The organism is Martinezella calliandrae (genome assembly GCF_030272695.1).
GTDB lineage: Bacteria > Pseudomonadota > Alphaproteobacteria > Rhizobiales > Rhizobiaceae > Rhizobium > Rhizobium calliandrae.
In genome coordinates this window covers 1-44,408 of record NZ_JARFYN010000056.1, presented here as the reverse complement: position 1 = coordinate 44,408, position 44,408 = coordinate 1, and the positions used below count along the sequence as shown (strand labels likewise).

Genomic DNA, 44,408 nt, shown 5'->3' with positions numbered 1-44,408 from the left:
AGCCCCGCGTGAAACGAGCCTCGATGCGACAAGTCGTGGACTTGCGCGGGAATCAGGAACCAGACAACAAGGCGGCTGCGTAGCTTTAATCAGCTATGCGCTGGTTTGTTTAGGTTCTGGAGAGCGGTCGTTGCGAGCACCAAACCGGCGGGGCTTACGGCTGAGTCGTGCCGATTGCTGCGAGTCTTTCTAGCAACACCTATTTGGGAACTGGAATCTTGGACGGATTTGGCTGGTCTAGATCGTTCCGGTTGCGGTATCTTTAGGACTGTAAAAGCGATTTGCACGACCGGGACAGCTGGAGAAACCACGTCCGCATATCCTAGAGCAGGACCCTGATGAACGCGGATATGATAGCCGCCTGGGCGGTGGAAAACGGATTCCATGCGATCGATTCGCGGAGTTATCGTCGCCATGACAATGCAGGCGTGATCACGATCCAAATAAAGAGGATGTCATTCCTCCTCATCGACGAGAGGCAAGGATTACGACCGCGCCTCATATCGCGGTTGTTCAAGGACATTCGTCTTAATAGCGGGCATGGTCGCCTGCACGGTCTTCTTCCTGACCGGTATTCCAATCGTTGAGTCCTGGTGCGATCACCACAGCCCAGCCAATTTACGAAGGCGGCGTGCCATCGCCGGCATCAATCCAACTGTTGACCGTCAATCACGCTTTGCCGCATCCCTCCAGGCGCGCTCGAACGGTAGGCGCCAAGCGTTCGGGGCAATGAGTTGGTGGATCGACTTCGGCCCCCAGCCGCCCTGGTCGTAGAGGCGTACGGGCGGCGGGTTATCGAGGAGAGGTTGGGAAACCTCCCAGAGCCGCTCAATACCCTCGGCGGTATTGAACAGTGTGTGGTCACCGCGCATGGCGTCGAGGATCAGACGCTCATAGGCCTCCAGAACCTCGCCGATCAGGCCGGTTTCGCTCATGGCGAATTGCAGCGAGAGCTTGTCGAGCCGGAAGCCCGGTCCAGGGCGCTTGCCATAGAAGGAAAGCGAGACCTTGGAGGCATCAGCAAGGTCGAAGGTGAGGTGGTCAGGGCCCTGTGCCCCCACGCCAGAGCCGGCAGGGAACATCGATTTCGGGGGCTCGCGGAATGCGATCGAAATAACGCGCTGCCCCTCGGCCATGCGCTTGCCGGTACGCAGGTAGAAGGGCACGCCAGCCCAGCGCCAGTTGTCGATGGCGCATTTTAGAGCGATGAAGGTGTCCGTGTCGCTTTCGGGATCGACGCCAGGCTCACTACGGTAGCCAATGTATTGACCGCGCACCACGTCGCGAGGCTCAATCGGCAACATGGAGCGGAACACCTTGTTCTTCTCTTCCGAGATAGGCGCAGGCTCAAGGGCAGTGGGCGGCTCCATCGCCATGAAGGCCAGGATTTGGAAGAGGTGGGTCACCACCATGTCACGATAGGCGCCGGTGCTCTCATAAAAGGCGGCGCGGGTGGAAAGGCCGAGCGTCTCCGGAACGTCGATCTGCACATGGTCGATGAAGTTGCGGTTCCAGATTGGCTCGAATAGGCCGTTGGCAAATCGGAAGGCCAGGATGTTTTGGGCCGGCTCCTTGCCGAGGAAATGGTCAATGCGGAATATCTGCTTCTCATCGAACACTTCGTGCAGCTTCTTGTTCAGTTCAACGGCACTGGCAAGGTCCGTGCCGAAGGGCTTTTCCATGATGATACGGGAGCGCTCAGTCAGCTCAGCCTCGGCGAGGAGCTGCACGGCCGGGAGGGCGGCACTTGGTGGAACGGATAAATAGTGCACGCGCCGCGTCTCGGCACCCAATGCTTCCTCGGCCCTGTCGATCGCTTCCTTGAGAGCATTGGCGCCGGCAGCGAGCGGGACGTAGTCGAGCGATGCGGCAAACGCTTCCCATTCGGACTGCAAGAACTTGCGAGTCAAGAACTTGTCCAGCGAGTCACGAGCGATAGTGCGGAAGGCATCGGCATCGATGTCATCGAGCGAGACGCCGATAATACGGCACCCTGGGATGAAGCCCGCATTGGTGAGGTGGAACAACCCGGTCAGTAGCTTGCGCCTTGAGAGATCGCCCGTTGCGCCGACGAGCACAACGACCTGTGGATAGCCGGGGCCAACCCGAGTTGAATTCTTGCGCAAAACACTCATCCTCAAGTCTTCCGTTGTCCCTTGCGGATGGAGGTCGACCTCAGCTCCGCGCTGCCGCGAAGCGGCTACCTTCTTGCGTGATGCCATGACGTTAAGCTCACCCCTCTAAGGTTAAATAGAGGCATGGATTGCGTAGCGGAGCAAGGGGCGGCAATACCGTCCCACCTTGCCGCGTGAATTGCTGCATAGCTTTGTCTCGTCGCGCGCTTACCTGCCTATGCGCCGAGGCCGTCGCGGAACACACGATGGCGCTGATCTTAACGCTTAACCGCAAAGACACCGTCGGCAATCGCTTGGTAGTTCGTAAGAACTGGCACAAGCCTGCCTTCGCGAATCCGATCTTGGACGAGCCAGCTCACGTTGCGCCAGTAACAAGTATCAAAGCATCGTCCGCTCGAAAGATTACTCTGCCACGCCGACAGGTTGTTTGATTGTCTGGGGATCATCGAGCGCACGAAGCATCGCGTGCGCCACGTTAGCTCGGGAGATACTATAGCCGCGCGGCACGTTCCCGCCGACTTGCCATCGATAGACCTCTGTGAGCGGCTTGTTGCTCAGCTTGGGCGGCCGAACGATTGTCCAGTCGATATTGCTCTGACGGATTTCATGTTCCATCTCGGTAAGGTCCGCATACAAGTCCTGCAGCAACCTGCCGATCAGCGGAAGGATCACAAAGCGGTTGAGAGCACTCTCGCCATGCGGTACTGCGCCGACGGGAACGGCGCTGACGGCAACAAGCCGCCTGACACCTGCGCATTCCATAGACAGCAAGATTGCCGAGGTCGCTGTTGATGCCACCGGCCCATCTTTCGGCCCGCGCGGTCCCACGCCCGATATAACGGCCTCTACATCTTTGAGCGCCAGCGTCAGCTCCCCAATGTCGGTGAGGGCCGGAACTCTCACGACACTCAGTCGCGCATGCACAAGATCAAATTGCGCTTGCGTTCTTACGACAGCAGTGACGGTGTCTCCGCGGTCGAGCGCCTGCTGCACCACCTGGGCACCAATTCCGCCACTGGCACCGAAAACAGCTATCTTTCGCGCCTGCATCGTTCCTCAGCTTTGCAACAATGGTAGCTAATGGCTCGACTCTCATATAATATGGAACTCATATCATCAATATGTATCTCGTACAATATGGAAATCAAATTATAAGCAAAGGACGGACGTGCGCGAGAAATCCAGACATGGCATCATCAAGCGGCGGCTGCGCGACCTGCGGAACCAGCTCTCCGTGCTCAATCGCCAGATCGGGGCGCGGGTGGATTTGAAAGAGATTGATCACGATTGCCTGGACCTGATCGTGCGCGACGGCCCGCTGAGCCCAAAAACATTGGCTGAAAAGGCCAAGCTCCATCCAGCCACAATGACCGGCGTTCTCGATCGGCTGGAGCGTGCCGGCTGGGCTACCAGGCGGCGGGTCGAGACCGACCGAAGGGCCGTACTCGTCACCCCCGAGAGCGAGAAGGTCGGGAGAGTGGGGTCGCTCTATGCCGGGATGAATGCCCGTCTGGATCAGATTTGCGCAATGTATTCTGACGCTGAACTAGAGGTGATTGCTAAGTTTCTTGACGAAGTCAGCGTTGCCGCGGCCAATGCCGCAAACGATTTGCAGTGAAGCGCTTGGCTCACTTTGATATTCATCGAGGCGCTCGCAAGGGTCGTGGGGCCACGGACCATGACGTTCGAGCACCGCCGCGACTGCCCTCGAATCCGCATCCGGCTGTGCCTCGACCGCTCCAAACGGCCTCTCCAATGGCTTGATATGGCCGAGGGCCGGCTGCGCCGCCATTCCTCGCGAGACAAGAAAGCCCTCCTTGGCTGTTAGACCCCTTCGGGGTGCGCCGTCGATCGCCTTCGGCTGTCTATCGCCATCGAGGCCGCAAAGGTGCGGGTTCGGGAAAGGAAAACGGAGACTTACAATGGCGACTGTCGGCACCTTCAAGAAGACCGGCTCGAACGAGTTCACCGGCGAAATCGTCACCCTCAGTGTCCAGGGCCAAGAACGTGCGCATCATTCCCGACCGGCGCCACCGGCGAGAACGCCCCCAGCCGCCGGGTACTGGTCGGCCGCGCCGAGATCGGCGCCGCCTGGTCCCAGCGCTCCAACGAGGGCCGTGACTATCTGGGCCTCAAAGCCGGACGACCCCAGCTTCACGCTCCGATCTACGCCAACCTCTCCGACGACGAGGAAGGCGACACCTTCTCGCTGATTTGGTCCCGTCCCATCGGCCGGTCTAAAGATCCAAGATCTTTCCGATCGTTAGAGCTAAGCTGTGGCGGGAGCCAAACGGGCCGCCGTTTTCGCTTCAACCTCGGCTATGAACTCCGCCACCGTCTCACCTATGATCTCGGGGTGGTCCTCCTGGAGGTAATGAAGACCCGATCCGAGTTTTACGAGGCGGCAGTCACGCAATCTGCGAGCAAATTCCTCCGCCACCTCGGGCGATACGAGCGCACCAGGATCTCCGGCGAACAAGAGCTTGGGATAGGTCGAGGCCGATAGGGCCTCATGTGCGCGCTCCATGGTCGCATAGACATCAGCGGGCTCGCCCGAGATCGGCAACTCGTTTGGAAAACGCCACGTTGGTTTCCGGGAGGCAGGAGTCGGGAATGGCGAGCGATAAACCGCCATTTCCTTCTCAGTGTAGGCGCGGACGGTTGCTCCCGGCAGTACACCCTCTACGAACGCATTGTCCTCCAGGATCAGCTTTTCGCCTTCTCCGGGTGTACGAAACTTGCGGAAGACCTCGCGCTCGGCCCGATCGCGCAAAAACTCCTCCCAGGTCGGGATGGGTCTTGTGAATTCCATGAATGCCAAGCCTTTGATAAAGTCTGAGCGTCGGGCGGCAAGATGAAAGGCAAGCGCCGTACCCCAATCTTGGGCTACGACGTAGGCCGAGCCGATCCCCATCTTCTCGATGAAGGCGTCGAGATATCTCACATGGTCTTCGAACCGATAGGCGATATCCGGCTTGCCGGATTGTCCAAAACCGATCAGATCCGGCGCGATGCAATGACCGACATCGGCAACTAGTGGAATTATGTTCCGCCAGATGAAGGAAGAGGTAGGATTGCCGTGGAAGAAAAGTACGGTGGGCGCGTCAGTTCGCCCAGCCTCACGAAAGGCCATTTCAGAGTCAAGGATAGGCATGCGGGGCAGGCTGATATCCGCGTTCATCACGATCACCTTTTAAGTACAGTAGCGAAAACAATGCGCCTGAAGCGCTCTAATGGCTCAGCGTTGCGGGATACCTTCATCCGCAATATTGCTCCTTCCCACGCTGCGATCAGGAACTCGGCCAAGTCATTTGGTTCGAACGCGTCCGAGATTTCCCCTGACGCCTGGCCTTCAGCGATGCAGTCGGCAAAAGGAGCTGACCACTCAGGAAAGATTTCACTCAGCCGCGCACGCAGGAGCTCGCTCTGGGGCGCGGCCTCAAGGCTGAGGTCACCGATCAAACAGCCTCTTTGGAAATCGTCTTCAGCCAGACGGCCGATAATAATATCGAGATAACGGTTGATCCGTTGTCGAGGGGTCAGCCGCTTGTCCCCAAGCGCCGCGTCCGCCGCCACTTTCAGGCTCGTGAAATACCTGTCCAATACCTCCTTGGCGAATGCCTCTTTTGAGCGAAAGTGGTTCGTGAAGGAACCTTGCGGTGCCGACGCTTCGGCGACGATATCGCGGACGCCTGAACCGACGTATCCCTTGCGGAACATCACAGTCCGACCCGCTTCCAGAATAGCTTCACGATGAGAATGCTTCGCCATGTCTCCAGAATACGGACGTCCGTATTTTTGTCAATGGGCGTTCTCCCGGAGACAGGCAGTCAAAACTTTTAGAGAGCCGCACGCTCAATCGATTAAATAAATAAAATCGATTTAAAAATATTAGATTTTTTGAAATTTTTTGATTCCCATGAGTTAGCCACTGGACATTGTTTGCTTGGTCTGATGGTGGTGCTCGTCGGCGAAATCCAGATTAGCCAGCAAACATAAGCAAACATGATCGGTCGTTACGCTCAATCATCGCGTCGACCGCAGGCTGTCGAGGACGCGCCGCGCGACGAAGAATTCATGGAGGTACGATTGTCAAAGGAGAGAATAATGGTCGACGCTAAGCAGATGTCGCAGATGGTGGAGAAGAAGGGCTTTATTGCCGCCCTCGATCAGAGCGGTGGTTCCACTCCAGGCGCCTTGCGTCTCTACGGGATCGCGGATTCGGAGTATAGCGGCGACGAGGAAATGTTCCGCTTGATGCACGAGATGCGCGTGCGCATCATGACTGCGCCCAGTTTTTCCGGAGATAAGGTCATCGCCGCCATCCTGTTCGAAAGGACCATGGATGGCGAGGCCGCTGGCAGGCCGGTACCTTCCTATCTGTGGGAGGACCGCGGCGTGGTGCCTTTCCTCAAGGTCGACAAGGGACTTGGCGCCGAAGAGAATGGCGTGCAGTTGATGAAGCCGATGCCCGATCTCGATGCCTTGCTCGACCGTGCCGTGAAGAAAGGCATCTTCGGCACCAAGATGCGTTCAGTGATCGCCAACGCTGACCAGACCGGCATCGCCGCGATCGTGAAGCAACAATTCGAAGTGGGTCGACAGATCCTCGGCCACGGGCTTATCCCGATCATCGAGCCGGAAGTCTCGATCAAGAGCCCGACGAAGCAAGAGGCTGAGGCCATTCTGCTCGACGAGATCGCCAAGGAACTCGACGCGCTACCGTCGGGCACGCTGGTCATGTTGAAGCTCACCATCCCGACGATTCCGGATTTCTACGCTCCCCTCATCGCTCATAAGGCGGTTGCCCGCGTCGTGGCCCTGTCGGGTGGATACAGCCGCGCCGATGCTTGCGAGAAGCTCCGCCATAATCACGGCATGATCGCCAGCTTCTCGCGTGCTCTGACGGAAGATCTGCGCGTCACGATGAGCGACGGCGAATTCGACGCCAGCCTCGCCGCCACCATCGATCAGATCTATGCGGGAAGCGTCACGAAGGTCTGATTTTCGAGAGCCAATGGCGCAGCGAGCATGCCACGACTGCGCTGTTGGAGGGCGGCCTTTCTAAAAATTTACGAGGTCGGAGCTGCCTCCCCCCTTTTGCAAGAAACTCTGACTGAAAGGGAGTGAACGCCTTGACTATAAAAGTCGCCATCAACGGCTTTGGTCGCATCGGCCGCAACATTCTGCGCGCGATCGTCGAATCCGGCCGCACCGATATCGAAGTCGCCGCCATCAACGACCTCGGCCCGGTCGAGACCAATGCTCACCTGCTGCGTGGCCGCGACTAGGAATGACGACGGTCCGCTCGACGAGAACAGGCTGATTTCGTTCTATCGCGGTCTCGTGCGCCGGCTCGCGGCGCACGAGGCTGATCGAACCGAGAGCCAATTGCCAAATGGAAAACCGTGATCGAGATGTACTCCTGGATCACGCCTAGATGCTCGCTCACACCCTCTTTCGAAGATAGTGGTTCATCTTGTTGGCACCCAAACAATGTTACGTGAAGTGATGCTCTTGGCGCTGACAAAGCGTTGTTGCCTCTGCTAGGTGCATAGCAGCAAATCGATTGTACGCCCGTTATCAATTATCAGGAGCTTGAACATGACCGGTTCTTCCGAATACACGCCGCCGAAAATTTGGACCTGGAACAAGCCGAGCGGAGGCCAGTTTGCAAGCATCAATCGTCCGATCGCAGGACCGACGCATGACAAGGAACTGCCGGTCGGCCGCCATCCACTCCAACTCTATTCACTCGCGACACCGAACGGCGTGAAGGTCACTATCATGCTCGAGGAGCTCTTGGCTCTCGGCCATAGCGGCGCGGAATACGACGCGTGGCTGATCAAGATCGGCGAAGGCGAGCAATTCGGAAGCGGCTTCGTGGCGGTCAATCCAAACTCCAAAATACCTGCGCTTATGGACCGCAGCGGCCCGAAGCCAATCCGGGTCTTCGAGTCCGGTTCGATCCTGACCTATCTCGCTGAAAAGTTCGGCGCCTTCCTGCCGAACGACCCCGCGGCGCGTGCCGAGTGTTTTTCATGGTTGTTCTGGCAGATGGGAAGCGCGCCTTACCTCGGCGGCGGGTTCGGCCATTTCTACGCTTACGCGCCGGAAAAGATCGAATATGCGATCGACCGCTTTGCCATGGAGGTCAAGCGCCAGCTCGATGTGCTCGATCGTCGCCTTGCCGAAAGCGAATATCTGGGCGGCAAGGATTACACGATCGCCGATATCGCCGTGTGGCCCTGGTACGGCGGCCTGGTCAAGGGCTGGCAATATGGAGCGGGTGAGTTTCTTCAGGTGCAGGACTACAAGAACGTTCAGCGTTGGGCCGATGCGATCTTCGAACGACCGGCGGTAAAGCGAGGGCGGATGGTCAACCGGGTATCCGGCGAGCCGTCCGATCAGTTGCATGAGCGCCATGATGCAAGCGATTTCGAAACCAAGACGCAGGACAAGCTCGCGACCGCGAGCTGAGGAAACGTCTCGTTCAAGCTAGAGCTGGGCGTTGCACCGCCTGGTCTCAACGACGCACGGCGCCAACTCTTGCAAGCACCTCTTTGGGTATGGCGTAGCGTTGAATGACATCGCGACCATTCCGCAGGCCGCAGGTTTCTCGCTGAATGAAGAAGGCCCAGACGGCGTCAGAAGCTTTGTCCACCAGGCTGTCGCGCTCCGCGTCGCTGTGGCGCGCCGCATCCCATGCCCGTAGTTCCGCAAGCGCGCTCTCCACCTTCAGCCCGTGGCGTCCAAGCGAGCTGGCGCGCTCGGACATTAGTTCATATTCGAGAACATTGAACCCGCTGTCGGTCGAATGAAACTGCCTCAAGGATTGCGGCGGACGAACGCTCATGGATGGAAATCCTTTTGTTCCGCGACTATGCTAGCCGATCATGTGCGACAGATCGATAGGCTCCGGGCGAAGTTGCAACGGAATACCCAACAATGCATCGTGGCAGATATGCGATTATAGCATATCAATTAACGTCATTGGCAAGGGTGGATTGATGAAGCCATGCCAAAGAAATCGGGAAATATCCGCTAAGTCAGGATTTTGTTGCCTATTTTCCGATGGTGAAGGCCTGGCGATCATTATAATCTCTAGCCATCTGTCGTCCAAAAAATGTGCGCTCTGCACTTAGTTATGCATATAATGCAATAGTGCGTTGAGGGATCGGTGCTGTTACCCGGGAAGGTCAGGCCTTATATTCCAACCATCAAAAGCACGGCGGCGCCCGGATGGCGGCCGCTCTCCCAAGCCCGAAGAAAGGGGATGAACATGAACGTAGCGCATTCCTTCAACAACTGGCGCAAGTATCGCCGGACCGTATCGGAACTCGGCCGCATGTCGAACCGCAGGCTGAACGATCTCGGCATCGAGCGCTCGGATATCCAGCGTATCGCTCGCGAATCCATCGCTCGGTAATATTGAATTTACTCGCACCGTGACGGGGCGATATCTGGACGCCCGCTCTCATATAGCCGGCGTTTTGTTTTATCGATGTTCTGTCCCGCGAACGTGATGACCTCCGTTCGCGAGGCATTGGCATTATGGCGCCGGCGAACCAAAGATCTGAAAATATCCCCAGGCGGCGGCGAAAACCGCGATCACCACAATGACGACAAGCAACTTGCGCAGCCCGGGTCGCGGTGTCCTGGGCGGCTTCGGTCTTCGAAATTGGATGACGTTGTCGTTCATTTGACCTCGGTTGTGGACACGATCGAGGTCTCCTTTCGCCCCGACTCCATGAGGGGATAAATAGAACTGTCCGGCATCCGAGAGCAAGGCATTCCGAAACGGCGGGTTCGCAAAGCAGGGGGCGGCGGGCAAAGGCGGTAAGATTTCAGCCAAGAATACGTTGGCACAGCTTTTCAATCTCGTCGTCGGACAGTCCGATCCGCGCGGCATAAAAGGGCACGCCACCATAAATCCGGGTGATATGCTCGAGTGTGGAGCGCATGATCTGCGGTTCGCTGGCAAGAACGAGCTCGATTAATGCCGGGTCGGCGCCGCCCCGCAAGGACTGCTCCCGCAGGCGTTCGATCGACCGTCCGGCGACCCGGCCGGTCAGCGCGTAGTCTTCGGTGATGGTTTTGTCATCGACATCTGCGATCGCCAGCAGGATGGCAGCGATAATGCCGGTGCGATCCTTGCCGACGCTACAATGGAAAAGAACAGTCCCTTCCGATGCCGCAGTAATTGCGCGCAGACGTCCAGAGAACTCGTGTCGCGCTGTTCTGCATCCGTCTCCCTCAGGTAAATGCTTACTTACTTTATGGCGCGAATGAAATTGGGAGCGCACACGCGATGAGCGTTCCCAAGAGGGTCTTGCATCAATGGCGTTCAAGGCTATCTGCGTAGCCGCTCCCGGTGCTCCTCGAGGACACGCTCGATCGTCCGGACGCGCTCCTGGCGACGTCTCAGGCTTTTGCCTGCTTTGCCACGGGATTGCGCCTGACGGCTCGCTTGAAGCTGCTCGATATAGATCTCGCCTGGCTTGCCATTACTGACACGGTCGAACACCCAACAGAACGACGCTGGAAGCTGACCTTCGCGATAAAGCGGGTTTGCGAGCGTCTGTGGCGTCTCCCCATCCACCGTCGTTCGAGCCGCAAACGCTCTCGGATTTGAGACATTTAAGGAATTCAAGCTCTTCTTTCGACAGCATATGCGCTCGCTATCTGGAAGCGGACGCGTGATCAGCTTCCAATCCTTCGAATCGATGAAGCTCGAATAAGGAGTCTCACATTCGGCTTGCCGCCATTCCGGCCGCCTGGGCCTATGACTTGATGTCGTTTGGCATCTAAACGGGTTCTTCCTCAATTTCTGTGGTTAACAGAGTGTTAGCGCCACGACTGCTATCTTGGGGGGATGCGAGCGCAACTAAGATGGTCACCCGGCCCAGGGGTCAAAATTCTGGGTATCACCCTTCAAGAAGAAAACTGGGTTGTTTCTGCCGCTGCGAAACCTGTCGGTATCTGCCCCGATTGTGGAACACGAAGCAGGCATCGGCACGGCTGGCATAACCGCCGCCTCCAGGATTTGCCTGTTCAAGGTCAAGTTGTGACAATCAACCTTGGACTGAACCGGTGGCAGTGTAGACACCGGAAGTGTGGGCGACGAACCTTCACCGACAAATTGCCCGAGATTGCTTCACCTTACATGCGGCGGACTGAACGGATGGCTGAGATTGTGGGCTTAGTTGGCCACAAGATGGGCGGTCGTCCGGGAGAGCACTTGATGCATCGACTCGGCATGCCGGTCAGCGACGACACGATCTTGCGGCAATTGAAGCACAAGAATGGGACGTGCGTGCAAAATGACAATATTCGGGTTGTGGCCATTGACGATTGGAGCTGGCGGCATTCCTCGCGGTACGGGACGATCATAGTCGATCTTGAGCGACATTCGGTCGTCGATGTTTTGGAAGATCGCAGCGTCGAGAGCGCAAAAGCGTGGTTGCAAGAGCGTCCGACGATCGAGGTCGTGAGCCCAGATCGTGGCGGTTCGAAAAGGCGACCATCGACCTTTCGTTGCGGTCGCCAGAATGAAAGGCGCGGATCTTCCTCCGCGCCCCAAACTGCCGTCACCGTTTTAGAATCTGTACTTTGGAGGTGTAGAGGTCTCTGTGTAAATTTCAGCCTTCTTGGCGGCACCATAAACGGTATCATTTTTTTCGAGGATCTTCTTATAATCCCCGCTCTCGATCAGGCGATCAAACGCACCTTTGAGAGCTGCAAGTATCTTCTCCGAGTTCTCGTTTCGGGCGGCGGCAACCGCTGTTGGCCCGCCACCGATCTCACCGGAAGCGTCGAGGCTGGCGCTATTAAGGGCGAGAATTGCATTCCTGACGGAGGGAAATGCGCTGACGGTTTCCTTCAGCAAATTCAAGCCGGCAGAAGACCCGCGGCACGATAGCTTTCGATAAGAGTGTTGTAGAGTGAGATGTCCGCGCGGCCTCTTGCCATGAGTTGGGGCCCCGCCACTGCCGCGAGTACGGCCTTGGCGCGTGCCTCACTCGCTTCCGGACTGACGGCGCCGGTTGGCCACGTTACAAAGCGTAGTGCCGACAAAGATCAAAATGATCGGCTAACAGGCGAACTATTAGCTTTCAGAAATCCCAGGGTGAGCTGCGTGCGCTCATCGGAACTCCCCTCAGGGCGCGCATCCAAAATGGATAATTGCGCGGTTTTCATCTCTGTAATTATTCGTAGCATTTGCCTGAAGGCTTGGGAGGAGCGGCGCAATAATGACAGATACGAAGCTTTGCATTCTGACGGGGGCAGCCGGCGAGGTCGGCCGGGCAACGGCGCGACGTTTTGCCGAGAACGGCTGGTCGATGATTCTTTGTGACCGAACCACAGATATCGCAGGCCTGGCGAAAGACCTTGCGAACGAGTTCGGACGCACCTGCTTGGGTGTGCAGATGGATATCGCCAACGATCAGGAAGTCGATCGTGTCGCGGCGACCGCCCGCGAGACCGGCATTCCGCTGCGTTTCCTGGGGCTCGTGGCAGCGATCAATCATCCGGCCCTCACCATCGAAAATATGGATATGGCCCTCTGGGATCGTGTTCAGAACATCAATCTGCGGGCAAACGTCAAGTTCATCAGCGCCAGCGTGCCGCTGCTGCGCAAGGGCGGCAATGCTTCTATCGTGAACGTCGGCAGCTATTGGGGCCGGGAGGGGCACGCTTTTTTCAGCCCCTATTGCGCGTCGAAGGCTGCATTGATTTCTCTGACGCAGAGCGTTGCCGCGGAGCTCGCGCCCGATATCAGGGTGAATTGCGTTGCGCCGGGCAACATCAACACCTCGATGCATTTCAATGCTCTCACCGTCGAGGCCGAAAAGCGCGGAATTTCCGCGGACGAGATGCGCAAAATCGAGTGGGCGAAGATCCCGATGGGCCGACCCGCGGAGACGGCCGAGATCGCATCAGCAATTCATTTCCTATCCACCGACGATGCCAGCTATTTCATCGGGGCCACACTGGACGTCAATGGCGGTTGCCGCTTCACCTGATGAGACTCGAACGGCGTTGGACGATCGAAGGGAGAGAATGAATGTCGGAGCAGCTTACTGTCATTGCGCATCTGGTGGCGCGTCCTGATAAGATCGAGGACACGAAGGCATTTCTGATGTCGCTGATCGACCGGACGCGAGCAGAAGCAGGCTGCCTCGACTATCATCTGCATCAAAGCGAAGAAGATCCTGCGAATTTCGCCTTCTATGAAAACTGGACCAGCCGCGCAGCGCTGGACGAGCATATGGGGACGCCGTATCTGCGCGAACTGGTGGCGCGAAAGGCAGAGTTCTTCAAGGTCGATCCGGACATTCGGCTGCTGACGATGATTTCCCCGCGATGATGTCCACGCGGTTCAAACGGTGATCGCGCCAGATCGGGCTGCAATCGATGAAGGATCGGAGGCCTGTTCGGACTTGCGTGCCGGGCCGGTACTGCCCCGCAGCACGACATGAGGCGTGAGCAAGACGCGCTTCACCGGCTGCGCGTGATTTTTGATCAGGCTCATGAGCAGGTCGGCGCCCTCGAATCCGAGGTCGCGGCCGGCCGTGTGCAAAGTGGTCAGCGGCGGCGACAGCATGTTCATGAAGGGCAGATCATTGACGCCGGTCAGCGAAATTTGTTCCGGGCACGCAACGCCTGCCGATTTCAGCGCGGCGAGACAGCCGACGGCGAGAAGATCGTTGAAGGCGAGGACCGCGGTGCTGGTCAGCCCGGTTGCGAGCATATCCGTCATGATCCGCTCGCCTTCGACAACATCATAGGCTCGCGCCTCGACAACATCGAAACGGCAACCGGCTGCCTTTGCAAGGCGTGTTGCTGCGTTGAAGCCTACCAACCTGTTTTGGGCGGTGGAAGCGGCCAGCGGCGGAGTGACGTAAGTGATGTCCCTATGGCCAAGATCGAGAATGTGCTCGACCATCGCCTGGACGCCGGATGCATCGTCCATCGCGACGGATGATATCCGGGCATGGCGTGGGTCGCGAAGAACGGCGACGGTCGGTATGCCAAGTTCCAGGCAGAGTTCGACCGAAGGATCGTTGAGCTCGAAGCTGGCAACGACCAGGCCGGCGACGAACTGGCTGCTCATGCGTTCGATGATCGAGCGCAGTTTTGCTGGACTATAGTCGGAATTCGCGACGAAGGTGACGTAGCCGTCCTGCGCGACACGTTCCTCCACTGACGCAATGATCGGAGAAAACAGGGGGTCGCTGAGATTGGGGACAATAAGGCCGATCGTTCCGGTCTTCTGCGTCCGAAGGCTCGAGGCGAGACTGTTGCGCTTGTAGCCGAGCTGCTCGGCGACCTTCTCGATCTTGCGGACGACCTTGCTCGATATGCGGTGGCTCGTTCCCGGGTTCAGCGCGCGCGACGCCGTCGAGACATGCACGCCGGCGCTATTCGCGACGTCGACAATCGTCACGCGCGGGCGCTTGCTTTGCTGGCGTTGCGGGGTATCGCTCATTCGGGGCCGGCTTCATCACATCAGGATTCAACTGATTGGGAAAATATGCGATCAAACCTTTGCACACAAGATGGCTGATCGGACCTCCCTGGTTTGACGATTATCTCGCGTTTGGGCGATCGTTGCTTGGGACGTGCGACTATAAATATATGAAAACCACAAGCTCCTCCTCCGATAGTTGATTTTGCGCGCGATTTGTCGAGCAGAAGCTGCCCTACAGCAGGCCGCTCGTTTCGGATTTCGGCGCGAACAAGAAGTTTTTGACAAACGGTTGCGCGTCATTTCAATCACGTCAAATCCTTATTAAATTTACAGAATTTTGATAAAATAATCTTTTTGCTTCGAAATATGTTGCCCAAATGAGCAAACGTTTGCACTTGACTCCATCAGCAGCGGCTTCTAACCATGCTTCCCAATGGAGCGGCACGGTGGGGTGCCGGGGAATGGAGAGAACGCACGATGTCCCGGGATTTAGAGCGCAATCTGAAGATCGCATTTGCCGGAACCGGCGCGCAGGGTGCGTCGATCGGTGCGGATTTTGCGCTGGCGGGCCTCGACGTAACCTTTATCGAGCAGTGGCCGGAGCATGTTGACGCAATGAACGAGAGCGGCGTCACGGTCAATCTGCCGACGCGATCCCTTCGTGCAAACGTTCGCGCAAAGCATCTCTGCCAAGTGGCCGAAATACGCGATTGCTTCGACATCGTCTTTCTGGTCGTCAAGGCATACGACACGCGCTGGACCTGCCAGCTCATCGAGCCGGTGCTGGCCGCCGATGGCCTCGTCGTCGGTGTGCAGAACGGAATGACGCAGCATGCGATTGCGTCCGTCGTGGGTGCCGAGCGTACCGTCGGCGCGGTCTTCGACATGGCGTCCAACATGTTCGTGCCCGGCATAATCAATCGGCAAAACGATCACGACACGTCCTGGTTTGCGCTGGGTGCGCTTGATCCAGCAAATCGGCCGCGCGTGGAAAAGATAGCAGAGCTGTTGCGCTCAAGCGGTCGCGTCGAGGTCACGAACGATATCGCTTCCGCCAAATGGATGAAGCTGATTGTCAATGCTGCGCAGCTGGTTCCGTCCGCGATCCTGAACCTGCCCTTTGCCGAGGCGGTCAAGATGCCCGGTATGGAAAAGGTGATGCGAACCGCGGGGTACGAGGCGATGCGCGCCGCCCAGGCGGATGGAGCCGGCATCGTTCCGATCCTCGGCATGGCGCCGACGGCGATCAACGACCCGGAGCGCCATGTCGATGCGATCTTCGACGAAGTCCTCAAGACATTCATGATGCCCGACACGCTGACGACGGTCCTTCAGGACTGGCGCAAGGGACGCCGTGCCGAGGTCCTCGATATCAACGGTCACGTTGTCGAGACGCTGAAGAAAGCAGGGCATGCCGCGCCGGTCAACGAGCGGATCGTCGAAATCGCCCGCTCGATCGAGCGAGGACATCTGACGGCGCAGGCGTCGAACAGCACGCTTTTGGCAAGCTGACATCGGTTCGAGCGCGCCGGCCGGAAGGGTCGGGGCGATCGACAGGAATTGCAGAAAACGACGCGTGCACGAGCCGCACGCAACTGAAGAAGGAGAAACACATGAGTTGGGATAAGGCGCGCGGCCCGCGGATCGCATTTCTGGGAACGGGGGCACAAGGCGCGTCCATCGGAGCCGACTTCGCATTGGCCGGCCTCGACGTCACCTTCATCGAACAGTGGCCGGATCACGTCAACGCCATCCGCGAAAACGGCATCACCGTGAACCTGCCGAGCCGGACGATCAATGCCAAGGTTCCGGCGCTGCATCTCTGCCAGGTCGCGGAAATCAAGGAGCCTTTCGACCTCGTCTTTCTCGTGGTCAAGGCTTACGACACCAAATGGGCCTGCCAGCTGATCGAGCCCTGCCTCGCGCCCGATGGCCTGATCATCGGCCTGCAGAACGGCATGACGCATGAGGATATCGCCGATGTCGTCGGCCGCGAGCGGACGATCGGCGCGGTGATCGAAATCGCCTCCAACATGTTCGTGCCCGGCGTCACCAATCGCCAGAACGACCCTGAAACATCCTGGTTCGCGCTCGGTGCGCTCGATCCGAAGACGCAGCCGAGAGTCGAAGCAGTCGCCGAACTCCTGCGCAACTCCGGCACGGTCGAAGTCATGGAAGACATCCGCTCCGCCAAGTGGATGAAGCTTGTCGTCAATGCGGCCGAGCTCATTCCATCAGCGATCATCAACCTGCCGCTGGCCGATGCCGCGCACGCCCCCGGCATGCTCGAAGTCATGCGGGCTGCCGGATATGAGGCCATGCATGCCGCTCTGGCGGACGGCGCCAAGATCATCCCGATCATCGGCATGCCGCCGGTCACGACAAACCATCCGGAGCGCTATGTCGACCAGATCTTCGAGGAGGTTCTGAAGACCTTCTCGCAGGAAGATACGCTGACGACATCGCTGCAGGACTGGCGAAAGGGGCGCCGCGCCGAGGTGCAGGAAGTCAACGGCTGGGTCGTCGATATCCTTGCCGCCCATGGCCAACAGGCGCCGGTCAACAAGCGCGTGATGGAGGTTGCCTACGACATCGAGGCCGGCCGGATCGAGGCGCGGCCTGAGAATTCGGCACTGCTGATCGAGACGTACAAGGCCGCCGCCGACGGCCGATAGGCCGAGAGCTCCGGCCGAAAGCGAACGTGAATTTTAACCTGAGGAGGAGAATGGCATGAAATCGCATCTGAAATTCGGAGCCGTCGCGCGATGGCTCGTAACATCGGCCGCCATCTGCGCAAGCTTCGCGCTGCCGGCCACAGACGCCAACGCCGACGAGGCGAAGGGCGGCAAGTTGATCATCGGCATCGACGAAACCGCTTCCGAATACTGGTCGGAATATATGCAAGGCGTGAAGGACATCGGCGATTCCCTGGGCAAGGATCCGACTGTTCTCACCAGCAACTACCAGGGTGACCAGCTCCTGGCCCAGCTCGGCGCCACCTATGCCGCCGGCTGCAACCAGTGCGCCCTTGCCACCGACCCGTCGTCGAACGCCTTCGTGAAGGCTGTCGTCAACCGCTCGGCCAAGTCGAAGGTCCATGTCGTCACCATCTGGAACCGCCCTGAAGATATCCATCCCTGGGATACGGACTCCAAGTATTGGGTTGCCCACACCTCCTTCGACGGCGTGATGTCGGGCTACTATCAGGTCATGGCGCTTTGCAAGGCGCTGAACGGCAAGGGCAAGATCGCCGCGATCGAAGGCGTGCCGTCCACGCCGCCGGCCTATCAGCGTATCGCCGGCCTGAAAAAGGGCCTTGCTGAATGCCCCGGCCTCGAGCTCGTCGACACGCAGGTGGGTGACTGGCAGGAAACAAAGGCGCAGAATATCACGCGTACCTGGCTCGCCCGCTACGGCGATCAGCTGCAGGGCATCTTCGCATCGAACGATGCGATGGGCCGCGGCGCCATTGCCGCGCTCAAGGAAAAGGGCCTGAACGGTAAGGTTCTGGTTACCGGCTCCGACGGCTCAAACATCGGTCTGGAAATGGTCAAGAACGGCGACATGCTGGCGACCGTCTGGAACGATCCGGTCCTGCAAGGCGCGGTTTCCATGTCGCTCGCCTATGCCGCTGCCGTCGGCGATATCGATCCTGAGAAGCTGACCCATGCCCAGCGCGACTTCTACCTCAAGCAGGATGTCGTCACCAAGGATAACGTCGACAAGTATCTCGACCTGAAAAAGAACGCGCCGAAATACACCTACGACGAAATCAAGAAGGACTTCTGGAAGGACTCGGCAGGTCAAATTCCGGAAGGCGCAAACGAGAACAAGTAATCGGAGGAGGGGTCGATGGACGCCGCTACCAGTATGAACTCCAAAACCGGCGCTCGCTCGCTGACGCTTTTCGGCGAAATCAGAAGCAAGTCGTCATGGACACAGTTTGCAGGCCCGATCGTGGCGCTCATCGTGTTGTCCGTGGGCTTCCAGCTGGTCAGCGGTAGCTTCTTTACGATCGACAACCTCAAATCCGTGATCGAGGCAGCGGCGGTTCCAGCCATTCTCGCCGCTGCCATCAGTTTCGTCGTCATCATGGGCTCCATCGACCTTTCGGTCGAAGGCACCATGGCGACGACAAGCATGATCGTTGCCCTGCTGGTCTCAAACGGCGTCAACGGCAACGATTACGGCATGGTCGGCTTGCTGGCGGCGCTGGCGGTCGGCCTCGGCTTCGGTTTCTTCAACGCCGTTCTCAATGCGATGCTGCAGATGCCATCGCTGATCGTGACGCTCGGAACCTGGTTCGTCGGGCTCGGCATCGCCGCTGTTCTCTTTCCGTCGCGTGTGCCGCAAATCAACGATCCGCTCATTCTCAACCTGGCTCGCGTCCGCATCTTCGATCTGAGCCTTATCGTTTACATCGCGCTCGCCGTCATCATCGTGAGCCAGCTGGTCCTGAATTTCACGCGGCTCGGCCGTATGATCTACGCGATCGGCGGAGATGAAGGCCTGCTTGTCGCATCCGGCCTTCGCATTCGGTGGGTGAAGATCGCGGCCTTTTCGATTTGCGGTCTGCTCGCGGGCATGTGCGGCGTGCTGCTTTCCGCTCAGCTCAGCACCGGTAACGTGAATATCGGCAACGGCCTTCTGTTTCCCGCGATCAGCGCCGCGGTTCTCGGCGGCACCGTTCTGACGGGTGGACGGGGCGGCGCAATTCAATCCGCGCTTGGCGCCCTGCTGCTTGAGGTGCTGAACAATGGCCTGATCCAGATCGGTGCCGGTCCCTATACGCGTCATATCATCAGCGGCGCGGTCATCGTCGTCGCCGTCGCTGCCGGCGGCTGGCATCGCCGTCGCAAACTGAGGGTCGTAAAATGACAGGCTCGCTCGTTCTCAAAGGTGTTCGCAAGACCTATGGCAGCGTCGTTGCGCTCGAAGGCATCGATCTTGAAATCCCGGCGGGCCAAGTGCTCGGCCTGATTGGCCAGAACGGCTCCGGCAAGTCCACGCTGCTGAAGATATTGGCGGGGCTGACGACGCCCGATGAGGGCCAGGTCATCCTCGACGGACAGCCGATCGTGCTGGATTCGGCCGCAACGGCCGGCCGCTACGGCATCGGCATGGTGCATCAGGAGCAGTCGCTGATCCCCAATCTCACGGTCGCCGAGAATATCTTCCTCGACAAGCCGCATCCGTCCAAGAAGAACGGCCTCTATCGGTGGGGCGCACTGAACAAGGCCGCGCAGGCGCAGCTGCACAAGATCTCGGTCGAGCTGCCGACCCGTGCGCTCGTCGAGGATCTGCGCTTTGCCGAGCGCCAGCAGGTCGAGCTTGCCAAGGTGCTGGCGATCGAGGAACTCGTCGACCGCCCGCCGATCATCCTCTTCGATGAACCGACCTCGGTGCTGACGCCGGAAGAAATCAAGCTTCTTTTCAAGCAGATCAACCGCCTGCGTGGAAACGCGACGATCGTCTTCGTGTCGCACCGGCTGGAGGAAGTCCTCGAGATCAGCGATCGCATCGTCGTCATGACCGACGGCCGCAAGGTGGCAGAGCGCGACAGCGGTTCCGTCGATCGCAACGAACTCTACGAATTGATGGTGGGTCGGCAGCGGGCGACGGATATCCGCTCCGACCGGAAGCCGGCGGCATCAGGCTCGACGCTTGTCCTCAAGATCGAGAGGTTGGGCAGCAGGCAGCATTTCCGCAATGTTAATTTCGAGCTGCGCCGCGGCGAGATCCTGGGCGTTGCCGGCGTGCTCGGCTCAGGCGCGGAAGAGGTGTGCCGTGCCGTGTTCGGCGCCGAACGCGTCGATACCGGAAAGATCGCGATCGAGGGCAAAGCGGTCACGCCGAGCAGTCCGCGAACAGCTGTCCGTGAAGGCATCGGCTATCTGCCGGCCGACCGGCGCGCGGAGGGCATGCTCCCGAGCCGCTCTTTGTTCGAGAATGCCGTTCTCACCTTCGGCCTCGACTATGGCTGGCGCTCCCTCCTCCTGCAGCGCGGCAAGGAGCGACCGGTGGCGTTGGAGTGGATGAAGCGCCTCAAGGTGAAGATGCATACGCCCTATGCGCCGATTTCCAGCCTCAGCGGCGGCAACCAGCAGAAGACTGTGCTTGCCAAGTGGCTGATGGCCAAGAAGCTGAAGGTCCTGTTTCTCGACCACCCGAGCCGCGGGCTCGATCCCGGCGCGCGCGACGATCTCTTCGCCGTCATCCGGGAGCAGGCCGAGAAAGGTCTTTCGATCGTCTTCGTTGGCGACACGATTTCGGAGCTGCTGGAGCTTTCCGACCGCATCGTTGTCATGCGCGATGGCGAGATCACCGCTCACTTCGATCTGGCAAGCGGCGAGATGCCCAGGGAAGAGGAAGTCGTCGTGGCCATGGTTTGACACGCGCCGCCTTCCGTCTTGCGAACTGCATTTGGAATAGGGATGAACGACCATGAGTAATGCAATGGACAGCACATTGATCGCCACCCTTCGAGGCCGATCGACCATGTTGCGAGGCTTTGGTCCCTTGCTCGTGCTGATCGCGCTTGTGGCGATCAGCGCCATTATCGCCCCCGGCGTGATCGAGATGGATTCGCTCGTCAGCTTCCTGTCCGATGCGGCGCCGATCATTGCGCTGGTCATCGGGGGAACGCTGCCGATCCTAGCTGGCAGTATCGATCTCTCCGTCGCCGGCGTCGCGTCGCTAACGGGGGTTCTGGTCGTCGTCCTCAATCCCATCTTCGGGCCGTGGACCTCTGTTGTCGTCATCCTGATCGCCATGGCGTTCGGGGCGACACAGGGCTTCCTGCATTCATGGCTGCAACTGCCGTCGTTCATCGTGACGCTCGGCACGCTTAGCATGCTGTCCGGCCTGGCACTCCTGTTGTCGAACGCGACGGCCGAGCCCATTCCAGATAACGATATCTTCGTGAGCTATCTGTCGAACAGCACCGGCGACATTCCGAATACCATCATAGCGCTCATCGTCATCATCGCGGTGATGGGTTTCCTGCTTCGCTATCTCAGGCTCGGGCGCGATATCTATGCGCTCGGCACCGGTGAAAGAGCGGCCATCATGTCTGCCGTCAACGTCGTCGCAACGCGAACCATCATCTTTGCGATCTCGGCCGGTTGCGCGGCCGTTGCAGGCCTCTTCCTGATCTCGATCACGACCTTCAGCTCGCCGACACTCGCCGGCAATCTGCTCCTGCTGTCGATCGTGGGTGTGGTGCTTGGCGGTACCGCCATTTCAGGTGGCGTGGGTGGCCTCTTTCCTGCCGTCGTCGGCGGTTTGATCACCGCTTGGCTGCGCATCGTGACCGTCATCATCGGCGTCCAGCCGACGGCACAGAATATCGTCTTCGGCCTGACGGCGCTTGTTGCGGTCGCCCTGACTACAGACCGCAGTAAGCTCGGCATCATCAAGTAAACTAGGCGGCTGAGCGGCCGGCGCAGCCAACTGCAAACGTGCACTGGCGGCGGCTCGAAGGGGCTGCCGCTTAGGTATGTCGGTCAGACGACGCTCTGCCTTGGCCAGGTCTTGTGAGTGGATTTGAGGCTGGCTTCGATCTGCGCGGCAGCATGCTCAAGAGCCCGCCTCGGCGATTTGTTGCCGAGCAGCGCATCGTGGATCTCTTCGCCGAGAACCTTCTCGATCGTCGTGTATTGCGGGATCTTCGGCCGCTGCCAGGTGTGCAGCAGGTTCTTCTTTGCCAACTGATCCACGAAACGGACGATCGGCGAGCTGGCCGCAGCTTCCGGATCGGCGCTAACGGAAAAGCGCGGCGCGACCGGGAATCCGTTCTTCACGTGCGCTTTCATTGCTTCTCGCGACGCCATCCAGGCGATCGCATCTGCCGCAAGCTCGACGCGCTCTTCCGGCAGATTGGTCGGAATGCAGAAGACGAAGCCGCCGATCGGCGAAGCGCGCGTGCCGCCGGGGCCGTAGGGTTGCGGAAGATATTCGACGCGACGCTTCACGACGGATTGGACGTCATATTCGAAGCGGGCGGCGCGCATGGTCCAGAAATAGCCGAGGCTCGACTTGCCCTTCAGAAAGATTTCTAGGGTTTTGTCCCAGGCCAGCTCGAGAATCTTCGGCGGCGAGATTTCCATCAGCCGGCGCATGTAGTCGAGAGCCGCAAATCCGGCGTCGGACAGGATGGTGCAGCTCAATTCTTCCAGGTTGGCGCCATCGAGCGTGAAGCCGGAGCGGGTCTTGCGTAGCGAGATTGCCGGCTGCCCACAGGCGCCCATGAAGAACAGGAAGCTCGAGGCGATCGGCATGCCGCGCGCGCCGTCCCAGACCGCGCCGAACATGCCTTCGTCAGGTGAATGGAACTTGCGGCCCGCAGTGATGACGTCGTCGAAGGTCTTGGGAAAGGAGAGGCCGGCATCGGCAAACAGATCCTTTCGCGCGGCGAGAAGCTCGACGGTGCAATAGCCCGGAACGCCGTAGTCGCGGCCTTCCCAGGTCGCAGAGGACCAGATGGACGGATGAAAATCGAGCGGATTGATGCCTGTCTTCTGGATGTACTGATCGATCGGCCTGATGACGCCGCTTTCTGCAAACTCGCCGAGCCAGGGCATGTTGATAGCAATGACGTCGTAGTCGGAGAGCGACTTGGCGCCGTTTTCACGTGCCCGCAAATAGAGATCCGGGAGCGGCAGAAGGTCGAAATTCTTGCGGGAGGCGAGATTGTTGCGGAAGTCTGCCCACATGTTCCGCATCGCCGAGAAGTAATTGTCGTCGTTCAGCAGGAAGCGAAGCTCGATCTGCGACTCGGCGCGCTTCTGGACAAGCCGCATCGGCGGAATGATCTGCGAACCGAGAGGCGTGCCGCCGAAATAATATTCGTCTTCCTCCTCGCCGGCGCGAAGCCCCAAGGTCTGGGCGAGTAGCGATTTCGTCTTGCGCGCATAGACTTCGAAGGACCGAAGCAACCGCTCGCTCGGCTGCAGCGCAAAGCTTTTGCCCGTCGAGCCCTTGGCAACCTTGAGAATATAGCCGCCGTCGATGAGACGGTTGATCAACCGCATCGACGTTGCATAGGGTAGGCCGGATTCCTGGCCGAGCGTCGAGATCGAGACGGTCTGGCTCAATATATGCGATTTGATCAGGAAGGTGACGATCAGCCAGATCGCATCCTCGTCGGCCGCTTCGACAACCTCCCTGAATGGGCGGCGCGTTTTCTCGATGAAATCGATGACGCGCAGCATTTCATATTCGTTCACGTCGGCCTCCCAACCGTCGCGCTATCGACGATCAGATTAGCTGGCAATATTTCCTTTCGCCAGTCCGCTCAGATGGCTTTCAGGGTCTGAGACCCGGCGCTCTTTTCCCGTGTCATGCCCGCAAGCCGTTCGTATTGCTCGAAAAGGACGAAGAAGTCCTTCTCGGCAAGTCCTTCGGCAAATGCCGCCTCATATTGTTGCCGGATCATGGAGGCGAGGTACATGGGCACATGGTCGGATTTTGCCGCGCCGAGGATGAGATCGAAGTCCTTCATCATCTGCGAGACGGAGAATGCCGGATCGAAATTGCGATTGACCAGCAGATCCCGCTTGTAGGCGATCAAAGGCGAAGCGACCGCGCTTTCGCAGATGACGTTCAGCATGGTCTCGACCGAGAGATTGCCCTTCAGCCCGAGCGTCAGCGCTTCGCCGAGTAGAGCGGCTGTCGCTCCGACCAGGGCGTTGAGGACCAGCTTCAGATAACGTGCCTCTTCGCCGGCGCCGAGATAAAATTGCTTGGACGAGAAACTTGCAAGAATTGGCTCGATCCTGCGATAGGCCTCATCCGGCCCCGAGACCATGACGGACAGCATGCCGGACGATGCGGTGACGGTGCTTCCGGAAACGGGCGCACGCAGATAGGCCACACCCTTGCGGCCGAGCGCTTCGGCAACTTCGGCCGAGAGCTCGGGAGAAACGGTGCTCATTTCCACGAGAATTTGACCGGGCTTCAACAGCTCGACCAGACCGGATGGCGCCAATGTCAGCTGGCGCAGGACCGCGTCGTTCGGGATGGTGAGCATCACCACGTCAGCAGCTTCGACCAGATCTTCCAGTGCATGCGCCACGTTTGCGCCCTGGGCGACGACGGAGGCGCGGTTTTCGGGAAGTGGCTCGTAGACCGTCAGAGGAAATCCGTTTTCAAGGACACGTCTGCTCATCGGGGCGCCCATCTTTCCGATGCCGGCCCATCCCACTCTCAACGTCTCACTCATGCACAACCTTCCTTCCCTCGCGGCGTTTGCCGGCCAGAAATATCCAATGCCGTCATTTCATGGAGGAGCGCATAAGCTGAGCTGAATACTTTATTTCTTTCGGCGCAGGCGCCGCTTCCTCCCATTTGAAATCTTATCGTCTGAACCAGATCGATTGCTGCATTGAATATATCCATTTTGGATAATTATAGGTTTGTCGAAGCACAGGTTCATCCTCTAGCTTTCTTTTCGGATCGCACGGCGGTTCCTGTGGGAGGAATATAAGCCGTCAACAAACTATAGATGCTGCGGAGGCGGTGTGTTTCCGCAAGCGATATTTTGTTGCCAGCGGTCTAATCTGTATTTCGGAGGAGAATTTGAGATGAGATGTAAGGCGGAAAGCGTCATCGCATCTTTGACGCACCCATCATCCCGTATCGTAGATCGCTCGATCGCTGCGCTTAAAGCGCCGGCGAAACGGCGCGGCCCCTCACAATCTGCCGAATGAATTGCAGTGAATCGCTGCGCGGCCTGAAGCTGTGCGCCGGCACAAAAGTCTAGTTCAATACGAGAGAATGCCATGAGTGGGTTGGTCAATAATAAGGTTGTCATAGTCACTGGAGCAGCGCGCGGCATCGGCGCCGGCATTGCCTCTGATCTCGCCGAAAAGGGCGCCCATGTCGTCATCGCCGACCTGAATGCGGACGCAGCACGGCAGACCGCCTCGAAGATTTCGTCAGCTGGCGGCAGCGCCATTGCAGTTGCCGTAGACGTCTCCGATCGCAAGAGCGTCAAGGCGCTGATCGAGGAAACCGTCTCGCGCTTCGGCCATCTGGACGTCATGTTCAATAATGCCGGCATCAGCCAGACTTGCCCGTTTCTAGAAGTAACGGAAGAAGATTTCGACCGGATCATGAAGATCAACGGGCTCAGCGTCCTGATCGGAACCCAGGAAGCTGCAAAGCAGATGATCGCGCAGGGTCACGGCGGCAAGATCGTCAGTACCGCTTCGATCGCCGGCAAGCAGGGCTATCCGCTGTTTGCGCATTATTGCGCCTCGAAATTCGCGGTCGTCGCAATTACGCAGGCCGCGGCCCGCGCGCTCGCCGAGCACAAGATCACCGTGAACTGCTTCGCGCCCGGCGTCGTCAAGACAGAGCTGTGGGAACAGCTCGACCGAGAATTCATGGAACACGGACTGACCGAAAAGCCGGAACAGGCGCTCAACGAGTTCTCGCAATCGATCCTGCTGGGCCGTGTCTCGTTTCCGAAGGACATTGCGGGCGTTACCACATTCCTCGCATCCGATGCATCCGACTACATCACCGGCCAGACCGTCATGGTGGACGGTGGCATGGTGCTGACCTGAGAAGAACACGTTTGGCCTGCGACGGCGGCCAGACAGCACAGTAATCATGAAAGGCATGGCAATGAAGGCTGTACGATACTACTCCAAGAAAGACATCCGCGTCGAAGACGTGCCTGCGCCAAGCGGCCCACTCAGCGATGACATGGTGCTGATCGAGCCCTTGGTCTGCGGCATCTGCGGCACCGACTTGCACGAGTATATCGCAGGTCCGATCGTGACGCCGGCCACCCCCAATTCCTATTCTGGCGCCACCCTGCCGCAGATCCTCGGCCATGAATTTTCCGCCAGGGTCCTGGAAGTGGGCAAGAACGTCACGCACGTGTCCCCAGGTTCGCGCGTTTCCATCCAGCCGCTGATCTCGCCGCGCGATGATTATTATGGTCGCCGCGGCCTCTTCCATCTCAGCGAAAACATGGCGGTCGTGGGGCTCTCCTGGGATTGGGGCGGTATGGGCGAGCGCGCCGTTATCAATGGCTACAACGCCATTCCCGTGCCGGACACGGTCTCGGACGTTCAGGCAGCCATGATCGAGCCGGCCGCCGTCGCACTCTATGGCGTCGACCGCGGTGGCGTGACCAGCGGCAGCAGCGTCCTCGTCTCGGGCGTCGGCCCGATTGGCGCGCTTGTCCTGCTGGCGGCCAAGGCGGCCGGTGCGACGAAGATCTTCGTCTCCGAGCTCAATCCGAACCGTCGTGCCCTGGCGCAACAGCTCGTCCCGGAAGCGGTCGTCTTCGATCCGCGCGAAACGGATACGGACCAATTGTTCCGTGATCAGACCGAAGAGGGTGTGGGTGTCGATGTCGCGCTCGAATGTGTCGGGGCCGAGGCGTCGCTCAACCTTTGCGCCAAGGCCGTACGTCGCCGCGGTACCGTCGTGCAGGTGGGCTTGCATGTGAGGCCAGCCTCGGTCGACGCGATGCTCTGGGCGTTGAAGGATATCACCGTCGAGGCGACGTGGTGCTACCCCGTGCAGATCTGGCCCCGCATCGCCTCGATGATCGGCGCCGGCATCTTCCCGGTCGAAAAGGTCGTGACGGCGCAGATCGCACCAGAAGATGTGGTCGAAAAAGGCTTTGAGGCGCTGCTCGACCCCAAGGCCACCCACATGAAGATCCTCGTGAACATGAAGGCCTGATCATGAAGAATCCGATGGACCTCAGCGGGCGGAAATTTCTGATCACCGGCGCGGCCGGTGGTATCGGGAGCGCCACCTGCCGGTACCTAGCTTCGCTCGGAGCAATGATCGTTGCCGCCGATCGTGATGCCTCAGTGGAGAAGACCCGCGACGACATTCGCGCGGCGGGAGCAACGGCGGAAGCGGTCACTTTCAACGTCACCGACAAGAGTTCGGTCGAGGCCGCGGCAGCAAGGGTTGCCGAACGTTTTGGCCCTCTGGACGGTATTTTCGCCAATGCTGGCATGTCCTACGAGCGCACGGCGTTGGATCATAGCGAGGCGGACTGGCGCACCGTCATGTCCGTCAATCTCGATGGCGTCTTCTGGACGGTCCAGGCATTCGGCCGGCCTATGGTCGCGGCCGGGCGAGGGGCTATTGTGATGACGGCGTCGATTGCCAGCGTCAAAGCCGTTCGGCCGGAGCTCCATGTCGGCTACGACGTGTCGAAGGCCGGCGTCGCTCATATGTGCCGGGTTCTGGCGGCCGAATGGGCAAGATCTGGCGTGCGCGTCAATTCCGTCGGCCCGGGCTACACCGATACCGTCATGCTGGCGGAAGTCGGCCGCGCGCAGCCCGCCGTTATGCAGAAATGGCTCGACGACACGCCGATCAACCGGCTGATCAAACCCGAAGAGATTGCTTCCACGGTCGCGTTCCTGCTCTCCGATGCGGCGAGCGGCATTACCGGCCAATTGTTGATGGTCGATGGCGGCTACTCCATCGCTTGAATTCGAAAGGGATTATCCATGTTTTACGCTGTTCATTGCCTTGACCACGAGGGCGGAGTCGAAAAGCGGCTCGCAAATTACGATGCGCACAAGGCCTATCTTTCGACAGGCAAGACCAAGACGGTGATTTCCGGCCCGTTGCTGGCGGACGATAACGAAACCATGATCGGCTCGCTCTTCGTTTTCGAAGCCGACACAAAGGAAGAGGTCGTCGCTTTCAACAAGGCCGATCCATTCACCAAGGCCGGCGTGTGGAAGACCGTCAACATTCATCCCTTTAACAAGCGAGTGGACAATCGATGACCGTGGTCGAGAAAAACCCGGTCACCGCGGCCCTGGTCGGTCTCGGCTGGTGGGGCCGCAAGATGGCGAGCCTCGTCAATGCCGGCGGCGCGCAGATGCATTTCGTGCGCGCGGTCGATCCTAGCCCTGACGCCGCTGCCTTCGCAGCCGAGATGGGCCTGCAATATTCCCCTGACATGGATGAGGCGCTGGCCGATCCGACGATCGAAGCGGTCGTTCTTGCGACACCACATTCGCTTCATCGGGAGCAGATCGCGCGCGTCGTGGCCGCGGGCAAGCAAGTGTTTTGCGAAAAGCCGCTCGATCTGACACGCGCCGGCGCCGAAGTCTCGGTCGCGCTCTGCAAGAAGGCCGGGCTTGTGTTGGGCATGGGCCATGAGCGCCGCTTCGAGCCTCCGGTCGCTGAAATTCTGGAGGCAGCCAAGTCGGGAAAACTCGGCCGGCTGCTGCAGATCGAGGCGAATTTCAGCCATGACAAGTTTCTCGGCCTCGACCCGTCGAACTGGCGTCTGAAGGCGGACCAAGCGCCGGCTGGCGGCATGACGGCGACCGGGATCCATCTGACGGACCTTGCGGTGAAGCTGATGGGTCGCGCCACGGATGTCCGCGTCGTGTGCGAGAACCTGGCCTCCAGCATCCCGCAAGGCGACACGATGAGCGCGCATATCCGCTTTGCGGGTGGAGGCACGGCCTATGTCTCGGCAACACTTGCCACACCCTTCGTCTCCCGTTTCGCCGTCTTCGGCACGGATGGATGGATCGAAGTGCGCGACAAGGCTCATGTCGAGGCACCCGACGGCTGGGTCGTGACCGAGGGCTGGAAGAACCAGCCGATCGCGGTCCGTGAAGTGCCGCCCACTGAACCGGTTCGCGACAATTTGCGGGCCTTTGCCTGCGCTATTCGCGGTGAGGCCGATTATCCGATCACCGGCGAGGATATGATCAACAACATTGCATTGCTTGAAGCCATCGTGCGCTCCGCAAAGAGCGGCGCGCTGGAGAAGGTCTGAGGAGGAAGACATGAAAGCTCTGGTTTTCGAAGCTCCGGAAAAGCCCACCATCGTCGATATGGGCATGCCGGAGATGTCGCCGAACGAGGTCCTTGTTCACACGAAGGCGGTGGGCATCTGCCACTCCGACTATGAGCTGCTGGCGGGACGTTACATTATCCCGATCTCCTATCCCGTGACCCCCGGTCACGAATGGAGCGGTGAGATCGTCGAGGTGGGGCGGAATGTGACCGGCTTCAAGAAGGGCGATCGCGTCGTCGGCGAATGCGTCGTGCGCACGCCGGAGCGGCTGCACCATTTCGGCTTCTCCATGAGCGGAGCGGATCGCGAATTCTTTGCCGTCAATCCGGAATGGCTGCACAAGCTGCCTGACGCTGTCGACGACAAGAAGGCCGCGCTGATCGAGCCTTTCACCTGCGGCTTCTACGCGGTGCTGCGTTCGGGCGGCACGAATGCCAGCGAGACCGTCGTGGTCTCGGGCGGCGGCACGATCGGTCTGGTGTCCGCCGCGGCAGCCATCGGGATGGGGGCTCGCGTCATCGTCGTCGATCCCCTGGCCTCGCGTCGCGAGGTGGCGAAGCGTCTTGGCGCCGACGTGGCGATCGATCCAGCTGATGGCGGAGCCGCAGAAAAAATCCGCGAATTGACCGGAGGTCACGGCGCCGATCTCGCCATCGAGGCTTCGGGCCATGACGCATCGCTCGCCGCCGCATTCGACTACGCCCGCGAAGAGGGCCGCATGTCGATGGTGGGGATTAATATCGGCCGGAAGGTACCTGTCGTAATCGGCCAGATTCAGATGAAGAACCTGACCGTGCGGGGCTGCATCGGATCTCCCGGCGTCTGGCCGGCCGCCATTCGCTTCCTGGAGCGGACAGGCATCGACCTCTCTCCGATCCAGACGCACGACTACGCCCTGACCGACGCGGTCGATGCTTTCTCGTTCGGCCAGGATCCGACGAGGAGCATCAAGATCACACTGCTGAACGGATAGACCATGACCAAGCACGCACTTATCGTCGGCGCGACCGGGATTACCGGAAGCAATCTTGCCGAAAATCTCCTGGCCGAAGGTGGCTGGACGGTATCGGGCCTGTCGCGCTCGCAAAGCCCCATTGCTGGCGTCAAGACGCTGAGCTGTGATCTCGTCGATGGCACTTCGGTTCGGGCCGCATTGTCTGATGCGCGACCGAGCCATGTCTTCATCACGGCCTGGTCGCGCCAGGAGACCGAGGCGAAGAATTGCGAGGTCAACGGCGCGATCGTTCGCAATGTACTCGATGCCCTGAAGGGGCGTGGCGTCGAGCACGTGGCTCTGACGACGGGAGCGAAACATTACCTCGGACCGTTCGAATCCTACGCGAAGACGCAGCCCGAGACCCCTTTCCGCGAAGAGCAGGAGCGTCTTCCCGGCGAGAATTTCTACTATGTTCAGGAAGACGAAGTCTTTGCAGCTGCGGCGAGGGACGGCTTCACCTGGTCCATCCACCGCCCGCATACGCTGATCGGCTATGCCGTCGGAAACGCCATGAACATGGCGGCGACGCTTGCAGTCTATGCCTCGATCTGCCGGGAAACCGGCAGGCCCTTCGTCTTCCCCGGTTCGCCGGAGCAGTGGCAAGCCGCGACCGACGTCACCGACGCCCGGCTGTTGGCCAAGCACCTCAAATGGGCGGCGACGACGAAGGCAGCCGCCAACCTCGCGTTCAATGTCGTCAACGGTGAGGTGTTCCGCTGGAAGTGGCTCTGGCCGCGCATCGCCAATTACTTCGGCATCGAAGCCGCGCCCTATTCCGGCGCGCCGACGCCGCTCGAAGAGCAGATGGCGGGCGCGGAGCCGATCTGGAACGAAATGGTCAAGAAGTTCGATCTGCAGCCGAACGCGCTCTCGCGTGTCGCGTCCTTCTGGCATTCGGATGCCGATCTCGGTCGCCAGATCGAGACGTTCAACGACATGGGCCGCAGCCGCAAGCTGAGTTTTCTCGACTACCAGGATACGACAGGCTCGTTCATCGACGCATTCGAACGGCTGCGGGCCGATCGGATCATACCTTAATGTCAGGAGTGCAGCTTATGTCCGATCAAGCGAGCGGGAGCACGTCGCCCTCAGGCTTTTTCACCGAGGAGCATTCGGTTGCGACCGTCAACGCCCGAATGGGAAAGGATGTCGATCCGCGCCTCGCCGAAGTGATGGCTTGTCTCGTCAAGCATCTCCACAACTTCGCACGCGAGATCAGTCTCACCCAGGACGAATGGGACTTCGGTATCGATTTCCTGACGCGGACCGGGCAGATCTGCACGCAGGAACGGCAGGAGTTCATTCTTCTGTCCGATACGCTTGGCTTGTCGATGCTTGTCGATGCGATCAACAACAGGCGGCCGGCGGGCGCGACGGAGAATACGGTCTTCGGGCCGTTTCATGTGGAGGGTTGCGCCGTTCGCGAGATGGGCGACCAGATCTGCCTGGACGGCAAGGGCGAAAGCTGTCTCTTCATCGGACGTGTACTCGATCTCGATGGCAACCCCGTGGCGGACGCCAAGATCGACGTCTGGTCCGACAATGCGGAAGGCTATTACGACGTCCAGCAGCCCGATATCCAGCCGAAATGGAACAATCGAGGCGTCTTCGTGACCGGCGCGGACGGGCGCTACAGCTTCGTCGGCATCAAGCCCGTCTCCTATCCGATCCCCGATGACGGGCCGGTCGGAAAGATGCTCGCAAGCCTCGGCCGTCATCCCTACCGCCCGGCCCATATGCACTACATGGTTCGCGCCGACGGCTTTCAGAAGCTGGTGACGCATACCTTCGTCGGCGGCGATCCCTATCTGGAATCGGACACCGTCTTCGGCGTCAAGAAGACGCTTGTCGCACCGTTTACGAGGGTCGAGGGCGGCGAGACTCTCTGGCGCTCCGATTATGACTTCGTGCTCGCCCGTCCAGATCAGACGAGATAGGAGCGCAGAATTGGAAAACTTCGTCTACAACGGGAATCCCGGCCGCGTCATCTTCGGACACGGCACCGTCGCGCGCCTTCCAGAAGAGGCCGAACGGCTGAGGGCACGGCGCATTCTCGTGCTTTCCACGCCCGAGCAAGCCGGGCAGGCCGCCGATATCGCACGGCATATGGGATCAAGCGTCGTCGCGACCTATTCGAAGGCGCAGATGCATACGCCAGTGGAAGTGACGGCGGATGCCATGCGTGTTGTCGAAGAGCATGCCGTCGATGCTCTGCTCACCATCGGTGGCGGATCGACGACGGGGCTCGGCAAGGCGCTCGCCTTTCGCACCGATCTGCCGCAGATCGTCGTACCGACCACCTATGCAGGTTCCGAAGCCACGCCGATCCTCGGCGAGACCGAGGGAGGGCGCAAGGTCACGAAATCCGATCCGCGCATTCTTCCTGAGGTCATCGTCTACGACGTCGATTTGACGATGACGCTGCCCGTGTCTCTATCGGTGACCAGCGGCATCAATGCCGTCGCCCACGCGGTGGAGGCGCTCTACGCCAAGGAAGCCAATCCGATCATCTCGTTGATGGCGGAAGAGGGGGTCGGCGCCATCGCCCGCGCCTTGCCGCTTATCTATTCGAACCCCAAAGATGAGGTTGCTCGGGCGGACGCGCTTTACGGCGCCTGGCTCTGTGGCGTCTGCCTGGGCTCGGTCGGCATGGCGCTGCACCACAAGCTTTGCCACACGCTCGGCGGCATGTTCAACCTGCCGCATGCTCAGATGCACACGGCGGTGCTGCCACACGCGGTCGCCTATAACGCCGATGCGACGCCGCAGGCGATGGCGCGGCTGAGCAAGGCGCTTGGAGTCGCAGACGCGGCCGCCGGGCTTTTCGACCTCGCCAACGGGCTTGGCGCAGCAATGTCGTTGAAGGATCTCGGCATGCCTGACGACAGCGTCGAGGTCGCCGTTGAACAGGCGATGTCGAACGCCTACTGGAACCCCCGTGCGTTGGAAAAACGCGGGCTGACCGACCTGCTTGAACGTGCCTTCCGTGGAGAGCCTCCCAAGGCTGTATGAGGGATGTGGGGCGCTGCTGATCGAGCGGCGCCCCGGCGGGTTTTGATGGGAGACCACACGATCATCCGTAAGTCCAAAATGGATAAATCCGTTATTTTCTTTGTCTCTCATACGGGTACCATCGATAATGTGAGATCTGGATATCCGTGGTGAAACCGAGGACGGAAGGGCGATACGGCGGTGAGAAGGTAGACGTCATGCTTGCAGTTCGCGTGGCATTGTCCGACCCCGAGAGGGCAGCGCTTCGTCAGATCTACCTTGAGGATCACAAACGTTACCTGCGATCCGACCGGCTCAACATTGTCCAGTCCGGACCCATCGTGGACGAAGCCGGCAAGGGCGGAGGCGGAATTGTTGTTGCCGATGTCGGTTCGTTGGAGGAGATGCATCGCTTCAGCGCGGAGGACCCCTTTGTTCTCCATGGAGTCTATTCAAGCGTCGCCATCTACGAATGGCGGCCGACGATCGGAGGTCGCGGATAACGCGCCCGAAATGGCTGCATAGGCATATTTACGACTGATTTTCTGAGGAGGAGGGAAAATGAGAGCGGTAGGCACAATCACCTGGAATGAGATCCGTGACTGGCTGGCAGAAGCCGGAAGTATTTGTGGCGGGCTCCACATCGAATACTTGGAATCGCAAAATGCGCGGCACGATGCGTCATTTCGCGAGCGGGTTCATCAGCCCAAGCTGCCCCCAGAAGCCGACCCGGCGATAAGATGGGTCATCGGCGATCGGGAACTCTAAACCCGTCTCGAACCCTTTTCCTCACGTTCTAAAAACTGGTTGCGCGGGCCTTCTCGAGGGCCGGGGCACATCGGCGTGATACCTTGCGCGTGCCGGTGTTGGTCCGATGGTGGGTGCCGGGACCTCTAATGTGAAAGACAGATTTCGATGACGAACGTCACCTCAATCGCCTCGAATCAGCGTTCAAGGAAGACAATCTTGTCGATGCCGCTGGCACGAAGCTTCGTAACTGTCGTCTTTTCGACGCTCGTTCTCCTTCTCGTATGCGCGGTCTTTGCGCCTTCGAGCCTGTCCTGGGGCGCCCTTTCGGGAAGCCTGCCCTTTGCGGCAATCATCGCCATCGCCGGTCTCGGTCAGTTGCTCGTGGTGCAGCAGGGCGGCTTCGACCTTTCCCTTCCCGGTGCGGTGTCGCTTGCCGTCGTCATCGCAACCCACTTTCCGCAGCAGAACGATGCGTTGCTCTATCAGGCAGTCCTTCTGTCGATTGGCATTTCGCTCGTCGCTGGCTCCCTGAATGGGCTTCTCGTCAGCATCTTCAGGCTGAACGCGATCATCGCCACGATCGGCACCAACGCACTGCTTTACTCAGTTGTCTTTGCTACGTCGGGTGGCGTCCCCTCGATCACCACCAACCTTCTGGCCGAGATCTCAAGCGGCGAAAGTCTCGGCCTGCCAAACTCGGTCATCTTCGCGCTGGCGGGCATGACGCTCGTGAGCTTCGCACTCAAGAAGACGGTAGCGGGTCGACGGTTCGAGGCGATCGGTGCCAATCCTCTTGCCGCACGAGCTGCCGGACTGAACGTGCGTGTTCACCAGATGATGGCCTATGTCTATGCGCAGCTTCTCTATTGCGTGGCCGGCACACTGATTGCCGGCATCACCCGCGAGCCCACCGCCTTTCAGGGGGACAGCCTGCTGCTGCCCTCCGTCGCTGTCGTGGTTCTTGGCGGTACGTCGCTTCTCGGTGGACGAGGCTATCCGGTCTCGACGGTCATCGCGGCATTTTTCCTCAACCAATTGAGCCAATTCGCACTGACGGTAGGGGTGCCGTTTTCAGCTCAAACCATCATCCAGGCCTTGGCTCTGGGTTTTGGCATCGGTGTTTACTCGATCCGCTGGACGGTAAACCGCAAGACAACGACTGGGACAAGAAAAGTGGAGGACAAAACATGAAACATGCATCTCTCTCGAAATACTTGGCGCTTTCCGTTGTGGCCGCGATCACAGCACTCGCCACTACCGGTGTCGCCAAGGCCGACGCTCCATCCTGGTGTGGCCCGAAGAAGGCAACGCTCGGACTACTGGACGGCTATGGCGGCAACAGCTGGCGCCAGGTCACGACGGCCTCCGGCAAGCAGACCGTGGATCTTTGCCCCAGCATCACCAAGTACGAATATGCAGACGGTCAGGGCGATACGTTGAAATCGATCTCCGACATCAAGAGCATGGCGGCCAAGGGTCTTGATGCGCTTGTCGTCTTCGGCGATGCAGGCCCGGCCGTGCTTCCGGCCATCACCAGCGTCTTCAAATCCGGCAAGGTCGTCGTTCCCTATCGCGTCGCTGTTGGTGGCAAGGATGGCCAGAACTATTCGAAATTCGTCGGCGCATCCTTCGAAAACGATGGCGAAAGCTGGGGCAACTGGATCAAGAGCGTCCTGCCGAAAGGCGGAAACCTCCTCTTCCTCTCCGGGCCTGCCGGCAACAGCCAGGGCCTCGATGAACTCAAGGGCCTCAAGAAGGTTCTTGGCCCCGACTATGTCTTCGTCAATCAGGAGCCCTTCGCCGTCACCAACTGGGATCCGGCGCTGACGCAGAAGGTACTGACGGCGGAAATCGCCAAGAACCAGAAGATCGATGCGATCATCTCCGACTTCGGTCCCTCTCTCGTCGGTGCGCTGCCGCTCTTTGCCAAGCAGGGAAAGTCGATCCCGGCGCTAGCCACCTCTGACGGCAATTCGCTCGGGTGCTTCTGGCAGGACAACAAGGACAGCAATCCGGACTTCAAGCTCTTCACGGTCGCAACCGGCAACGACAATGTCAGGCTCGCCGTCGAATGGGCCGTCGCGCTTGCGACCGGCGGCACACCGCCGAGCGAGCAGGTTTTCAAGGCACCGGCCTTCGAGGATTCGGTATCCGGTAAGCCGAACGCGGTGCAGTGCCGCAAGGATTTGCCGGGCGCGATCTACCTGTCCTCCGAACTTTCTGCCGATGATCAGGCCAAGGCGGTCGGAAAGTAATCGCAAAACACCCAAGACCTGCCCGAGCATCGCTTCCGGGCAGGTTTTCCCTTCCAGCGGATGACAAGCTATGGCTGCAGCAGAAATCAATGCGAACGCGACACCTTTTTCGACCCGTTCCGACCAGACGATTTGCCTGACCGGAATCCACAAATACTTTGGGGGTATTGCTGCGCTTCGCGACGTGAGCGTCGAATTCCGGCCCGGCGAGGTCCATGCCATTCTCGGTGAGAATGGTGCAGGCAAGTCGACCTTGATGAACATCATCGCCGGCACACTCCAACCAAGTGAGGGCGAGATCAGCTTCGAGGGCGAACGTATCAGGCAGATGACGCCCGAGTTCGCGAGTTCCATCGGCATTGCCATCTGTTTCCAGCATCCCGCCATCCTCAACGACCTGTCGATCCTCGAAAATCTGAGCGTTGCCCTGCCGCCATCGGTGTTTTCCGGTCGGCCCATGAGGGAAGTCGCAAGGGAGATGCTCGACACTGTCGGGCTAGCCCTGCCGTTGCACATGCGCGCCGGCCAGATGACGGTGGCGCAGAAGCATTTGCTCGAAATCGGCAAGGCGTTCGTAATGAAACCGAAGCTCCTCATCCTTGACGAGCCGACGGCCTCTCTCGACCAGGAGGCGACTGACATTCTCTTCGGACTGATCCGCAAGGCGATGAAGGCTGGCACCTCGGTGATCTACATCACCCACCGTCTGGCAGAGTTGCGCCAGATCGCCCAGCGCGTCACTGTCATGCGAGACGGACGCGTGCGCGGTTCGGCCCTTGTCGATGACACCAGCGATGCCGAGCTCGTCAATCTCATCGTCGGCCGCACGCTGGAGGCTGCCTTTCCGCCAAAATCGAAGCGGGTCGGCGGGGAGGCCAGTCTGTCCGTTGCGGGTTTGAGCGGCCAGGGGTTTGCCAATGTAAGCTTTGATGTAGCGCGCGGCGAGATCATTGGCGTCGCCGGTGTCTCCGGCAACGGCCAGACAGAGTTGATGCGCACGCTTGCTGGTCTGCACACGGCAGAGGGGGCGGTCACGCTTCACGGGCAGGTTCTCAATCAACCGACGCTGTTGCGTCAATCTGCCTTCATGCCGTCTGACAGACATCTCGAAGGCGTGGCGAGTGGCTTGACGGTACGCGAGAACGCCACGTTCTCTGCGCTGGAGAAGTTCGCCGCAGGTGGCGTCATGAACAGCAGGAGAGAGCACGAAAAAGTCACCGCGATCTTCGGCGAGCTGGCGGTCAAAGCTCCCGGTCTCGAAGCGCCGATCATGTCCTTGTCCGGCGGCAATCAGCAAAAGGTAGTAATGTCGCGCGCCCTCCTGTCAGAGCCTGGCATCGTCATTGCGGACGAGCCCACGCAGGGCGTGGACGTCGGAGCGCGCTTCGAGATCTATCGAATCCTGCGTGACGTCTCGGAGGCGGGAACACCTGTTGTCGTCAACTCATCCGATGCGGTCGAGCTCGAGGGGCTGTGCGACAAAGTCATCGTTATGTCGCGCGGTCACGTCGTCGAAACGTTGACCGGTGATGATGTCACCGAAGAACGTATTGTCGCAGCGGTAGTCAAGGCCGTCACTCACGATGTCGAAAGCGGTTGGAGAGGGACCGCGGCAAGGGGGCTGCGGCATTTCCTGCAGTCGGATATTGCGCCCGTCGCGCCGTTGGCGCTTGTGACCATTCTTCTTGGGCTTTTCGTCAACGGCCAGAACGACAACTTTCTGTCGATCTACAACATCTACAACATCCTCCTGCTGTCGACCGCGCTGGGCTTCATCGCCCTTGGACAGACGATCGCGCTGCTCATGGGCGGCATCGACCTGTCCGTCGGCCCGCTTGCCGGTTTTCTCGTCGTCGTCGCCTCGTTCTTCGTCACCGAGGACATGTCGAACGGTATGATGTTGATCGGATTTCTGCTCATGCTGACCGGTGCGTTCGTCACGGGCGCCGTCAATGGCGTTTTGATCCGATACGCGAACTTCACGCCGATTGCGGCAACACTTGCCATGTATATTGCGATACAGGGTTTCAGCTTTCTGCTGCGCGAAAATCCGGACGGCTATATCAGCTCGGCCGTCACAGATTGGGTCAACCGGCAATGGGGGCCGCTTCCCGTCGCCTTCCTCATCCTCGTCGTCGTGACGCTGATCGGTGAATACGCCCTGCGTCGATCGAGACTTGGCTGGCGCTTGCGGGCGGTCGGTTCAAACGAGGAATCGGCGCGCAGAATGGGTATTCGTATCGATCTGACCTATATCAGCGGCTATATTGCTTGCTCCCTGATGACAGCCTTCGGCGCGGTCATGCTGATGACACAGATCGGCGTCGGTGATCCGCGCCAGGGCGTCAACTATACATTGTCCAGCATCACGGCGGTCGTACTCGGTGGCACGAGCCTAACGGGTGGTCGCGGCACATTTATCGGAACGGTCCTCGGTGCCGTCCTGCTGACGGAAGTGCTGAGCGCGGTGACCTTCCTTAGCCTCACGCAGACCTATCAATATCTGTTCCAAGGCATCCTGATCGTCGTCGCGGCGCTGATCTATTCAGCTTCCCGCAGGCGGGCAGCACACTAGCTGCGACAATCCTTTCCGCGACGCCAATGGCAAGCCGCGGTTTCAATCTACTCACGCACACCCGGCATTTCGGGCGAGTCAACAATTTGGATGAGGTCATCACATGACGGGCAAGATCTACGGCATGCATCACATCGGCATCACGGTGCCGGATATTGAAGAGGGTATTGCTTTCTTCCAGGCGGTTTTTGGTGCGATCGAGGTCTTTCGGACAGGACCTTTCGATGTTGATCAGGATTTCATGGCAAACAAGCTGGGTGCGTCGGCGCACTCGACCATTCGTGATCTGGTTTTCCTGCGTTGCGGCGAGGGGACGAGTGTCGAGCTGTTCGAGTATAGCGGCGAGGAAGACAGCCGGCCGAGGCGATCTTCCGAGGTCGGCGGCATGCATCTATGCTTCGAAGTCGATGATGTTCATGCCTGCGCGGAGCGTTTGAGCGCAGCGGGCGTCGAGATGCTTGACGGACCCAATCGCGTGGAGGCCGGTCCGCTGGCTGGCTTTAACTGGATCTACTTCCGCGCGCCCTGGGGTCTGATTTTGGAAGTCGCCAGTTTCGACAAGCTTGGCTATGAAGACAATTCGCCGCATCGGCTGTGGAGAGCAGGACAAACCAAGCCGTAATAACCGCTCACCAGCGTCTTTCCCGACGAATTGCCACAGACTCGTTGTTGCTCAATCGCGTCCCTATGATTTCCATGCCCGCGAGGTCGGCGACTACTGTCAGCTTTTGGCACCGTAAAGTTAATTGGCGGGACGGCAGATTGCGCCGCGCGCTACTTTTGTTGGTCATGCCCGGGCGATTGTCGCCCAGATGTTCATCGCCTCGGCGCGCAGTTCGCGATGATGGTTGGAAGAGATGGCGTGGCGTGGGATGTGGAACAGGTTGGCAATCGGATCATGAATAGAGACGAAGCGTTGCAGATGTCGTCTCGACTTGAAGCGCTTCATGATCCGTTCTCGTCGCCGGATTGGCTGATGGGAATTCTCCGCCCGATTGTTCAGTCCCTTGTGCGATCGATGCTCGACACCCGGCATGTTCTCTCGCTTTGCTGCGTCGTAGGAGCGCAGCTTGTCGGTGATTATCACACGCGGCGCACGGCCTTGACCCTTCAAGAGCTTACGGATCAGGCGTTTGGCCGCCTTGGCGTTGCGGCGGCTTTGCACCAGAACATCGAGAACGAAACCGTCCTGATCGACGGCGCGCCAGAGCCAGTGCTTCTTGCCGCGGATTGAAACAACAGCCTCATCGAGATGCCATTTGTCGCCAAGCCGGCCGGATGCGCGGCGGCGGATGTCGTTTGCAAAGGCCCGCCCAAATTTCTCGGCCCATGACCGAACCGTCTGATGGGAGACGATAATCCCACGTGCAGCCAGAAGGTCCTCGACCGTCCGTAGGCTCAGAGGAAAGCGGAAATAAAGCCAGACCGCATGAGCGATGATCTCGGCAGGAAAGCGATGGCGGCGGTAAAGCGGGTCATGGTCTGACATGGCCCGTAGTCTCACATCAAAGTCCAACTTCCGTTAACTTGACGATGCCCTGGGTTGGCCCGGTCCCGCATGCGCGTGCGAACTGAGTGGGAGAGCAGCCGACTGTCCTTGTGAAAGCCGAGCTGAAGGCGCTCGACGAGCCGAATCCTACGGAAAATGCGATCTGCGCAACCGTCTTCGTACCATTCTGGAGTTCGTCCTTCGCCAATGCGATGCGCCATCGCAGCAAGTACTCGATCGGCCCCACTCCGAAAACGCGCCTGAATCTTGTGGCGAAACCCGCTCGTGATACGCCGCAGAGTTTTGCCAGTTCGGCGACAGTCCAATTGCGTGCGACATCTCGGTGCATCGCGACGATGGCTCTTTCCGTATATCGATCGGCAAGTCCGGCCAGGAGCCCTTTCTTTTCCGCAGTTATGCTGGCAAAGCCGCTCCGGAGGATTTCGACAAGGATCAGCTCGACCAGCCGTACGATCACGAATTCGCTTGCCGGTCCAGGCGAGCGGGCTTCCGCTTCGTTCATAGCAAGTAGGGCTCGGATCCGCCCGACCGACGGGTCGGAAGCCGAGACTCCTACAGTCTGCGGAAGCAGCTCCTCAAGGAGATCGTGGTTCGCTGTAGAAACGATGAATTTTCCAGCATGAAGCGTCGTCTGTCGATCGTCGCCGAAGCCGAGCCGAAGTCGCCTGCTCTTTGAGGAAGTGACGGCAGTCTCGCTATCGATAGCAATTGCGGAGGTGCTCGAGGCGAGCCTAAAGGGCGTCGACGCCCGGATCAGGAGAAAATCTCCCTGCCTGAGCAGGAGCGGTTGATGATCGGGCCGAATAACGAGGCATTGCCCCTGTTCCACCCAACTGAAGAGAAGGTCGTTGCGCTCGCGGAATCCCAGAGCCCATTCTCCCGACGCTTCCACACCGGCGAAGAGCACAGCTCGCGGACGAAGAATTTGCATGATGTCAAGCAATACATCTGCCAAATTTAGACTTTCGATAATCAACGATAGATCTTCAATTATCGATAGTACATGCGATCGGACCTAAATCCAAGTAGCCTGATTGTCATGGCGGCTATTGCTACTTTGGAAGGATTTTAAAGTGAGCCCTGAAACGTTGAAAAATAACTGGAAGGCATATCTTGCGGCCTATGGGGCTATCGACCCCGACGAACGGGAACGGTTGCTCCAGCAAAGTGTCGCTGACGATATCGTCTTCACAAATCCCGGAGGTCAGGGCGAGCGCCGCACTGGCCTCATCGCTCATATCCAAGACTTCCAGAAAAAGATGCCGGGCACTTATTTCGAGACGGAGAGGATTTTCATCCATCACGGCGAGTTGTTGACGATTTGGACCATGCATAAGCCGGACGGTATGAAGGTAGCGACTGGATACAACTTTGTCAGGACGGATGGTGCAGGACGGTTCGTTTACATGGCTGGTTTCTTCGGTCAGCCAGCCTAGCATGCAAGGACCGCGGCTTCGGTGAGGTTCCGCAGGACTGTCGCGGAACCTCACTCCACCTGCGAAGGCTCCCTCCAGCCGGAGATGCGGATAGGTTGAGCATACAGCCCGGGACCTGTGATGACTCATCCATCTTGGCAACCTGCGGCTCAATCGACCCGAAACCAGCCGAGATGACTGAGTAACGTTGCGGTGCCGTTAAGGGCAGAAACTTGTCGCCACGGTCGGCAACGGCATTGGTGCACGGATCATTTAGCGATCGCGGTTTAGGCGGGCTGCAATCTCAATAGCCGGTTGCCGCCGCCATGCCTTTCAAACACAATTCTTCCCGCCGCCATCGTATAGGCAAGATGAAATTCAAGGTGACGAACTGGCCTGAATATGAGGCGGGGCTACGCGAACGCGGCAGCCTGACCCTATGGCTGACGCCGGAAGCGCTTGTTGGTTGGGCTGCGCCACGACGCAAGACCCGCGGCGGTCAGCCGCGCTATTCCGATCTCGCGATTGAGACCGCCTTGACGCTGGGCCTGGTGCTCGGTCTACGACTGCGCCAGGCCGAAGGCCTGCTGGGATCGCTGCTGCAATTGATGGGGCTGGCGCTCGCCGTCCCGGATCATACCACGCTCAGCCGACGGGCGCAGACGTGGCGATCGCCCAACAGCCGGTCTGATCGGCAGGGACCACCGAGCGGGCCGGTGCATGTTCTTGTCGACAGCAGCGGTCTTAAGATTTATGGCGCGGGTCAGTGGCTGGAGGAGAAACATGGCGCCAAAACCCGTCGCGGTTGGCGCAAGTTGCATCTGGCGCTGGATGCCGACAGTGGCGAGATCATCGCCCACACGATGACCGACCAGGATACGGGGATGCCTCGCAGGTGGGCCCACTTCTCGATCAGATCGACGGTCCAATCGGACGGTTCACCGCCGATGGCGCCTATGATGGAAAGCCCACCTACGACGCGATCATCGGCCACAGCGCCGATGCTGCCATCGTCATTCCGCCACGCGTCAACGCGGTCGAACCGAACGAAGATCAACCGCCCGGCCAAAGGGATCAGCATATCGCGGCAATCAGCCGAGACGGCCGGATGAAATGGCAAGCCTCCACCGGTTACGGCCGGCGCGCGTTGGTCGAGACCGCCATCAGCCGATACAAGTCCATCATCGGGCGGCGTCTGTGGGCTCGATCGTCTCACGCTCAGCAGACGGAAGCCGCCATCGGCTGCGCCATCCTCAACCGCATGCTTGGTTGTGCACGTCCAAAATCCGTTCCCCGCTCGTCAAAGGTAGCGTAGCCCACGTCATCTAAGATCGAGATCCGCGATGCTTCGGATCCGTGCACCAACGCTCCGCTACGGTGGAGACTATGCGCGTGTGGGAAACACCGGCGTGTACCACAACAACTGGACTGGGAATACCTACGCTTGGCATAACGGCAACTACTGGCATGCTCCCGTCTACCATGGTGTATGGTACGCGGGCGCGCCGGTGGCGGCTGGCGTGGCCGCCGTCGCCGTAGGGGCCGCGGTCGCACATCCCTACTGGTACAACGGGTATCGGTGCGGATACTATCCTTATCCACCTTGCGAGTAGCAGCGATCGACAGCGCCGTCCTGCTGATAAGGCGGCGTCCGGGAGGCGGCGGACGGTTACTGCCGACGTGGCTTGGCCGTTCCAAGAAAGGAGATCAGCAACGCCGTTCGGAATTCTCTCCTGCCTCATCATTACCGGGGGCGTGCTCTGCTTTGGAGCGGCGTTCGCCTAGGAGGCGGACGTCAAGCCTCATGCTCCGCTTCAGAAAACGATCGGCACCGTGAGGCCGACCGGGCCGGTTCCGTCGCTGGCGGTCATCAATGCCGCCGGCGCGACGCTGGAAAACGGCAAACTCACTCTGAAAGGCGTTTCTGCGAATTCGATCGTCGTTGCCGACCGCCCAGTGCGGGCCGCAGGCCATGTAACGACCGAGCAGTTCATCATGCAGTGGGAGTAGTGCGACCTGCTGGCTTCGCGTAGTTTAGCGTGGTCGGGTCGAGTTGTTATCGCTTCCTTCGTTGAAGTTCTGACAGAGGTAGTGAGCTCGGCCTATGCGGGTAGCAATCCAAAATCTATTGCGTCTTCACCAATGGAATGTCGTAGCGCATTGGATCGTACAGAAGGGCCTTGGCCACAGCTTAGCTTCGACAACGATAGGTTTTGGCGCAAAGCGGCTCAACTTTGATTGCCCAAGGTGTTTGTGGACGTTGTAGCTGAAATTGGCCCATGATGGATTGGACCGAGACTTTAGGGATTTCACAACCAACGTAAGTAGGCCGGTGGTGCGTGTGCAGGATTTGTATTTTCGAGTGTAGGGGCTCGCGACGCTGACGAACAGTCTCCATCTGTCAAGCGAATCGAAGAATTGACCCCCTCGTCGAATTGAGGAACTGACCCCCTTCATTGGTTTGCGGTTTCGTTGGTTTCAAGCGCCGCTCCGGCC

At 59.2% G+C, this 44,408-nt stretch carries 41 protein-coding genes and 6 pseudogenes; 33 read left to right on the top strand and 14 right to left on the bottom strand.

The window, feature by feature from the left end; genetic code table 11:
* Positions 1 to 338: 338 nt before the first annotated feature.
* Complete coding sequence (locus PY650_RS29520; protein ID WP_285883290.1) at positions 339 to 587, top strand: hypothetical protein; 249 nt, start codon at positions 339 to 341, stop codon at positions 585 to 587.
* 78 nt (positions 588 to 665) lie between these two features.
* On the opposite strand, the gene zwf is transcribed toward PY650_RS29520, so the two are convergent.
* Both zwf and PY650_RS29510 read right to left on the bottom strand, forming a co-directional pair.
* On the bottom strand, positions 666 to 2,135 hold the full coding sequence (gene zwf / locus PY650_RS29515; protein ID WP_285883288.1) for a glucose-6-phosphate dehydrogenase: 1,470 nt from the start codon (positions 2,133 to 2,135) through the stop codon (positions 666 to 668).
* A 402-nt stretch (positions 2,136 to 2,537) separates the two neighbouring features.
* A complete protein-coding gene (locus PY650_RS29510) occupies positions 2,538 to 3,185 on the bottom strand; it encodes an NAD(P)-dependent oxidoreductase (protein WP_285883287.1) in 648 nt (215 codons plus the stop codon).
* A gap of 118 nt (positions 3,186 to 3,303) precedes the next feature.
* Between PY650_RS29510 and PY650_RS29505 the strand changes: the two genes are divergently transcribed.
* Complete coding sequence (locus PY650_RS29505) at positions 3,304 to 3,753, top strand: MarR family winged helix-turn-helix transcriptional regulator (protein ID WP_285883286.1); 450 nt, start codon at positions 3,304 to 3,306, stop codon at positions 3,751 to 3,753.
* Between the two features lie 304 nt (positions 3,754 to 4,057).
* Positions 4,058 to 4,380 (top strand): annotated as a pseudogene (locus tag PY650_RS29500) (DUF736 domain-containing protein); the annotation flags it as partial.
* 24 nt (positions 4,381 to 4,404) lie between these two features.
* Here PY650_RS29500 and PY650_RS29495 read toward each other — a convergent pair.
* Both PY650_RS29495 and PY650_RS29490 read right to left on the bottom strand, forming a co-directional pair.
* On the bottom strand, positions 4,405 to 5,316 hold the full coding sequence (locus PY650_RS29495) for a haloalkane dehalogenase (RefSeq protein WP_285883285.1): 912 nt from the start codon (positions 5,314 to 5,316) through the stop codon (positions 4,405 to 4,407).
* Between the two features lie 5 nt (positions 5,317 to 5,321).
* Entirely contained in the window at positions 5,322 to 5,906 is a 585-nt protein-coding gene (locus PY650_RS29490) for a TetR/AcrR family transcriptional regulator (RefSeq protein ID WP_285883284.1), read from the bottom strand.
* Between the two features lie 336 nt (positions 5,907 to 6,242).
* On the opposite strand from PY650_RS29490, the gene PY650_RS29485 reads away from it, so the two are divergent.
* The 3 genes and pseudogenes from PY650_RS29485 to yghU all read left to right on the top strand — a co-directional run bounded on the left by PY650_RS29485 (position 6,243) and on the right by yghU (position 8,615).
* Positions 6,243 to 7,139: a fructose bisphosphate aldolase gene (locus tag PY650_RS29485; RefSeq protein ID WP_285883283.1), complete on the top strand. Its 897-nt coding sequence runs from the start codon at positions 6,243 to 6,245 to the stop codon at positions 7,137 to 7,139.
* Positions 7,140 to 7,270: 131 nt separating this feature from the next.
* Positions 7,271 to 7,414: pseudogene (locus tag PY650_RS29480) on the top strand (glyceraldehyde 3-phosphate dehydrogenase NAD-binding domain-containing protein); the annotation flags it as partial.
* 325 nt (positions 7,415 to 7,739) lie between these two features.
* Positions 7,740 to 8,615 carry a glutathione-dependent disulfide-bond oxidoreductase gene (gene yghU, locus PY650_RS29475; RefSeq protein ID WP_285883282.1) on the top strand — a complete coding sequence of 292 codons (876 nt, stop codon included), beginning with the start codon at positions 7,740 to 7,742 and terminating at the stop codon, positions 8,613 to 8,615.
* A gap of 46 nt (positions 8,616 to 8,661) precedes the next feature.
* Here yghU and PY650_RS29470 read toward each other — a convergent pair whose 3' ends face one another.
* Entirely contained in the window at positions 8,662 to 8,991 is a 330-nt protein-coding gene (locus tag PY650_RS29470) for a DUF6665 family protein (RefSeq protein WP_285883281.1), read from the bottom strand.
* 426 nt (positions 8,992 to 9,417) lie between these two features.
* Here PY650_RS29470 and PY650_RS29465 point away from each other — a divergent pair, with 426 nt between their 5' ends.
* On the top strand, positions 9,418 to 9,564 hold the full coding sequence (locus tag PY650_RS29465) for a DUF1127 domain-containing protein (RefSeq protein WP_285883280.1): 147 nt from the start codon (positions 9,418 to 9,420) through the stop codon (positions 9,562 to 9,564).
* Between the two features lie 418 nt (positions 9,565 to 9,982).
* Here PY650_RS29465 and PY650_RS29460 read toward each other — a convergent pair whose 3' ends face one another.
* A complete protein-coding gene (locus tag PY650_RS29460; RefSeq protein WP_285883279.1) occupies positions 9,983 to 10,486 on the bottom strand; it encodes a tyrosine-protein phosphatase in 504 nt (167 codons plus the stop codon).
* Between the two features lie 2 nt (positions 10,487 to 10,488).
* The gene (locus tag PY650_RS29455) at positions 10,489 to 10,788 is read right to left on the bottom strand and encodes a hypothetical protein (RefSeq protein WP_285883278.1); all 300 of its coding nucleotides are present in this window, start codon (positions 10,786 to 10,788) and stop codon (positions 10,489 to 10,491) included.
* Between the two features lie 222 nt (positions 10,789 to 11,010).
* Between PY650_RS29455 and PY650_RS29450 the strand changes: the two are divergent.
* A pseudogene (locus tag PY650_RS29450) lies at positions 11,011 to 11,646 on the top strand (transposase family protein); the annotation flags it as partial.
* An 87-nt stretch (positions 11,647 to 11,733) separates the two neighbouring features.
* Here the strand turns inward: PY650_RS29450 and PY650_RS29445 are convergent.
* Together PY650_RS29445 and PY650_RS29440 are read right to left on the bottom strand one after the other, a co-directional pair.
* A complete protein-coding gene (locus PY650_RS29445) occupies positions 11,734 to 12,024 on the bottom strand; it encodes a type 2 periplasmic-binding domain-containing protein (protein ID WP_285883293.1) in 291 nt (96 codons plus the stop codon).
* Between the two features lie 2 nt (positions 12,025 to 12,026).
* A pseudogene (locus PY650_RS29440) lies at positions 12,027 to 12,158 on the bottom strand (TetR/AcrR family transcriptional regulator); the annotation flags it as partial.
* A 230-nt stretch (positions 12,159 to 12,388) separates the two neighbouring features.
* Between PY650_RS29440 and PY650_RS29435 the strand changes: the two are divergent.
* Together PY650_RS29435 and PY650_RS29430 are read left to right on the top strand one after the other, a co-directional pair.
* Entirely contained in the window at positions 12,389 to 13,162 is a 774-nt protein-coding gene (locus PY650_RS29435; RefSeq protein ID WP_285883277.1) for an SDR family NAD(P)-dependent oxidoreductase, read from the top strand.
* Between the two features lie 41 nt (positions 13,163 to 13,203).
* Positions 13,204 to 13,506 carry a putative quinol monooxygenase gene (locus PY650_RS29430; protein ID WP_285883276.1) on the top strand — a complete coding sequence of 101 codons (303 nt, stop codon included), beginning with the start codon at positions 13,204 to 13,206 and terminating at the stop codon, positions 13,504 to 13,506.
* A 12-nt stretch (positions 13,507 to 13,518) separates the two neighbouring features.
* Here PY650_RS29430 and PY650_RS29425 read toward each other — a convergent pair whose 3' ends face one another.
* A complete protein-coding gene (locus tag PY650_RS29425; RefSeq protein WP_285883275.1) occupies positions 13,519 to 14,628 on the bottom strand; it encodes a LacI family DNA-binding transcriptional regulator in 1,110 nt (369 codons plus the stop codon).
* Between the two features lie 459 nt (positions 14,629 to 15,087).
* On the opposite strand from PY650_RS29425, the gene PY650_RS29420 reads away from it, so the two are divergent.
* The 6 genes from PY650_RS29420 to PY650_RS29395 all read left to right on the top strand — a co-directional run bounded on the left by PY650_RS29420 (position 15,088) and on the right by PY650_RS29395 (position 22,032).
* Positions 15,088 to 16,122 carry a ketopantoate reductase family protein gene (locus tag PY650_RS29420; protein WP_285883274.1) on the top strand — a complete coding sequence of 345 codons (1,035 nt, stop codon included), beginning with the start codon at positions 15,088 to 15,090 and terminating at the stop codon, positions 16,120 to 16,122.
* Positions 16,123 to 16,223: 101 nt separating this feature from the next.
* Positions 16,224 to 17,285 carry a ketopantoate reductase family protein gene (locus tag PY650_RS29415; RefSeq protein WP_285883273.1) on the top strand — a complete coding sequence of 354 codons (1,062 nt, stop codon included), beginning with the start codon at positions 16,224 to 16,226 and terminating at the stop codon, positions 17,283 to 17,285.
* 55 nt (positions 17,286 to 17,340) lie between these two features.
* The gene (locus tag PY650_RS29410) at positions 17,341 to 18,447 is read left to right on the top strand and encodes a sugar ABC transporter substrate-binding protein (RefSeq protein WP_285883272.1); all 1,107 of its coding nucleotides are present in this window, start codon (positions 17,341 to 17,343) and stop codon (positions 18,445 to 18,447) included.
* A 15-nt stretch (positions 18,448 to 18,462) separates the two neighbouring features.
* Positions 18,463 to 19,488, top strand: a complete 1,026-nt coding sequence (locus PY650_RS29405) for an ABC transporter permease (RefSeq protein WP_285883271.1) — start codon at positions 18,463 to 18,465, stop codon at positions 19,486 to 19,488.
* Positions 19,485 to 21,002, top strand: a complete 1,518-nt coding sequence (locus PY650_RS29400) for a sugar ABC transporter ATP-binding protein (RefSeq protein WP_285883270.1) — start codon at positions 19,485 to 19,487, stop codon at positions 21,000 to 21,002. Before PY650_RS29405 ends, PY650_RS29400 begins: the two co-directional genes overlap by 4 nt.
* Before the next feature lie 52 nt (positions 21,003 to 21,054).
* Entirely contained in the window at positions 21,055 to 22,032 is a 978-nt protein-coding gene (locus PY650_RS29395) for an ABC transporter permease (RefSeq protein WP_285883269.1), read from the top strand.
* 83 nt (positions 22,033 to 22,115) lie between these two features.
* Here PY650_RS29395 and PY650_RS29390 read toward each other — a convergent pair whose 3' ends face one another.
* Both PY650_RS29390 and PY650_RS29385 read right to left on the bottom strand, forming a co-directional pair.
* Positions 22,116 to 23,837, bottom strand: a complete 1,722-nt coding sequence (locus PY650_RS29390) for an extracellular solute-binding protein (protein ID WP_285883268.1) — start codon at positions 23,835 to 23,837, stop codon at positions 22,116 to 22,118.
* Positions 23,838 to 23,905: 68 nt separating this feature from the next.
* On the bottom strand, positions 23,906 to 24,832 hold the full coding sequence (locus PY650_RS29385) for an NAD(P)-dependent oxidoreductase (protein ID WP_285883267.1): 927 nt from the start codon (positions 24,830 to 24,832) through the stop codon (positions 23,906 to 23,908).
* Between the two features lie 559 nt (positions 24,833 to 25,391).
* Between PY650_RS29385 and PY650_RS29380 the strand changes: the two genes are divergently transcribed.
* The 14 genes from PY650_RS29380 (at position 25,392) to PY650_RS29315 (ending at position 39,609) form a co-directional block, all read left to right on the top strand.
* On the top strand, positions 25,392 to 26,180 hold the full coding sequence (locus PY650_RS29380; protein WP_285883266.1) for a glucose 1-dehydrogenase: 789 nt from the start codon (positions 25,392 to 25,394) through the stop codon (positions 26,178 to 26,180).
* 61 nt (positions 26,181 to 26,241) lie between these two features.
* A complete protein-coding gene (locus PY650_RS29375) occupies positions 26,242 to 27,315 on the top strand; it encodes a zinc-binding dehydrogenase (protein WP_285883265.1) in 1,074 nt (357 codons plus the stop codon).
* Positions 27,316 to 27,317: 2 nt separating this feature from the next.
* Positions 27,318 to 28,085 (top strand): SDR family NAD(P)-dependent oxidoreductase, encoded by a 768-nt coding sequence (locus tag PY650_RS29370; protein WP_285883264.1) that lies wholly within the window; start codon positions 27,318 to 27,320, stop codon positions 28,083 to 28,085.
* A gap of 18 nt (positions 28,086 to 28,103) precedes the next feature.
* Positions 28,104 to 28,388, top strand: coding sequence for a YciI family protein (locus PY650_RS29365; protein ID WP_285883263.1), 285 nt, complete (start codon positions 28,104 to 28,106; stop codon positions 28,386 to 28,388).
* Positions 28,385 to 29,398 (top strand): Gfo/Idh/MocA family protein, encoded by a 1,014-nt coding sequence (locus PY650_RS29360; RefSeq protein ID WP_285883262.1) that lies wholly within the window; start codon positions 28,385 to 28,387, stop codon positions 29,396 to 29,398. The genes PY650_RS29365 and PY650_RS29360 overlap by 4 nt, the downstream gene beginning before the upstream one ends.
* Positions 29,399 to 29,408: 10 nt before the next feature.
* Complete coding sequence (locus PY650_RS29355; RefSeq protein ID WP_285883261.1) at positions 29,409 to 30,392, top strand: zinc-dependent alcohol dehydrogenase; 984 nt, start codon at positions 29,409 to 29,411, stop codon at positions 30,390 to 30,392.
* A 3-nt stretch (positions 30,393 to 30,395) separates the two neighbouring features.
* Entirely contained in the window at positions 30,396 to 31,454 is a 1,059-nt protein-coding gene (locus tag PY650_RS29350; protein WP_285883259.1) for an SDR family oxidoreductase, read from the top strand.
* A gap of 17 nt (positions 31,455 to 31,471) precedes the next feature.
* Positions 31,472 to 32,353 (top strand): intradiol ring-cleavage dioxygenase, encoded by an 882-nt coding sequence (locus PY650_RS29345; protein WP_285883258.1) that lies wholly within the window; start codon positions 31,472 to 31,474, stop codon positions 32,351 to 32,353.
* Positions 32,354 to 32,363: 10 nt separating this feature from the next.
* On the top strand, positions 32,364 to 33,428 hold the full coding sequence (locus tag PY650_RS29340; protein WP_285883256.1) for a maleylacetate reductase: 1,065 nt from the start codon (positions 32,364 to 32,366) through the stop codon (positions 33,426 to 33,428).
* Between the two features lie 149 nt (positions 33,429 to 33,577).
* Positions 33,578 to 33,910: a YciI family protein gene (locus tag PY650_RS29335; protein ID WP_349644524.1), complete on the top strand. Its 333-nt coding sequence runs from the start codon at positions 33,578 to 33,580 to the stop codon at positions 33,908 to 33,910.
* A gap of 469 nt (positions 33,911 to 34,379) precedes the next feature.
* Positions 34,380 to 35,348 carry an ABC transporter permease gene (locus tag PY650_RS29330; RefSeq protein WP_285883291.1) on the top strand — a complete coding sequence of 323 codons (969 nt, stop codon included), beginning with the start codon at positions 34,380 to 34,382 and terminating at the stop codon, positions 35,346 to 35,348.
* Positions 35,345 to 36,412: a substrate-binding domain-containing protein gene (locus PY650_RS29325; protein WP_285883255.1), complete on the top strand. Its 1,068-nt coding sequence runs from the start codon at positions 35,345 to 35,347 to the stop codon at positions 36,410 to 36,412. Before PY650_RS29330 ends, PY650_RS29325 begins: the two co-directional genes overlap by 4 nt.
* Before the next feature lie 70 nt (positions 36,413 to 36,482).
* On the top strand, positions 36,483 to 38,987 hold the full coding sequence (locus PY650_RS29320; protein ID WP_285883254.1) for an ATP-binding cassette domain-containing protein: 2,505 nt from the start codon (positions 36,483 to 36,485) through the stop codon (positions 38,985 to 38,987).
* A gap of 103 nt (positions 38,988 to 39,090) precedes the next feature.
* Entirely contained in the window at positions 39,091 to 39,609 is a 519-nt protein-coding gene (locus PY650_RS29315; RefSeq protein ID WP_285883253.1) for a VOC family protein, read from the top strand.
* 165 nt (positions 39,610 to 39,774) lie between these two features.
* On the opposite strand, the gene PY650_RS29310 is transcribed toward PY650_RS29315, so the two are convergent.
* Positions 39,775 to 40,476 (bottom strand): IS6 family transposase, encoded by a 702-nt coding sequence (locus PY650_RS29310; protein WP_285883252.1) that lies wholly within the window; start codon positions 40,474 to 40,476, stop codon positions 39,775 to 39,777.
* Between the two features lie 16 nt (positions 40,477 to 40,492).
* The gene (locus tag PY650_RS29305) at positions 40,493 to 41,452 is read right to left on the bottom strand and encodes an AraC family transcriptional regulator (protein WP_285883251.1); all 960 of its coding nucleotides are present in this window, start codon (positions 41,450 to 41,452) and stop codon (positions 40,493 to 40,495) included.
* A gap of 118 nt (positions 41,453 to 41,570) precedes the next feature.
* Here PY650_RS29305 and PY650_RS29300 point away from each other — a divergent pair, with 118 nt between their 5' ends.
* The 3 genes and pseudogenes from PY650_RS29300 to PY650_RS29290 form a co-directional block, all read left to right on the top strand.
* Positions 41,571 to 41,933: a nuclear transport factor 2 family protein gene (locus PY650_RS29300; protein ID WP_285883250.1), complete on the top strand. Its 363-nt coding sequence runs from the start codon at positions 41,571 to 41,573 to the stop codon at positions 41,931 to 41,933.
* Positions 41,934 to 42,238: 305 nt separating this feature from the next.
* A pseudogene (locus PY650_RS29295) lies at positions 42,239 to 43,227 on the top strand (IS5 family transposase).
* A gap of 440 nt (positions 43,228 to 43,667) precedes the next feature.
* Positions 43,668 to 43,919 (top strand): annotated as a pseudogene (locus tag PY650_RS29290) (hypothetical protein); the annotation flags it as partial.
* Between the last annotated feature and the right edge of the window lie 489 nt (positions 43,920 to 44,408).

Bases quoted from the DNA above. Each gene is read 5' to 3' on its own strand.
- PY650_RS29520 (WP_285883290.1), top strand. From the start codon at position 339: ATGAACGCGGATATGATAGCCGCCTGGGCGGTGGAAAACGGATTCCAT.
- zwf (WP_285883288.1), bottom strand. From the start codon at position 2,135: ATGAGTGTTTTGCGCAAGAATTCAACTCGGGTTGGCCCCGGCTATCCA.
- PY650_RS29510 (WP_285883287.1), bottom strand. From the start codon at position 3,185: ATGCAGGCGCGAAAGATAGCTGTTTTCGGTGCCAGTGGCGGAATTGGT.
- PY650_RS29495 (WP_285883285.1), bottom strand. From the start codon at position 5,316: ATGAACGCGGATATCAGCCTGCCCCGCATGCCTATCCTTGACTCTGAA.
- PY650_RS29490 (WP_285883284.1), bottom strand. From the start codon at position 5,906: ATGGCGAAGCATTCTCATCGTGAAGCTATTCTGGAAGCGGGTCGGACT.
- PY650_RS29485 (WP_285883283.1), top strand. From the start codon at position 6,243: ATGGTCGACGCTAAGCAGATGTCGCAGATGGTGGAGAAGAAGGGCTTT.
- yghU (WP_285883282.1), top strand. From the start codon at position 7,740: ATGACCGGTTCTTCCGAATACACGCCGCCGAAAATTTGGACCTGGAAC.
- PY650_RS29470 (WP_285883281.1), bottom strand. From the start codon at position 8,991: ATGAGCGTTCGTCCGCCGCAATCCTTGAGGCAGTTTCATTCGACCGAC.
- PY650_RS29465 (WP_285883280.1), top strand. From the start codon at position 9,418: ATGAACGTAGCGCATTCCTTCAACAACTGGCGCAAGTATCGCCGGACC.
- PY650_RS29435 (WP_285883277.1), top strand. From the start codon at position 12,389: ATGACAGATACGAAGCTTTGCATTCTGACGGGGGCAGCCGGCGAGGTC.
- PY650_RS29430 (WP_285883276.1), top strand. From the start codon at position 13,204: ATGTCGGAGCAGCTTACTGTCATTGCGCATCTGGTGGCGCGTCCTGAT.
- PY650_RS29425 (WP_285883275.1), bottom strand. From the start codon at position 14,628: ATGAGCGATACCCCGCAACGCCAGCAAAGCAAGCGCCCGCGCGTGACG.
- PY650_RS29420 (WP_285883274.1), top strand. From the start codon at position 15,088: ATGTCCCGGGATTTAGAGCGCAATCTGAAGATCGCATTTGCCGGAACC.
- PY650_RS29415 (WP_285883273.1), top strand. From the start codon at position 16,224: ATGAGTTGGGATAAGGCGCGCGGCCCGCGGATCGCATTTCTGGGAACG.
- PY650_RS29410 (WP_285883272.1), top strand. From the start codon at position 17,341: ATGAAATCGCATCTGAAATTCGGAGCCGTCGCGCGATGGCTCGTAACA.
- PY650_RS29405 (WP_285883271.1), top strand. From the start codon at position 18,463: ATGGACGCCGCTACCAGTATGAACTCCAAAACCGGCGCTCGCTCGCTG.
- PY650_RS29400 (WP_285883270.1), top strand. From the start codon at position 19,485: ATGACAGGCTCGCTCGTTCTCAAAGGTGTTCGCAAGACCTATGGCAGC.
- PY650_RS29395 (WP_285883269.1), top strand. From the start codon at position 21,055: ATGAGTAATGCAATGGACAGCACATTGATCGCCACCCTTCGAGGCCGA.
- PY650_RS29385 (WP_285883267.1), bottom strand. From the start codon at position 24,832: ATGAGTGAGACGTTGAGAGTGGGATGGGCCGGCATCGGAAAGATGGGC.
- PY650_RS29380 (WP_285883266.1), top strand. From the start codon at position 25,392: ATGAGTGGGTTGGTCAATAATAAGGTTGTCATAGTCACTGGAGCAGCG.
- PY650_RS29375 (WP_285883265.1), top strand. From the start codon at position 26,242: ATGAAGGCTGTACGATACTACTCCAAGAAAGACATCCGCGTCGAAGAC.
- PY650_RS29370 (WP_285883264.1), top strand. From the start codon at position 27,318: ATGAAGAATCCGATGGACCTCAGCGGGCGGAAATTTCTGATCACCGGC.
- PY650_RS29365 (WP_285883263.1), top strand. From the start codon at position 28,104: ATGTTTTACGCTGTTCATTGCCTTGACCACGAGGGCGGAGTCGAAAAG.
- PY650_RS29360 (WP_285883262.1), top strand. From the start codon at position 28,385: ATGACCGTGGTCGAGAAAAACCCGGTCACCGCGGCCCTGGTCGGTCTC.
- PY650_RS29355 (WP_285883261.1), top strand. From the start codon at position 29,409: ATGAAAGCTCTGGTTTTCGAAGCTCCGGAAAAGCCCACCATCGTCGAT.
- PY650_RS29350 (WP_285883259.1), top strand. From the start codon at position 30,396: ATGACCAAGCACGCACTTATCGTCGGCGCGACCGGGATTACCGGAAGC.
- PY650_RS29345 (WP_285883258.1), top strand. From the start codon at position 31,472: ATGTCCGATCAAGCGAGCGGGAGCACGTCGCCCTCAGGCTTTTTCACC.
- PY650_RS29330 (WP_285883291.1), top strand. From the start codon at position 34,380: ATGCCGCTGGCACGAAGCTTCGTAACTGTCGTCTTTTCGACGCTCGTT.
- PY650_RS29325 (WP_285883255.1), top strand. From the start codon at position 35,345: ATGAAACATGCATCTCTCTCGAAATACTTGGCGCTTTCCGTTGTGGCC.
- PY650_RS29320 (WP_285883254.1), top strand. From the start codon at position 36,483: ATGGCTGCAGCAGAAATCAATGCGAACGCGACACCTTTTTCGACCCGT.
- PY650_RS29315 (WP_285883253.1), top strand. From the start codon at position 39,091: ATGACGGGCAAGATCTACGGCATGCATCACATCGGCATCACGGTGCCG.
- PY650_RS29310 (WP_285883252.1), bottom strand. From the start codon at position 40,476: ATGTCAGACCATGACCCGCTTTACCGCCGCCATCGCTTTCCTGCCGAG.